This is a genomic window from Pseudomonas sp. PDM05 (genome assembly GCF_014851685.1).
Taxonomy (GTDB): domain Bacteria; phylum Pseudomonadota; class Gammaproteobacteria; order Pseudomonadales; family Pseudomonadaceae; genus Aquipseudomonas.
Genome location: NZ_JACVAC010000004.1, coordinates 57,672 through 115,342, shown reverse-complemented (window position 1 = coordinate 115,342; position 57,671 = coordinate 57,672). Strand labels below are relative to the sequence as shown.

Genomic DNA, 57,671 nt, shown 5'->3' with positions numbered 1-57,671 from the left:
GCTTTTTGCGTCTTGCAACGGCGGCAACTTCGCCAACTTCAACGCCACCAGCAACGCCCCCACCAACAACGCCACGATAAACCCGCCAATCCCATTCCACTCGGCGTAATGCCAGAAGAACCCGCCCGCCGTCCCCGCCACACTCGATCCCGCGTAATAGCAGAACAGGTACAGCGATGAGGCCTGCCCCTTGGCCTTCACCGCGCGGCGGCCGATCCAGCTGCTGGCCACCGAGTGCGCGCCGAAGAAGCCGAAGGTGAAGATCAGCATGCCCGGTACGATCAGCCACAACGGGGTGAACAGGGTCAGGAGCATGCCGCTGAGCATCAGCACGATGGTGGCCCACAGCACGCGGCGGCGGCCGAGGCGGTCGGCCAGGGAGCCGATTTTCGCCGAACTGTAGATGCCCGACAGGTACACCAGCGACAGCAGGCCGACCACGGCCTGGCTCAAGTCGTAGGGATCGGCCAACAGGCGATAGCCGATGTAGTTGAACATCGTCACGAATGCGCCCATCAGCAGAAACGCTTCAAGAAACAGCCACGGCAGGCCCGCGTCCTTGAAGTGCATGACGAACCCATCCAGCAGGCTGCGCGGCCTGAGGCTGCTGGCGCGGAAGTTGCGCGATTCGGGAAGGATCTTCCAGAACACCGTGGCGGCGATCAGCGCCAGGGCGCCGATGATCAGCATCGCGGTGTGCCAGCTGACGAAATCGATCAGCACGCCAATGATCAGGCGCCCGCTCATGCCGCCAATCGCGTTGCCACCGATGTATAAGCCCATGGCCAGGCCGATGTGCTGCGGGTGGATCTCTTCGCTCAGGTAGGTCATCGCCACGGCGGCCAGGCCGCTCAGGGACAAACCCACCAACGCGCGCATCAAGAGGATCCCTTCCCACGTCGGCATCAGGCCGCTGGCAATCGTCGCCGTTGCTGCGCAGAACAGCGCGGCGACCATCACCGGCTTGCGCCCCAGGGTGTCGGAGATCGGTCCGGTGATCAGCAAACCCAGGGCCAGCATCGCGGTGGACACCGACAGGACCAGGCTGCTCTGCGCTGCATTGATCGAGAACTCATGGGACAGCGCCGGCATCATCGGCTGCACGCAATACAGCAGGGCAAACGTGGCAAAACCACCGGAGAACAGCGCCAGTACCGTGCGCATGAACATCGGCGTGCCTTTTTCGATGTACGCGTCATTGAGCTGGGCCACCACCTCATCCAGGGCAGTGGGTGGCACTTCTTGAGCGAGTGGAGCGACAGCAGAATTCACGGGGACCTCGGGGAGGGGAAGCGTGCCAGGACCGGCCATGCAAAAAAGAATATAGCTGGCTAATGATTCTTTCCAATATATTGTTCGACCTGTTTGAGAGCTTTTACGACCTAATGAGGCTGGCATGGAATTACGACATCTGCGGTACTTCATCGCCGTCGCCGAAGAACTGCATTTCGGCCGCGCCGCGCAGGTGCTGGGCATCTCGCAACCGCCGCTGAGCCAGCAGATCCAGGCACTGGAGCAGGAGGTCGGCGCGCGGTTGTTCGAGCGTACCAATCGTCGGGTCGAGCTGAGCGAGGCTGGCCGCTTGTTCCTGCACGAGGCGCGATTGGTGTTGGCCCAGGTCGACAAGGCCGCCGATGTGGCCAGGCGTGCGCAGTTGGGTGAACTGGGTGAATTGAAGATCGGCTTCACCTCGTCGGCGCCCTTCAACGCGAGCATTCCCCAGGCGATTTTTGCCTTCCGCCAGGCGTTCCCGGCGGTGCATCTGAACCTGCAGGAAATGAGCAGTACCCAAGTGGCCGAGTCACTGGTGGACGAGTCGATCCAGGTCGGCTTGATGCGCCCGCTGCCGTTGCCGGACTCCCTGAGTGTGATCGAGTTGATGCGCGAACCGCTGGTGGCCGTACTGAGCGCCGGTCACCCCTTGGCGCAAGGCAGCGAGCGCGGCTTGCACCTGGCGCAGTTGGCCGAGGAACCCTTCGTGTTTTTCCCACGCAGTTACGGCAGCGGTCTCTATGCGCAGTTGCTGAACCTGTGCCGTGACGCCGGCTTCAGCCCGCACTTTGCCCAGGAGGCAGGGGAGGCGATGACCATCATCGGCCTGGTGGCGGCCGGGTTGGGAGTGTCGGTGCTGCCAGCGTCGTACCAGCGTATCCGGATTGATGGCGTGGTCTATCGCACCTTGCTGGATGAGGAGGCGGTGACATCGGTGTGGCTGGTGCAGCGCAAAGGGGGGCAAACGCCGATGGCGCAAGCGTTTGTGGAGTTGTTGACGCGCAAGGCGTCGGTGTAGGCGCGGTCACATATCAGGTAACGCAAGCGACTTAGTGATTCGCGAGAAAGTTGCGCAGAATCGCTTTTTCTCAAGTGAGTGATATGGATGACACTTCTCTACCAGCCCAAGGAGGGCAGCGTGTTGATTTGTGATTTTCGCGGCTATGAAGTCCCGGAAATCATCAAGATTCGGCCCGTTATTGTGATACGCAGGCACCGAACCAATAAGCTGCTGGTAACGGTAGTGCCGCTGAGTACTACCGCTCCACAGACGGTATTGGAGCACCACTTACAACTCGACAGTCATCTTCACGGCGCCAATCCGATCTGTTGGGCAAAATGCGACATTGTGGCGACCGTGAGTTTGGGCCGGCTGGACCGAATAAAAAGCAAAGATCGTCATGGCAAACGAACTTACAAAATCGCTGAGCTCACCAGTGAGCAGTTTCACGCGATAAAAGCGGCGGTGCGCAGTGCACTTGGGTTGCGATGAGCTTGGCGCTGGGCGAGCGGCTTTTTGCCACTGATTGCAGGCGAGCTGCTTTCAGGCATACTGCCCACGTTCCCGAAAGGGGCTTGTGAGACTCTGAGGATCCTGGGCAACCAGCCATCGCAGAGCCAGGCAGGACGAGGCGATGACAAGCCAACCTGTTTGTGAAGAGGGCGCCGAAAGGCGCCCTTTGTCGTTTCTGGATGTGGCGCGGGAGCGGTCTCAGTGTTATTTGGTCGTGCCCGTCTGTTCAAACAACTGCGCCGCCGAGCCCGACTCGCTCACGCCGTTGCTGCGCAGCCCGGCCATGATGTCGCTGTCCAGGTTGTTCACCCAACGGTTGTAGTTGCGATGGATCTTGCCGTCCTTGTAGCCCAGGGCGCGGCTGTCGCGGTAGGTGATGGCGTAGCTGTTGCGGGTGTAGCGGATGTCGACGGCCGCGTAGTACTGGTTGCGGACGGTGATCTCGGCCTGCACCAGTTGTGGGCTCAGGCGTTGTACCGTCCAATCGCGTTTTTGCAGGGCGCTGAGGATGACCTGCTTGATTTTTTCTTCGCCGACCTGGGCGTCGGCCGGCAGTTCGTGCTGGGTGTTGAGCACCGGCTTGCTGGTGCAACCGGCGGTGGTCAACAGGGCGAGGGTGATCAGGGTGGCGCGTAGCAAGGAAGACATTCCGTATTCTCCAATCGATTAAAAAGTCAGGACCAGCGGCGGAAGATCAGCGACGTGTTGACGCCGCCAAAGGCAAAGTTGTTGTTCATCACGTAGTCGTGCTGCATCTCGCGGAACTCACCTTGCAGGTAATCGAGCTCACCGCATTGCGGGTCCACCACGTCCAGGTTGAAGGTGTGCACGTACTGGTTGCGGTTCATCATCTCGATGCTGAACCACGACTCCAGCGCGCCGCACGCGCCCAAGGTGTGGCCGAGAAAACTTTTCTGCGAACTGATGGGCATGCGGCTGCCGAACAAGGCGTGGGTGGCCAGGGTCTCGGCGACGTCACCTTGGTCGGTGGCGGTGCCGTGGCCGTTGACGTAGCCGATGGCCGCCGGCTCCAAACCTGCATCCTCAAGCGCCAGCTCCATGGCGCGGCGCATGGTTTTCTGTTCCGGGCGCGTGGTGTGCTGGCCGTCGGCGTTGCTGCCGAAACCGACCAGTTCCGCGTGGATATGGGCACCGCGCGCCAGCGCATGTTCCAGTTCTTCGAGCACCAGCATGCCGCTGCCTTCGCCGATCACCAGGCCATCGCGGCCGCTGTCGTAGGGGCGTGGGCTGGTCTGCGGCGCATCGTTTTTCAGGCTGGTGGCGTAAAGCGCATCAAACACCATGGCTTCGGTGGGGCACAGTTCCTCGGCGCCACCGGCGAGCATCAACGGCAGGCGGCCGAACTTGATCGCCTCGTAGGCATACCCGATGCCCTGGCTGCCGCTGGTGCAGGCGCTGGACGTGGGGATCAGCCGCCCGGTCAGGCCGAAGAAGATGCTGATATTCGCCGCCGTGGTGTGCGGCATCATGCGTACGTAGGAGTTGGCATTCAGGCCCTCGGCCACCGAGTTCAGCAGCATATTGCCGAATGCCTTGATCTCGTCGGTGCTGCCGGTGGACGAACCGCAGGCCACGCCCATGCGCCCATCCTTGATCGACTCATCACCCAGCAAACCGGCGTCCTGCAACGCCTGCTCCGCCGCCCACACCGCAAAGCGCGAGACGCGCCCCATGCTGCGCAGTTGCTTGCGCGTCCAGTGGGCGGGCACGACAAAATCGTCGATCGGCCCGGCCAGGCGCGTGTTCAATTCGGTGAAACGGTCCCACTCATCCATGCGCCGGATGCCGCTGCGGTTGGCGCGGAAGTTGGCCGAGATGGTCGCCCAATCGCTGCCCAGGGAAGTCATGCCGGCCATGCCGGTCACTACGACGCGTTTCATCAGCACAGGCCTCCGTTCACGGCCAGGACCTGGCGGGTGATATAACCGGCCTCGGCCGACATCAGGAAATTCACCGCACCGGCGACCTCTTCCGGGGTGCCCATGCGCTGTGCCGGGATCATCTTCATCAACTCTTCCACCGGCACGTTTTCATCCAGCATCGCTGTGTCGATCAGGCCCGGTGCGACGCAGTTGACGGTGATCTTGCGCTTGCCCAACTCGATGGCCAACGCTTTGGCGGCCCCGATCAGGCCGGCTTTGGAGGCGCTGTAGTTGACCTGGCCACGGTTGCCGATCAGCCCGGAAACCGAAGTGATGCAGACGATGCGTCCAGCGGCGCGGCGGCGGATCATCGGCATCATTACCGGGTGCAGCACGTTGTAGAAACCGTCGAGGTTGGTACGCAGCACCACGTCCCAATCGTCTTCCGACAAGGCCGGGAACGCGCCGTCGCGAGTCAGGCCGGCGTTGAGCACCACGCCGTAATAGGCGCCGTGTGTCTCAACGTCCGCTTCAAGGATTGCCTTGCAGGCCGCGCGGTCCGCCACATCGAATTGCAGCACCCGCGCCCTGCGGCCCTGGGCTTGGACCTCGACCTGCACCGCGTCGGCTTCGGCACGGCCACTGCGGCAGTGCAGCACGATGTCGTGGCCGGCCTGGGCCAGGCGCAAGGCAATGGCGCGGCCGATACCACGGCTGGAGCCGGTGACCAGTACGGATTCAGTCATGGCGTTACGTCCTTCGATTCATCTAAATAGTTGGCCGCCTGGGGCGGTCGAAATACATTCAAGCGCGCACTGGCCTGGATCCCGTCACCAGTGAGGTGGCATTCGAACACACCCATGCCGTTGTCGTCTTCCAGGGAGCGTATGCCGTGGATCTTCAGCTCGGCGCCCGCCGGGAAGTGCTCCACGTTGCACTCGAACTTGCGTGTGCCGAGCAGGAAGCCCAGTTCCACCGCTTCGCCGTTCTGGCGCGCGCGGCAGCCGGCATAGGCGGCGACGCTTTGCGCCATCAGCTCGATGCCGACCCAGGCCGGCAGGCTGCCGTCCGGGCGGTTGAACAGGCCGCCGGGGGTGACGGTGAGGCGGGTGTGAATCTGCTCTTCATCGAACGACAGCACCTGATCGATCAGGATCATGTCGCCGGCATGGGGCAGCAGTTCGGCGAGTGGCCAAGGGGTCATGGGGCCTCTCCGATAATCAGGCTGACGTTGTTGCCGCCGAAGGCAAACGAATTGCTCATCAGGCGGGGTTTTTCCAGGGTTTCGCCCAGGTGCGCCCACTTCAGGGCGGGCAGCGCCGGATCGGGCTGGCCGTCCCAGAGGTGCGGCGGCAGTTGGCCGTGGGTCAGGCTCAGCCAGCAGAATGCCGCTTCCAGCGCTCCGGCGGCCCCCAGGGTGTGGCCGCTCATGGGTTTGGTCGACGAGCAGGGCACGCCGCCGGGGAACAGGTTGGCCACGGCCAGGCTCTCCATGGCGTCGTTGTGCTGGGTGGCGGTGCCGTGCAGGTTCAGGTAGCCGATCTGCTCAGGCGTCAGTTGCGCGCTGGCCAGGGCCTTGCGCATCGATTGCAACGCGCCCTTGCCGCTGGGCTCGGGGGCGGAGATATGGTGTGCATCGCAACTCGCGCCGCTGCCCAGCAGGGCAATCGGCGCCGGTTCTTTACTCATCACGAACAGCACCGCGGCTTCGCCGATATTGATGCCGTTGCGGTTCACCGAAAACGGGTTGCAGCGCTCGTTCGACACCGCTTCCAGCGAACTGAAGCCGTTGAGCGTCAGCTTGCACAAGCTGTCGACGCCGCCGCAGATCACGGCGTCGCACACGCCCAGGTCCAGCAGGCGCTGGGCACTCATCAACGCGCGGGCGCTGGAGGTGCAGGCAGTCGAGATCACATAGGCCGGGCCGCTCAGTTGCAGCCAGTCGGCAAGGAAATTCGCCGGGGCGCTGAGTTCCTGTTGCTGGTAATCGTAGTCGCCGGGGAACTGGTGTTCGCGCAGGTAATGGGCTATGCCGCGACTGGCCTCGTCGATGCCCGAGGTGCTGGTGCCGAGCACAACGCCGACCCGCGACGGGCCGTAGGTGTGGATTGCCTGGCGAATCTCGCCCTCGATCTGCAATGCGGCCTCCAGCAACAGCTGGTTATTGCGGCTGCTCTGCTGGCCCAATTCCAGCGGGATGGCTGCCAGTTCGCCGTGCACGCTGCCCACCGGCAACACGCGTTCGGGCACCCAGCCGCTTTCGGCGCGCATGCCCGAACAGTCACCGGCAAACAGGCTGCGGCTGACTTCGGCCTGGCCACGGCCGAGGGCGCAGATCACGCCGAGGGCATTCAGGTAGGCGGTCATTGGGCGGCTCCGAGCGGGGTGATGCGGTAGCTCAACGGCTGCCCGCTGATGTTCACGCTGAACACCTCGGACGACTGGTAGATGATCTGCCAATGCCCCGGCAGTGTGCGCGTCAGGTCCATGGCCTGGGCGCTGGGGTACAGCGTGCGCACCTCATCCGCCGAAGCCAGGGCAAACAGCAATGCGGCAAACAGCTCGCGGGCCTGGGGATTGGGCGGCAGCAGGCCGTCGGCCTGCCATTGGCCATCGACCAGTTTTTGTCGGGCCTGGGGAATGCCCAGCGGGTCCATCATCGACCAGCGGATGCCAGCGCCTTCGCGCTGGATCACCAACAGCCAGTCCTGGCTCTGGCCGTCGGCCAGGCGCTGCACATGCAATTGCAACGGCAACGCCAGGGCCGGGGTTTTCTCCGGCAGCGGCAGCTGGCTGGCGCAGGCGCTCAGCAGCAACAGGCAACCGATCAGCAACAGACGCATCATGGGGCGGTGCTCGCCAATGGTTTGCGGGCCACACAGTTGACCAGGGTTTCTTCGCGCTGCCCCACCGGCGGCGCCTTGCGCAGGCCCCAGCGTTCGAGCAGGCCGAAATCGCTGGAACGGCTCCACCACAGATACGGGTACGAGACGTTCTGCGGACCGAATTCAAAACCCTGCTCGCGGAGCATCTCCAAGTATTGCTCGGCGCTTTTCTGCACATGCATCGGGTGGCGGAACAGCCAGCGGATCACCCAGGTGTCGATATAGGCTTCGGTGGACTCGGCAAACAGCAGATAACCGCCCGGCTTGAGCACGCGGTAGAACTCTTTCAGCGCGCGGTGCTGCTCGACCAGGTGGTGGAAGGTCTGGTGGCAGAACAGGATGTCGACGCTTGCGTCCGGCACATCGAGGGTGGCGCAGTCGCTGCCGATCAACTCGACGGACAGGCCCTGGCGCGCCGCTTCGGCTTGGCTCAGTGCGAGGCTGTGAGGGTCGGCATCCAGGCCGATCAGGCGCTGCGGCGCAAACACCTGCTGCAAGTACTGGAACGACTTGCCCTGGCCGCAGCCGGCGTCGAGCAACACCGGCGCGGGCGGCAAGGGCTCGCTGAACAGGCTGCGCAGGTCGTTGATCGCCACGCGCAACACGTGGTGCTGCCAGGTGTGGCTGCGCAGGAACCAGAAGCCGAACTTGGTTTCTTCGACGTAGTTTTTACTCAGGTACTGACTGCTCATACCGGCTCACTCGCACAGATTTCCGACAACATCCGCAGGCGCCGCTTGGGCTCGCTGACAAACGGGTTACGCTCATCCCACGCGTAGCCGGCGAGGATCGAGCAGATCATCCGGCGGATCTCCGGCGAGCTGTCCGGATGATAGATCACGTCCTGGAAAGTCCCGGCGTACCAGCCTTCGACATAGCAGCGGAAGGTGTCGACACCGCGCTTCAATGGCTCGGCGAATTCGGTTTGCCAGTCCACCGCCTCGCCCTTCAATTGGCGATGCAACAGGCCGGCAGCCATGCTCGCCGAACGCATGGCGATGGTCACCCCGGAGGAGAACACCGGGTCGAGGAACTCCGCCGCATTGCCCAGCAGCGCGAAGCCCGGGCCGTGCAGGGTCTTGACGTTGGCCGAGTAGCCGCCGATGGTGCGCGCCGGCGTATCCCACACGGCGTTGTGCAGCACGGTGGACAGGCTTGGGGTTTCGTCGATGAACCCGCGCAGGCATGCGTCGAGGTCGCTGTCGCGGCCGTCGAAATGCTCCTTGGCCGCGACCACGCCCACCGAGCAGCGGCCGTTGCTGAACGGGATGCTCCAGAACCAGATGTCACGCTGGGTCGGGTGGGTGGTGATGAGGATTTTGGTGCGGTCGAAACCGGGGTGTTCGATGCGGTCTTCGATATGGGTGAACACCGCCTGGCGCACCGGGAAATCCGACGGTGCTTCCAGGTCCAGCAGGCGCGGCAGCACGCGGCCGTAGCCGCTGGCGTCGAGCACGAACTTGGCCTTGAGGTGGTACTCGCTGCCGTTCTCGCGGCGCACGTGCAGGTAGTGGGTCTCGCCTTTGAAATCGACGCCGACGATGGTTTCGCCGTAGCGGATGTCCACGCCTTGCAGCGCTGCCTGATCGGCCAGCAACTTGTCGAACTCGCCGCGCTGCACCTGGAAGGTGGTCGGCTTGCCGTGGCTGAACGTATCGCTGAAATCAAATGCGCTATAGCGCTCGCCCCAGGCGAACGCGGCGCCGGTTTTTACCTGGAACCCGGCGGCCTGCACGGCGTCGAGCATGCCGGCTTCTTCGATGAAATCGATGCAGTGCGACAGCAGGCTTTCGCCGATCGAGAACCGTGGGAAATGCTGGCGCTCGATGATCAATACATCATGCCCTTTGCGCTTTAGCAGCGCGGCGGCGATGGCCCCGGACGGACCGGCACCGATCACCACCACCTGGCGACGTTCCATTTCAACTATGGGCACGAGGGCTCCTTGCCACTTTGGCGATAATCACATTCATAAGGCGTGCTTCTGTTGCCCGGCCCAGGGCGCCAGCATAAAGCTGAATGCCAGGCCGAGGCTGACCGATAGGCCGAAATTACTCACCGCCGGCGTGCTGGACACGGCCAGCAGGCCGAACGACAACCAGGTCGTCAACGCCGCCAGCAGCGTGCCCAACAGGCTGACCGCCGGGCCGCCGATCTGCTCGCGCATCAAGATCGCGTAATCGACGCTGATCGCCGTGACCAGCAGCAGGCCGAACAGGCTGAACAGGGTCAGCGGCTGGCCCAGCCAACCAAGGCTGGCCAGGCTGCACAGCGCGGCGAGCAACGGCAGCGCGACGATCCGCAAGGCGCCGCCAAAGCCGAACGGCAGGATCAGCAACAACACGATCAGCACGCACGACATCAATTTCAATTCGGCCGCGCTGATCTGCGTGTCGGCAAATACCCGGTTCAATTCGCCGAGGCGATCGACCAGTTGCACCCCTGGCAAATCCACGGCCTGCACGCGCAGCAACGCCGGGTTGTTCAGGCCCTGCAGGCTGACCATCGCTGCCACGCCGCCGTCCACCGGGCCCAACCACAGCGTGCGCCAAGGCTCGGCCAGGGGCCCGGCCAGTGCGGCGTCGATGTCTTGGGTGGGCAGCGCTTGCAGTTGTGCGACTTCGGCCTGCAGGGCAGCGACGGGGACGCCGAGGTCCAGCAGCGGTTGCCAGTGTTGGGGCAGGTTGTTCAGCGCATCGCGCACCCGTTGTTGCTCGGCGGGTAGGCTGACCAGTTGATTGAGCGCCAGGTAGCCCTGGAGCTTGTCCATGTTCACCAGTTGATCCAGGCGTTGGCCCAAGGCACTTTCACGCACCAGCAACTGCTGCTGGTTCTCGGCGCGCACCAGGAAGAACTGGCTGGTGGGCTGGAACCCGGTGATCCGCGCCACGGCCTGGGCCTCTTGGAGCAATTGCGGCGGCGCGCCGATCCACTGGCGAATATCGTTTTTGCTCTCGAGCTGCCACAGCCCACCGGCGCAAAACAGCAACAGCAGCGCCAGCAATGCCGGGCTGGGTACGCGCTTGAGCAGCGAGGCACGCACCAGCCACAGGCATTCGGCGATGCGCAGCGGCCACTGCGCCGGGCGCAGTTCCACACCCTTGAGCAGCGCCGGCAACAGGCACACGGCGGACAGGTAGGCACCGACCAGGCCGGCAGCGGAGAACACCGCGATCTGGGTCAGCGCCGGGAACGGTGTCCAGGCCAGGGCCAGGTAGCCGATGCAACTGGTGGCCAGGCTCAGGCTCAGCCCCGGTAGCGTCAGGCGCAAGGCCGGCCAGCTGCGCCAGGGTTTCAGGCTCCAGCTTTTCGACAGGTAGTGCAGCGGGTAATCCACCGCCACGCCGATCAGGCTGGAGCCCAGCACCAGGGTCATCACATGCATGTGGCCGAACAGCGCCACACAGGCCACCGCGCCAAACAGCATGCCCACCAGCACCGGCACAAACGCCAGCAGCACGCGCCAGCGGCGAAACGCGAGCAACAGCAACAGCAGGATGCCCACGGTGGCGCCACCGCCGACCCAGGTGATCTCCCGCGTGGCTTGCTGCTGACCGTTGGCCGCATAGAGCAGGCCGCTGGCGGCGAGTAGCTGGGCGCCTTGCTCGCCGGCCTGTGCACGGCTGGTTTGGAGCAGGTCCGCCACTTGCAGCGGCAATTTCATGTCGAAGGCATTGCCGGTGGTGCGCGCGCGCAGCAGCACCCAGCTCTTGCCATCGGCGTCGGCGATCAACGCGCCGCTGCCAATGTCCAACTGCACCGCGCCGTGCTGCGGTTGGCTGTTCTGGATGCGCCCGGTCAGGCCCAGCCAATCGTCCTGGCTCGGTACCAGGCTGAAGCCGGTGAAGGGGTCGAACAGCGCTTGCACACGTTGCTGGATAAACGCGTCGGGCTGTTCGATCAGTTGTTCGCGGTCCTTGGCCGAGAGCATCGCCAGGCGCCCGCGCAGCAGTTGCTCGCGCAGCGCCGGCAGGTCCGCTTGCAGGTTCCACTGGACCTTTTCAAACAGCCCGCTGGCCTGCCAGCGCTCGCCCAACTGTTGCGCCACGGCCACCGCTTGCTGGCGGTCGGCATGCCCGACCAGCACCAGCATTTCGCGGTTCAGCGGCTCTTGCATGCGCTGTTCGGCTTTTTGTTCGAGCGCGTCCGGCGTGTTGCCCGGCACCAGTTCCATCAGGTTGGCCGACAACGGCGCGCCATGGCGCCACTGCCAACCGGCCAGGGCCAGCACGGCCACCAGCAGGATCAGGAACAGGCGCGGCAGCAGGCGCTCACTGGGCAAAGTCATGTTGCTCCGCGTCGCTCAGGGGCAAGGCTGCGGTGCTGTCTTGCATGCGCAGTAGGGTGCTGTCGCCCTGGGTTTCCAGCAGCTCGATGTTTTGCACCAGCTCGCCACCGTCGATATTGATCTGGGTGAAGACTTGTTTTAACAGCAGCGAGCGTGGGATCAGGGTCAGTTTCCAGTCGTTGGCTTCGCCTTGCAGTTGCAGTTCGAAGTCGCGTTGCAAGCCGCTGCTGTCGCCCTGAAGTACGGCGAGGAACAGGCGATTCTGCTCGGCACCGGCGCTCTTGTTCGGCAGCGGCTGCCAACCGTTGGCGTCGCGGCGGGCAATGCCCTGGGCGCTGATGCGGTAGTCCTGTTGCAGCGGGGTTTTGAGCAGCCATAGCAGGCCGTGGTCCTTGGCGAGCACGAAGGTGCCTTTGCTGACCAGCGGCTGGGGCAGGGCGCGCAGGTGTTTTTCCTGGGTGAAGCTGCCGTGGATCACCGAGGGTTTGGCGAGTTGGTCGCTGAGTTGCTGCAAGTCGAAGGCGTGTGCACTAAAGCTCAGGAATAACCCGATCAAAAAGGTGGGAGCGGGCTTGCCCGCGATGAGCCTGAGGGCGCTGCGCAGTGTCAGGCGGTTCGCGTTATCGTTGACGTCCATCGCGGGCAAGCCCGCTCCCACAGGGGATCTCATTTCAAGGCTCTCTCGACGGCGTCTGTGAATATTTTTGGGGAAGCGAGTTGCATCTCACGGCTGGCGATTTCCACCGCCACTTGCACCGTGCTCGCGCGGGTCAGGCGCTCGCCGCTGGCCAGGTCGGTGATCAGGTAATTGACCTTCAAACGGTTCTCCCACTCCACCAGGCTGGCACGCACGTTGATGGTCTGGCCAAACACGGCGCCGCGCACGTAGCGCAATTGCATGTCGATCACCGGCCACGCGTAGCCCGACGCGAGCATCTGCGTGTAGTTGTGGCCGAGCTTGTCGAGCAGCGCGCAGCGCGCCACTTCCAGGTACTTCACGTAATGCCCGTGCCAGACGACGTTCATGGTGTCGACGTCGAAAAACGGCACGAGGATCTCGGTGTCGCAATGCAGCACGCCCGGGCTACGCATGCAGCCTCCAGTGTTGTGCGCCAATGCGCTGCAGGCACAGGCGCAGTTCGCCTTCGAGGGCGCGGTCTTCGATCACTGGCGGGAAGTCTTGGGCCAGTTGTTCGTGCATCGCGGCCAGGGCTGGCGGCAACGGCCGGGCGTCTTCGGCCTGGGCGCGTAGCCATACGCCCTGGTTGGCGGCGAGCAAGGTGGCGGCGGCGACCTGTTCGGTCAGCTCCAGCACGCGGATCGCATCGCGGGCGGCGATGGTGCCCATGCTCACTTTGTCTTGGTTATGGCATTCGGTGGAGCGCGAGAACACGCTGGCCGGCATGGTGTTTTTCAACGCTTCGGCGGTCCAGGCGCTGGTGCCGATCTGCACGGCCTTGAAGCCGTGGTTGATCATCGCGCGGTCCTTGGGGGCGCCGGACAGGTTGCTCGGCAGGCCGTGGTTGTAACGCACGTCCACCAGCAGTGCGAGCTGGCGGTCGAGCAGGTCGGCGACGTTGGCTACCAGGGTCTTGAGGCTGTCCATGGCGAAGGCGATATGGCCGCCGTAGAAGTGGCCGCCGTGCAGCACGCGTTCCTCTTCGGCGTCGATGATCGGGTTGTCGTTGGCACTGTTCAGTTCGATTTCGATGAACGAACGCAGCCAGTTCAGGCTGTCGGCCAGCACGCCCAACACGTGGGGGGCGCAGCGCAGCGAGTAGCGGTCCTGCAAGCGATGCAGCGGTGCAGTCGGCGCGTCGATCGCCAGGTCCTTGCGCAGCCAGGCGGCGACTTGCATCTGCCCCGGGTGCGGCTTGGCGGCGAACAGGCGTTCGTCGAAGTGTTCCGGGTTGCCTTGCAGCGCCACCACGTTCAGCGCGGTGATGCGCGTGGCCAGTTGCAGCAGGTAGTCGGCGCGGGCGAAGGCCAGGCAGGCGAGGCCGGTCATCACGGCGGTGCCGTTCATCAGCGCCAGGGCTTCCTTGGGGCGCAACACCAGCGGGTCCCAGCCCAGCTCACGGTGCACGTCGGCGGCCTGGCGGCGTTCGCCACGGAACATCACTTCACGTTCACCGGACAAGGTCGCGGCCACGTAGGACAGCGGCGTCAGATCACCGCTGGCGCCCACCGAACCTTCTTCCGGGATCAGCGGCAGCACGTCGTGTTCGAGGAACGCATGCAGGCGCTCCAGCAGTTCCACGCGTACCCCGGACACGCCGTGGCACAGCGACTGCAAACGCGCAGCCAGCACGGCGCGGGTGGCTTGGGCGTCGAGCAGCTTGCCCAGGCCGCAACCGTGGAAGGTGTACAGGTGGCGGGGCAACGCTTCGACGTGCTGCAAGGGCACGGCCACCACGCACGAGTCGCCGTAGCCGGTGGTCACGCCGTAGATCACGCCTTCCTTGTCCAGCAGCGAGTCGAGGAACTGCGCGCCCTTGGCGATGCGCTGGCGATAGGCGGCATCGCCCTGCAATTGGGTGGGCGCCTGACGGTTGGCCAGGGCCAGCACGTCTTCGATGCGCAAGGCGTGTTCGCCAAAGGTTACCGGCTCAAGATGCGTCGTCATCGGTCTTCCAGAAAGGGTAAAAGTTGAACCATTGTTGGGGCGCTTCCAGGCAGAACTGACCCAGGCGTGCGGCGTAACGCGCGGTCCACAGGGCTATGACCTGCTCGCGGGTATTACGTTTCCATTCGATCAACGGCGTGAACGGCTCGATGGTCAGGCGATAGCGGCTTTGGTGCTTGAGGCACATCAGCAGGTTCACCGGGCATTTGAGCAAGCCGGCCAGCAGCCACGGGCCTTGGGGGAAGGCGGCATCGTGGCCGAGGAAGTCCACGCGTACCGTGCGCCCGCCATGCAGTGGCACGCGGTCGCCGGCGATGGCCAGCCACTCGCCGTCATCCAGGCGCTGGCTGAGCAGGAGCATGGTGGCCGGGTCCAGCTCGCTGACCTGGATCAGGCGCAAGTGGGTCGCCCCGGCTTCCCCGAGCAGGCGGTTGAATTGTTCGGCGTGCTTGGTGTGCACCAGCACGTTCATGGTCACTTGCTCGCCGATTTCGGCGAGGGCGCGGCACACTTCGAGGTTGCCCAGGTGTGCGCCCACCAGCATTTGCCCGCGCTCGCCGCGCAGTTGCCCGCGTAACTTGGCCGGATCGTTGATCTCGATCTGCTCCAGGCGCAGCTTGCCGTTCCACACGTCGAGCTTGTCGAGCAGGGAGTCGGCGAAGGCCATGAACTGGCCGAAGACTTTGCGCTGGGTCGGGCGCAGCTCGTCACGCCCGCTCCAGTCGGCCAGGCGCTGCTGGTATTGCCAGGCGCTCTGGCGCGCAGTGCGGCCGAACAAGTAGAAGTACAGGACGATGGCGTACAGCAACGGGCTCAGCACGCGGCGGCCAAGAACCTTGGCGGCGAACGCGGTGAGTTTCATCAGCAGGAAGCTGCCGCGCTCCTCGCGGTCGGCCCAATGCTTGGCGCTGTCGCTCATGCCTGCCACCGTCGCCACAGGATCATCGGCGCACGCACCAGCATGCCGAAGAACAAGCGGGTGTGCATCGCCGAGATACGCACGTTGTCGCGCAGCAGGCGGAAATGCGACAGGCCATCAGCCGGGTAATGCACTTGGGTCGGCAGCCAGCGCATTGGCTGGTTGCGCCAGGCCAGGCGCACCAGGATGTCGGAGTCGAAATCCATGCGCGTGCCGATGTAGGCCGAGTCCATCAGTGCCAGCGTGGGGGCCAGCGGGTACACGCGAAAGCCGCACATCGAGTCGCGGATCTGCAGCGACAGGGTGTTGATCCACACCCACACGTGGGTCAGGTAGCGCGCGTACAGCCGTCCCTTGGGCACGCTCTCGTCGTATTCGGGGTAGCCGCAGATGACGGCGTCGGGGTGGGTGCGCGAGGCGTCGAGGAAGGTCTCGACTTCACGCAGGTCGTGCTGGCCGTCGGCGTCCACTTGCAGGGCGTGGCTGAAGCCCAGGCGTGCGGCTTCACGGAAACCGGCCATGACCGCGCTGCCCTTGCCCTGGTTGTTCGGCAAGGTCAGCAAGGTGACGCTGTCCAGGCTTGCCAGTTGTGCCAGCACCGCCGCACAGGCCGGGCTGCTGCCGTCGTCCACCAGCAGGCAGGGCAGGCCGCTGTTCAGCAGGCTCTGGACCACGGCGGGCACGGCAGCTTCGTGGTTGTAGACCGGGATCAGGGCGCAGGGGTTATGCATGGTTTGCCCACAGAAGCTTATTCACTTGGTTTCTCCAGCAAAATCCGCCCACTGGAGCAGGCCGCCTCGCCATTGCGGTAGGCGAAGTACAGCTTGCTGCGCTCCTGATCAAAGCGCAGGTGCAGTTGGATGTGGTCGCCCGGCCGTACGAGTTGCTGGAACTTGAGCACTTCCATCCCGGCAAAGGTCGTGGGCAGGTCGAGCAGTTGCTGGCCGAGGTTGAACGCCCATTCGATCTGCACTACGCCCGGCAATACCGGCGTGACCGGGAAGTGGCCGCTGAAGTAGGCCAGGTCCGGCGGGATGCTCAGTTGCAAGGTCCATTCGCCGTCGGCTTCGATTTGTTCCAGCACTTGCGGGGCTTTTGGCCGTGGGGCCAGCAGCAACGCCTCGACGTGGGCCTGGGGCAGTTTGCCTTGGCTGTTAAGGGGTAACTGGTGCAGCACACGCCAGCGACGCGGCAGCGCCAAGGCTTCGCAGTGTTGGCTCAGGTGCTGGCGCAGGGTTTGGGTGAGCGCACGACGGCCTTGATTGCGCAGGGCATGCAGGCCTTCGGCGCTCAGCACCACCAGCGCGCCGAGGGAGGCGCGGTTTTCCTGGACCACGCCCAGGCGGGTTTCGGCGACACACGGGTGGGCCATCAGCGCCTGTTCGAGCATGGGCAGGGAGATGCGTTTTTCTTCCAGCTTGACGATGCGGTCCAGGCGCCCGAGCAGTTCGAAGCGGCCATCGGCATGGATGCGCGCGGCGTCGGCGGTCTGTTCGACATGCCCGGCGGGCAAATAGGGCGAGGCGATGCGCAGGGCACCGTCGGCGTCCTGGCTCAGCGCCACGTCGGCGAACGGCTGCCAGGGCTGTGCGCCCTGGCGCCAGGCGATGCCGCCGGTTTCCGAGCTGCCGAGGATTTCCGTCGGCCATTGCTGCAAGCGGTCGTACAACTCGCCAGCGGCCTCGATGGGCAAGGCACCGCCGGAGGAAAACACCCGCGCCACCTGGCTCAGCGCCGGCCAGTCGAGGTTGTCGCCCATGCGCTTGAGCAGCGCCGGGCTGGCAACCCAGGCGAATTGTGGGTGTTCGCGGCTGGCGCGCTGCAAGTCCTCGGGAAAGGCCAGTTGCTTGCGCACAAAGGTACGCCCGGCACACAGGGGCCACAGCACGCGGAACAGCAACCCGTAGATATGCTGGGTGGCGACGCTGCCGATGATGCAGGCGTCTTTCAGGTCTGCGCCCCACAGGGTTTCCAGGGCGTCGACTTCGTTGGCCAGTTGGCGCAGGGTCTTGTCGATGCGCTTGGGTTCGCCGCTGGAACCAGAGGTGCACAGGCTCAGTTGGCAGGTATCCAGATCCAGCGCCGCAGCGCTCAACGGCGCCTGATACAGGGCGTCGAGGTCCGCGACTTCGGTCAACCAGGCGTCGACGGCTGCGTCCCAGCGTTGGCGGGTTTGCGGTTGCAGGTCGGCGGGCAGCAGTACGCCGACACCGGCTCGCCAGGCACCCAGCAGGGCGATCGCCAGCAGGCCGGCGTCTTCCAGGTGCACGGCGACGTGCTGGATACCACGCGCTTGCAGGCCCGCGGCCAAGCTCAGGGACTGCTCCCACAGCTGGGCGTGATTCATTGCAGGTTCGGTCGTGACCGGACGCTGTTCCAGCGGCTCAAGCAGCAACTGCTCAAGTTTCAACCCATTCATACGCGGCCTCGAACCCTTTGTCGTACCAGCCATTCCACGGCAAACAACAGCCCCATCAACCCGTAGGCGATCAGGCCGTTGTACAACGTCCACCAGCTCAGTGGCGCCCATAGGGTGAGGGCGGCGGCGAGCAGGCCATTACCTAGAAAAAACGCGCTCCAGACCACGGTGACCTGGCGCGTATACACAATCGCGTGGGGTGGCAGTTGCGGATCGGTCATGCGCGCCAGGCGCTCGACCATCGGCGGGCCGTATTTCAGGCTCAGGCCGAACAGCGCCAGCATGAATGCGCTGACCAGGCTCGGATACCAGCGCAGCAAATGCGGGTTGTCGAACCAGGCCAACAGCAGGCAGAACACGATCACCGCCAAGGCCATCCAGCGGCTGCCGGGACGCCGCGCGCCGGTCATTGCGCGCAACAGCCACAGGCTGCCCAACAGCAGGCCGAATTGCCACGGTGCAAAGTGCTCGGTGCCGTAATACACCGCAAAGGGGTACAGCAGCCCCGCCAACAACAGGCCAAGGCCGATCAGTCGGCTCATGCGGCGGGCTGGACCAGACGGTACACCGCCTCAACCACGTCGTTCACGGTGCGCACCGCCTTGAACTCTTCGGCAGCGATTTTCTTGCCGGTCTGGCGCTTGATATGGTCGATCAAGTCCACCGCGTCGATGCTGTCGATTTCCAGGTCCTGGTACAGGTTGGCGTCAAGGGTGACGCGTTCCGGCTCCAGTTCAAACAGTTCCACCAGGGCATCGCGCAAGGTGTTGAAAATATCGTCACGAGTTTGCATGGTACGGTCTCAAGCTGCCTGTCGGGCCGTGACGAACGCCGCAAGGCTGGCCACGTCGGTGAAGTGATTGCGGGTGTCCTTGGCGTCGGCATCGATCTTGATGCCGTACTTTTTCTGGATCGCCAGGCCCAACTCCAGGGCGTCTACCGAGTCCAGGCCCAGGCCTTCGCCGAACAGGGTTTGGTCGCTACCGATGTCGTCGACGCTGATGTCTTCAAGGCCCAGGGCCTCGATGATCAGCGCCTTTATTTCTTGCTCAAGGCGTGTGTCTCGGTTGCTCATCTTCGGCGAGCTCCTTAATAAAATAGTCGTGCAGGTAATCGTTGAGCTTGCGTGAAGCCTGGGGCGCGGGCCCCAGTGTGGCGAACGCCTGTGGTTCTATATCGGCACCCACGCGCAAACTGAAGTGAAAGCGGCGTTTTGGGATGCGATACCAGGGTTCGGCCTTGGTCAGGGTCGTGGGGCTGACCTTGATCACCACCGGGGTGACGATTGTCGCACCGCGCAGGGCAATGGCGGCGGCGCCGCGATGAAAGGCGGGCGCGGCACCGGGTGTGGTGCGGGTGCCTTCGGGGAAAATGATCAGGGTCTGGCCGTCGCGCAGGGCGTCGGCGGCGGCGTCGAGCATGTCGGCGCTGCCGTCATTGCTGATGTAGCCCGCGTCGCGCACCGGGCCACGCATGAACGGGTTCTGGAACAGGCTCTGCTTGACCACGCAGTTGGTCTGGCGCATCAGGCCGATCAGAAACACCACATCGATCAGCGACGGGTGGTTGGCAACGATCATCTGGCCTGGGCGGCCGAGTTTTTCCGCACCTTCGACGCTGTAGGTGAGGATGCCCAGGCGGTACATCAGGCGAATGAAAAACCAGAACAGGCAACTGATGGTGTGGCGGGCGCGCCGTTGATGCTGCTTGGCATCGCCCGGCAGGCAACTGAGCAGCGGGAATACCAGCAAACGCAGGCACAGGCCGCCGATGCCAAAGGTCAGGAAGCTGATGGCGGTCGCGAACAGGCGCCAGTAGTAGGCCTGCCGTGGCTTGTCGGTCATTACTTGCGTTGCCAGTTCCATACGCGGTTCTTCCAGGCATGTTGGCAGGCGCCCTGCTCGGTGAGCAGGGTGCGCAGCAGGTTCAGGGCATGGGGCCACTGGGTTTGAGTGGGTTGGACAGTGCCGGTGTGCAGTTCCAGCTGCCACTCGTCGCCCGGTGTCAGCAACAGGCCGAGGGCGTAGGGGAATGGCACGTCTTTGATCCAGCTGGCGTAGGCGGCGGGCGGCTGTTCTTCGGTGATCACCAGCAACACCGCCGGGGCGCCTTCGTTGAGCAGCGCGGCGGCTTCGAGCACGCCGTGCTCCAGGCCATCGCCGGCGGCGGCGAGGGCGGTCATTTCGCTGGTTTCATTGCGCAGGATCGACCACAGGCCAATCACCGCGTTATGCACCGACAGGCTGAACTGGGTCGGCGACAGGGGCTGGTCGTTGGCCAGGTCGCTGAGGATGTCGAGGGTGCGCGGGGTTTCGCCATGCCGGGAGATGAACACCAGCGGCAGATCCTGCAGGCCTTCGGCCAATGGCCAGCCGACGCTGAACGCCATGCGCGCCAGGCGGCTGAGGCGACGGCGCTGCATGGCCGGCAGGAACGACACGTCGGGGGAGGCTTCGCTGGCTGGCAGCAACACCGGGGCCTGGCACCAGGTGTGCCAGTCCTGCGCGCTGTCGAGACCTGGGGCCCAGGCCCGCCATTGGGCGATATTGAAATTGATCACTGAGAGGTTATCCCGCCCCTGCGGGCTTCCATGTGCGGCTGTTGGCCCCGAATACCGGGACAGGGAGCAATGGCCGAATGGCGCGCATTATCCCGGTGCCGTGGGGTTCTAGCAAACTTTGGTAATGAATTGTTCAAGGCTGATTACAAATGTGTTGGAAAGATTTACAGATTGTCCGTTACCGCAGGTCCGGTTGGATTGTCGGTTCGTTCTGTTTCATTTGTCGGCGATGGATGACAGTCCGCGCGCCAATCGCCCGTGATGCAGCAATGCATGGATGAACGAGGTAGCTAACAGGCGCTTTTGCCCTCTACACTCGGACATTCATTGATACACGGAGGTTTTTCCATGCGGCGTGTGGTGTTCAATCAAAAAGGCGGTGTGGGCAAGTCCAGCATCGCCTGCAACCTGGCGGCAGTCAGCGCCAGCGAAGGCTATCGAACCCTGTTGGTGGACCTCGATGCACAAGCCAATTCAACCCAGTACCTCACCGGGCTGACCGGCAACGACATCCCCATGGGGATCGCGGATTTCTTCAAGCAAACCCTGTCTTCCGGGCCGTTTTCCAAGAAAAACCAGGTGGACATCTACGAAACCCCCTTCGATAACCTCCACGTGATCACCGCCACCGCCGAGCTGGCGGACTTGCAGCCCAAGCTTGAGGCCAAGCACAAGATCAACAAGCTGCGAAAGTTGTTGGACGAGCTGAGCGAAGACTACGACCGGATTTACCTGGACACCCCGCCAGCCCTGAATTTTTATGCGGTTTCAGCGCTGATTGCCGCTGATCGCGTGCTGATCCCCTTCGATTGCGACAGTTTCTCGCGTCAGGCCCTGTACGGCCTGCTGGCGGAAATCGAAGAGTTGAAGGAAGACCACAACGAAGGCCTTGAAGTGGAAGGTATCGTGGTCAACCAGTTCCAGGCCCGGGCGAGCCTGCCGCAGCAGATGCTCGACGAGTTGATTGCCGAGGGGTTGCCGGTGCTGCCGGTGTACCTGGCCAGCTCCGTGCGCATGCGTGAGTCGCACCAGGAGAGCAAGCCGCTGATCCACCTGGACCCACGGCACAAGCTGACCCAGCAGTTTGTGGAGTTGCATAACTTGCTGGAAAACGCCTGATCTGACAGATCACTGAAAATCCCTGTGGGAGCGGGCTTGCTCGCGAATGCGGTGTATCAGTCACAGGTATTTTGACTGGCCCACCGCATTCGCGAGCAAGCCCGCTCCCACATTTGTTTTGCATTCCGGCAGAGGGATTTGGATTTGTCCCACAGAGGCTGTAGGACAGGTCTGGCAATAGGGCATGAGCCTTGTATCGTTGCCTACGCGTACGCCAGAATCCGCCGGCTTGTGCGTCTGGAGGGGTGTCTCTTAAGGTTCGCCGGTCGCTGAATGTTCAGTGATCGGGTTTAGTAGCCCGTGTTGAGGCGTACAGCAATTCTCCATTTTATGGTGGCTGTACGGAGGGCGCTTTCGAGCGCGCCGGTTGCGTCTCCCGGTCTACTAACCTGCGTACAGCTGCCACCCTCTGTTTAGTAGCGGTCGGTTGCAGCTCCATTTAGGAGACGATCCATGGCTAATGTTTATTGCGTCACCCCCAACCTCCCCACCGAAACCCTCGTGCTCAACAGCTACGAAACCTTCTCTTCCGTGCGCACCCTGCTGCTCAACCTGTCCAACGACCTCACCGGCGAACACCGCGACGTGGCCTTGGCGATCCACCAATTGAGCGAACTGGGCGTGCTGCTGGTCGGCCAGATGATGGACCGCGAAGCCCCACTGGCCTGAACCTGCAATGCGATCAATGTGGGAGCTGGCTTGCCTGCGATAGCTGTAGTGAATTCAACACTGTCATCGCAGGCAAGCCAGCTCCCACATTTCGACCGAGTTACACGCCCTGGCTGCGCAGCCAGGCCATCAACTGCGGCAACGGGAACGCCCCGCTCTGGCGCGCCACTTCGCGGCCGTTCTTGAACAGGATCAAGCTAGGAATCGAACGAATCCCCAACTGCGCCGACAGCTGCTGATTGGCCTCACTGTCCAGTTTGGCCAACCGGCACTTACCCTCCAGTTGCCCCGCCGCCTGCTCAAACACCGGCGCAAAGGATTTGCAGGGCCCACACCAGTCGGCCCACACGTCCACCAGCAGCGGCAAGTCTCCTTTGATCTGGCTGGCGTAGTCGCCTTGCTTCAGCTCGAAAGGCTTGCTCAGTAAGACTGGCTGCTTGCAGCGCCCGCACTTGGGCGCGTCGCCCAGGCGTTCGCCGGGGATGCGGTTGAGGCCGTTGCAGTGAGGGCAGGGGATGACGAGAGGGTTGGACATGAGGGCTCCTACAGTAATTGAAAGGTTACGACGAACAACTAATCTCCAAATGTTTACCCCAATCCGGCGGCCGCTGCGCGTATTGCTCCATCCCCGGCTGTTCTTCAAACGGCTTGCTCAGCACCTCATGCAGCCGCTGCACTTCACTGTAGTCCCCGGACTCGGCAGCGGTGATGGCGTTCTGCGCCAGGTAGTTGCGCAGGAGGTACAGCGGGTTCACCGCGTGCATCCGTGCGCGGCGCTGTTCCTGGCTGTAATCCCCGTCCCGTTCAACGCGGGCCTTGTACATGTCGGCCCAGGCGTCAAACCCGGCCATGTCGACAAAATCATCACGCAGCTTCGCCACGGCCAGCGCCGCCGACTCATCGCCAAGGCGGCGGAAGAACAGGGTGTAATCCACGCCGCTGTTCTGCATCAGCTTCAGCAGGCGCTCCACCAGTTTCTGGTCGTCATCTTCAGCGGTGGTGAGGCCCAGCCGGCGGCGCATCAAGTCCAGGTAGTTCGCCTGATACAGCGGCAGGTACAGGCCAAGCGCTTCTTTCAACGCATCCACACTGATAAACGGCGTCAACGCCTGCGCCAATGCGCTCAGGTTCCACTGGCCGATCGGCACCTGGTTGCTGAAGGAGTAACGCCCTTCATGATCCGAATGGTTGCAGATGAAGTGCGCGTCAAAATCATCCAGGAAGGCAAACGGCCCAAAGTCGAAGGTGATGCCCAGGATCGACATGTTGTCGGTGTTCATCACCCCGTGGCAGAAGCCATAGGCCTGCCATTTGGCAATCAGCTCGGCGTTGCGCTCGACGATTTCACGGAACATCGCCAGGTACGGCTCAGGCTGTTCGCGGCATTCAGGGTAGTGAAGATTCAGTACGTGCTCGGCCAAAAGCGCCTGCTGCTCGGGCTTTTTGGTGTAGTAAAAGTATTCGAAATGCCCAAAGCGGATATGGCTGGGCGCCATGCGCAAGACCATCGCGCCACGTTCCTGTTTCTCGCGCCACACCGGGGTGTCGGAGCCGATCACGCACAGTGCACGACTGCTCGGGATGCCCAGCGCATGCAGCGCTTCAGAGGCGAGGAATTCACGAATCGAAGAGCGCAGTACCGCACGCCCATCGCCCATGCGCGAGTAGGGCGTCTGCCCGGCGCCCTTGAGGTGCAAATCCCAATGCTCGCCGGCCGCGTTGTACACCTCGCCCAGTAACAACCCGCGACCATCACCGAGCTGTGGGGTATAGCCGCCGAACTGATGCCCGGAATAGACCATCGCCCGCGGCTCCGCTTCTGCCCACAGCTTGTGCCCGCCGAACAGTTCGGCGAACACCGGTGTTTCGGCCACGGCCGGGTCGAGGTCGAGCAGGGCCATGGCGGCAGGGCTTGCGACCACCAGTCGGGGGGCATCGAGGGGTTCGGGCAAAACGTGGGTTGAGAACGCGTCGCCCAAGCGTGCGAAGCGATTGTCGAAGGTCAGTTCGTCGAGGGCTTTCACCGGCCATCTCCAGCAGAATGTCCGAGCATTCTGCTGGGGATAACGCGGTTAGTCGAGTTTGCTCGGCGGCGGTTCGGTGACGCCGCCGTCGTTGGCGGGCTTGGCCGGGCTGTCGACTTCCACCAGTTTGTATTCCTGGCCGTGGAGGTTCTTGAGGTAGACCTCCATCTGGCGGAACGAGATGTTGATGTGGTGGTTCTTGAACTCGCGGTTGATAAAGCGGTTCACCTCGTCGATCACCGGGTTGCGGTCACCGAGGTCGCGCACGTGCATGCGCAGTTCGTGGTCGAGGGTGCTTTCGCCGAAGTTGAGGAAGTAGACATGAGGTTCCGGTTCCTTCAGCACCCGTGGGTTTTCCCGGGCGGCCTTGAGCAGCAATTCCTTCACCAGATCCAGATCCGAGCCGTAGTCCACGCCCAGTTTCAGGGTCACACGGGTGATGGTGTCGGTCAGCGACCAGTTGATCAACTGCCCGGTGATGAAGGTCTTGTTCGGGACGATGATGTCCTTGCGGTCAAAGTCGGTGATCGTGGTGGCGCGGATGCGGATCTTGCTCACCGTGCCCGACAGGTTGCCGATGGTGATGGTGTCGCCGATCCGCACCGGGCGTTCGAACAGGATCATGATGCCGGAGATAAAGTTGGCGAAGATCTCCTGCATGCCGAAGCCCAACCCCACCGACAGCGCCGCCACCAGCCATTGCAACTTGTCCCAGCTCACGCCGAGGGTGGACAGCGTAGACACAAAGCCGACGCCGGCAATCACGTAGGAGAGCAATGTGGTCGTCGCGTACGCGCTGCCCTGGGCCAGGTCCAGCTTGGACAGCACCAACACTTCCAGCAAGCCCGGCAGGTTGCGTGCCAGGGCAAAGGTAATGCCGACAATGATCGAAGCCCCCAGCAAGTCGCCGATACTGATGGGCACCATGCTGATATTGGCACCTGTGCCGCTGGTGTATTCGTAGAGGGTCACGTTGTCCAGGTAGGAGAACACCGTGATCAGGTCCTTCCACACCCAGTACAGCGCCGCGATGAAGCCGCCGAGCAGGGCCAGGCGGATCAGGCGCATCGACTGTTCGTTGACCTGCTCGATGTCCAGGGTCGGTTCTTCGATCACCGCTTCGCCGTCGCCGGCTTCCTTGGCCGCCTGGCGTTTGGCCAGGGCGCGGGCATAGGCCAGGCGCCGTGCGGCAACACCCAGGCCACGGACGAAAGTGGCTTCGATCACCAGCCAGAACATCAGCAGGTACAGGGTGTTGATCAAGCGGTCGCTGAGCTTGAGCGCGGTGTAGTAGTAGCCGAAGCACACGGCGATAAACAGTGCGATGGGCAGCGCGGTAAACAGCACGCCCACGGTTTTGCGGAACAGCGAGGCCTTTTCGTGCGTGGGGCTATGCAGCAACAGGCGGCCCAGCAGCCAGGCCATCAAGGCGTAGCACAGCAGCACCACGCCGATGCCCAGCACATCGTCGGCCAGCGCCGCCGGTTGGTGCTCGGCGATGGCCACCACGGCCACCAGGGCCAGTACCACCAGGCCGAGTTTGCGCACCCAGCCTTGCAGGAACTCGACCTGGGGTTTCTCCCAGCGAAAGTGCAGCTCCGCCACGCCGCCGGGCGCCAGGATGCGATAGGCGGTGTAGAACACCATCCACGCCTGGGCGATCTGCAACAGCGCAGCGCCCAGGTTGGCGTTTTGCCCGCGGGCGTCGATCTGCAAGGCATAGCCGCATAGCGCCAGGCCCAGGGATACCGGCATCGCCAGCAGGATATTGATCAGGATCGCCTGGGGCGTATGCCACTGGCTGTCGCGCTTGAAGTGGCCGATGTCCTGATGGACTTTGTTCAGACGCTGATACAGGTTTTTACGCCGCCACAGCAGTGCGCCGATCAACAGCAGCAACGGCAGGAACAGCAGCGGCCGCTGGGTCAGGCCGTCATACAACTCGCTGACGCTGGAAGCCCAGGGCAGGGTGGTGATTTGCTTGCTCAGGTTCGCCGGTACGGTTTCCAGCCACTCGGTGTCCAGCGGCTTGTTGCTGGGGATCCAGAACATCTGCTCATCCAGCGTCGCGCGCAAGGTGGTGGCGGTGCTCAGCAGTTGTTTCTGGTTGAGTTGCAGGGTGATCGATTCATTCAGCAGCGCACTCAGCTCACGGCTAAGGCGCTCCAGCAGGTCGCTGCGGGTGATCGCCAGTTCCAGCAGGGTGCGGCGCAGTTGCGGGGTGACGTCTTCCGGCGACTGGTTCGCCAGCAGGTTATCCACATACGCGCTCGGGGAACTGATCAGCTCACGCTGTTGGTTGACCTCGAACTGGTACAGGCGAATGTTGGCGATGTCGTCCGCCAGGTCGCGGTCCACGGTGAGGCGCGGCAGGGCCTGCTTCTGTTTGTAGAGGATCTTGGACAGCAGCAGGCTGCCCTTGAGCACGTTGATCTGCTCGTCCAGGGCGGCATCGCTCTGGGTCACGGTGTCCAGTTGCTGCTTGGTCTGCAGGTTTTTCTGGGTCAGGTCGTTGAGGCGGTCGGTGCTTTTGAGCAGGTAGTCGGACAGCTTCAGGTTGGCCGCGCTTTCGGTGGCCAGCAGGCTGCTGCCCCCGGCTTTCTGCGCTTCGATGGATTGCTGGGTGACGGTCTGTTGCGACTGTGCCAGACGTTTCTGGTTGATCAGGGTTTGCAGGTCCTGGATCTCTTGTTCCAGGCGCGCGGTCTTTTCCATCACCAGGTCATGCTGGCTGTTGCCCAGGTCTTGCAGTTGGCTGTTGCCGGCCAGTTCCTGGCGGCGCAGCGGGATCAGCGCGTTGAGCGCGGCAAGTTCGGCGTTGAGCTGGTTGCGCTGGTCGGCGCTGAGGGTCTTGCCGTTGTCTTTGCCAGCCTTGAGGGTCGAGTTGATCTGCAGGATGCGCGTCTGGCTGTTGCTGATTTCGGTCTGGGCGCGCTCGGGGCGGGTCTGGGCGGCGATGCTCAGGCTGTTGGCTTCGGCCAGCTCTTTTTGCAGGTCGCCTTGCTGGGTGGTGCGCTGCACCAGCAATTGTTCGAGCTGCGGCACCGGCAGGCTGGCGTAGCGCTGGGCCACCGGGATGACCTTGGTGGCCTTGAGCCGGGTCAGTTCACGCTGGTTTTCGGCGGTCTGGCGCGGCGCGTCGCCCAGCTGGCGCTTGAGGTCCACCAGACGCTGCTCGTAATCCTGCTTGTTGCCCAGGTACGTCAGGGTCTGTTGCAGGATGGTCTGCAAGGCCTTCATGTCGGCGTCGGGCAGCTTGCGGTCGGGCAGCTTGTCCAGGGTTTGCTGGATGGCGTCGGCGCTGGGCGGGTCGGCCGCGTGAACGGTGCCGACACAAAGGGTCAGGCCCAGCAGGGCAGTGGCGAGAAACGAGCGCAGGATTGGCATAGAGACCGGTCGAGCAAGGTGAAGAATCGGGGGTGTTGTCGCCCCGCAGTTTAGAGGAAGAGTCCGGGGCCCGGGCGACTTCCTTCGGGGAATCTGACGCCCACTTTGCCGATCTTGTTCCCGTCCATGACCGCGACGGTCCAGATGGTGTTGTTCCATTCCACCTGGTCGCCGACGATGGGCGCGCCGCCGACTTTCTGGGTGATGAAGCTGCTCAGCGGCATGTCTGGGTCGATGCCTTCCAGTTTCAGGCCGTACAGGGCGGAAACTGCGCCCAGCTGGGCGTCGCCTTCGAGGACGAAGTCGCCGAAGAAGCGCAGGTCGAGGCCGCGTTGCGGCGCCTGGCTGAACAGTTTGCCCAGGGCCGGCAGGTTGTGTTCGTGGCCGATCACGCAGAGCAAGTCGCCGACTTCCAGCACCGTACTACCCGACGGGTGGAGCAGTTGCTGGCCACGGAACAGTGCGGCGATCCGCGTGCCCTCGGGCATTTTCAGCTCGCGCAGGGCGGCGCCGATGCACCATTTCTCGGCACCCAGGCGGTAGACGAACAGCTCCCACTCGCTGGTGACGTGCACTTCCAGGGCCGCGCGGGAAATCGGCGCCGGGTCCGGTGGTACGGTGACCTTGAGCAGCTTGGCCACCCACGGCAGGCTCGTGCCCTGCACCAGCAGCGAGACCAGCACGATAAAGAACGCCAGGTTGAAGTACAGCTGCGCGTGGGGCAGGCCGGCCATCAGCGGGAACACCGCGAGAATGATCGGCACCGCGCCGCGCAGGCCTACCCAGGCGATAAAGGCTTTTTCGCGGCCGTGGAACGCCTTGAACGGCAGCAGGCCGACGATCACCGACAGCGGCCGCGCAAACAGGATCATCCATAGCGCCAGGCCCAGGGCCGGCAGGGCAATCGGCAGCAGGTCATGGGGCGTGACCAGCAGGCCCAGCACCAGGAACATGCCGATCTGTGCGAGCCAGGCCATGCCGTCGAGCATATGCAAAATGCCATGACGGCTGCGCACCGGCCGGTTGCCGATCACCAGGCCGCACAGGTACACGGCGAGGAAGCCGCTGCCGTGCAGGGCGTTGGTCACGGCGAAGACGAACAGGCCGCCGGCGATCACCAGGATCGGGTACAGGCCGGTGGCCAGGTTGATGCGGTTGACCATTTGCAGCATCAGCCAGCCGCCCCCGAGGCCGACGACGCCGCCGATGCCGAATTCGCGTACCAGGTGGGTCAGCAGGCTCCAGTGCAGGCCGGTCTGGCCGCTGGCGAGCATGTCGATCAGGGTGACGGTGAGAAACACCGCCATCGGGTCGTTGCTGCCGGACTCGATCTCCAGGCTGGCGGTCACCCGTTCGTTGAGGCCCTTGCCGCCCAGCAGCGAGAACACGGCGGCGGCGTCGGTCGAGCCGACAATCGCGCCAATCAACAAGCCCTGGATGATATTGAGGTCGAACAGCCAGGCCGCGGCCATGCCGGTGAGGCCGGTGGTAATCAACACCCCCACCGTGGCCAGCGACAACGCTGGCCAGAGTGCCACGCGGAAACTCGCCACCCGGGTGCGCAAGCCGCCGTCGAGCAGGATCACGGCCAGTGCGAGGTTGCCCACCAGGTAGGCGGTCGGGTAATTGTCAAAGATGATGCCGCCGCCATCGACACCGGCAACCATGCCCACGGCCAGGATGATCACCAGGATCGGAATCCCCAGGCGGGACGAAAGAGAACTCACCAGAATGCTCGCACTCACCAGCAACGCGCCGATCAAGAACAGGCTGTTGATGGTCGTCGCATTCAAAGGCAGTACTCCATGGGCAAACAAGACGGGGCGCAAACTGACCATGCAGTCTGCGTGCCAGCGATTCTAACCTGTTGAATTGCTGCGCTGTCAAAAAGCTTTTGCAGGTTGGCGAAGATCCAATGTGGGAGCGGGCTTGCTCGCGAAAGCGGTGTGCCAGTCGATACACCTGGCGACTGATACACCGCTTTCGCGAGCAAGCCCGCTCCCACATTTTTGGCCGAGGTGTGTCAGTTAGAGGCGGAAACGGCCGACCATCCCATTCAAATCCACCGCCAATCGCGACAACTCACTGCTCGCCGCACTGGTCTGGTTGGCGCCCGTCGCCGATTGCACCGACAGATCGCGGATATTCACCAGGTTGCGGTCCACTTCCCGCGCCACCTGCGCCTGTTCTTCCGCGGCGCTGGCGATCACCAGGTTGCGCTCGTTGATCTCGACAATCGCAGTGTTGATGGTATCCAGCGACATCCCTGCACCTTTGGCGATGTTCAGCGTCGATTCCGCACGCTCGGTGCTGTTGCGCATCGAATCCACCGCGTGTTCGGTGCCGGCCTGGATGCTGCCGATCATCCGCTCGATCTCGCTGGTGGATTGCTGGGTACGATGTGCCAGGGCGCGCACTTCATCGGCGACCACCGCGAAACCACGTCCGGCTTCACCGGCGCGGGCGGCTTCGATGGCGGCGTTGAGGGCCAGCAGGTTGGTCTGGTCGGCGAGGCCGCGAATCACGTCCAGTACCTTGCCGATGTCCCGCGACTCATTGGCCAGGTCGCCAATCAATGTGGCGGTGGCTTGCACATCACCGCTCATGCGTTCGATGGCGCTGACGGTTTCCTGCACCAGATCACGCCCGTCACCGGCCGAGGTGGTGGCGTTGCGCGAGGCTTCGGAGGTGCTTACGGCATTGCGCGCGACTTCTTCGACGGCGCTGGTCATTTCATTGACGGCGGTGGCGGCTTGTTCGATCTCGTTGTTTTGCTGGGTCAGGCCACGGGCGCTTTCGTCGGTGACGGCGTTCAGCTCTTCGGCGGCCGAGGCGAGTTGGGTGGCGGACCCGGCGATGCGTTGCAGGGTGTCGCGCAGTTTGTCCTGCATCTTGGCCATGGCGGCCAGCAGGCGGCCGGCTTCGTCGTTGCCGTCGACCTTGATCGGGCGCGTCAGGTTGCCTTCGGCGACTTCTTCGGCGGCTTCCAGGGCCTGGGCGATAGGCACGGTGATGCTGCGGGTCAGCAGCCAGGCGAACAGTACAGTCAGCGCGGTGGCCAGTACCAGCAGGCCTACCACCAGGTCGAAAGCCAGGTCGTATTGATCCTTGGCTTGCTGATTGGTGACCAGGGCCATCTTGTTGTTGATGTCCAGCAGGCGTGCCAGCACGGCGTTGACCTGCTCGGAGTTGCTCAGCAGCTCGGTGTTGATCAGGGTGCGCAGGGCTTCCACCTGATTGGCCTGGGACAGGCTCTTCATGCGCGTTTCGATCTGACGGTACTGGCCGAGCAAGGTGACGTACTCGTCATAGGCGGCGCGCTCTTCGCGGCTGTCGATGAGTTTTTCGTAAATGCCCTGGGCGGCGCGGATCTGCTGGTCGCGCAGTTCAAAGGTTTCCAGGGTCTTCTGCTGCACGTCCGGCTCGCGGTTGGTCAGCAAACGGTAGGACAGGACGCGCAGGCGCAGGGTCAGCTGGGTGAACTCATCCAGTGCGCGAATGCTCGGCACGCTGGACAGGGTGATGTCTTCGGCGGCGCCACGGATCTTGCTCATCTGGTTCAAGGCGAACACGCCGAGAAACAACATGAGTGCGCCGATAAACGCGAAGCCAAGAAAGGCGCGCGGCGCGATATTCATATTACGAAGGGACATGCTGGAATCCTGGGGGAGAAGCGCGATCCGTGCGGGCGTGATACGGGGTGTGCCTCTCTATCGGTCGTACGACTAAAGTCTAAAGGGGGCTGTGCGTTTTTGTCGCATCCGACGAGGTTCAGGAACCAGATGGGCGAATTGCAGTCACTAAGGCTCGAAAGCGCGGCCCGGCCCTGAATAATCAGGCTGCGCGCCGGGGATAACCCTGGCATCCGAGGTGAATTTTCTTTATCGTCACCGCCCTTTGAAAAAGCCCGAGAAATCAAAATGTTAGAAGCATCCCTCAGCCAATTGGAACAACTGGTCAGCGACCTGGTACAGCAGAACCAGGATCTGTTGGGCAGCAACGAATCCCTCAAGGCCGAACTGGCTCGCGCCAAGGATGAGAACGACAGCCTGCAACTGAGCCTGATGGAACAGGAAGAAAAACAAGGCGCCACCGCCGCCCGTATCCAAGCGTTGGTTGAGCGTGTGAGCGCAGGTCCGGTCGGCGCATGAATGAAGGGATAAAGGTCGTTTCGATTCTCGGCGAGGATTACTCGATCAAGGCGCCAGCCGGGGAAGACAAAACCCTGATGCACGCCGTGACCATGCTCAAGGCCTCCCTGGCCACCACCAAGAAAAAGTACCCGACCCTGATCGGGGACAAGTTACTGGTGCTGGCGGCGTTGAACCTGTGCGCCGAACAGATCGAAATGCAGCAGGCGCACCAGGAGGAACTCGACCGTTACCAAGAGCAAGTCAGCGCCACGGTCGAGGTGATCTCACGAGCTGTCGGGCAAGGTGACTAAATGCCCGGGCTCAAGAATGAATAAATGACGCCATGTTGGTGGCGTCATTTATTCATTCGATGATGGGCTAAGAATAGGTTAGCCCGTCATCAATGGGGCAGCCCCTCCACCGTGACAACTGTTAGCGTGATCTCTGCATTCGAGCTGCTGGGAAGTAAGTGCCAGTGTTTTTCGAGTACTAGGTAGGTGTTCACACCCGTTTTGTATGTGTCACCTCTCTGGATATGCGTTGCAAACTCACTCTTGGGAACTACGTCCCCCAGAAGTTGCTTGCCGCCCATGTAAGCGTGGACTTTGCCGACGACACTCATGAAGGTTATCTCCGTTCTAGATTGGCCCAATGGCGTGTGCCGAACGAAAACCAAGACAACCATCCGGTTCAAAGATACTAAGGGGCAATAGCTCAAGGCGCACCTGTCAACTCTTACAGGTCTGTTCTTTTTTCATCAGGCTGACGGGCTGTGGGTGGTTTGATCAGAACCACTCATCCTGCATCCCCAGGCATGTATCATCGCGCTCCTCCAGAATCGCCAATTCATGATGGCAGCCCGGTACTTCCCAGGTCAGGAAGTAGCGGGCGGCCTGGAGCTTGCCTTTATAGAAGGCCGTGTCGGCGGCATTGCCCTTGGCCAGTCCTTCTTCGGCGCGAATCGCCTGTTCCAGCCAGCGCCAGCCAATCACCGTATGCCCAAACACCTTCAAGTACAGCGCCGAATTCGCCAGGCTGCTGTTGACCTTGCCCTGGGCGAGATCCGTGAGCAGGCCAATGGTGACGCTTTGCAAGCGGTTGACCAGTTGCTCCAGGGGTTCTCTCAGGGCATTGAGTGATGGATATTCCTGCGCCCGGGTGCCGGTTTCGGCGATCAGTCGGATCAACTGTTTCAAACCCGCGCCGCCGTTCTGCGCCAGCTTGCGCCCCAACAAGTCGAGGGACTGGATGCCGTGGGTGCCTTCATGGATCGGGTTCAGGCGGTTGTCGCGGTAGTACTGCTCCACCGGGTATTCGCGGGTGTAGCCGTGGCCGCCGAGGATCTGGATCGCCAGTTCGTTGGCCTTGAGGCAGAACTCCGAGGGCCAGGATTTGACGATGGGGGTGAGCAGGTCCAACAGTTCGTGGGCCTGTTTACGCTCGGTTTCAGTCTCCAGGGTGGTGGTGTCGTCGAACAGGCGTGCGGCGTACAAGCCAAGGTCGAAGGCGCCTTCGACGTAGGCTTTTTGCGTCAGCAGCATGCGTTTTATATCCGCGTGCTGAATGATCGAGACCGGCGCCGTTGTCGGGTCCTTGCTGTCCGGCAGGCGACCTTGCGGGCGTTCACGGGCGTATTCCAGGGAATACAGGTAGCCGGCGTAACCGAGCATCACCGCGCCCATGCCCACGCCGATACGCGCTTCGTTCATCATCTGGAACATGCAGCTCAAGCCCTGGTGCGGTTTGCCCACCAGATAGCCGACACAGTTGCCGTTATCGCCGAAGTTAAGCGCCGTGGACGTGGTGCCACGCCAGCCCATCTTGTGAAACAGCCCGGCCAGTAGCACGTCGTTGCGTTCGCCAAGGCTGCCATCGTCGTTGACCAGGAACTTGGGCACGATGAACAGCGAAATGCCCTTCACCCCGGCGGGCGCGTCCGGCAGCTTGGCCAGCACCATATGTACGATGTTTTCCGACAGCGGGTGATCGCCGCCGGAGATAAAGATCTTGTTGCCCTTCAGACGATAAGTGCCGTCGGCCGCAGGTTCTGCGCGGGTACGAATATCCGACAGTGACGAGCCCGCGTGGGGTTCGGTCAGGGCCATGGTGCCGAAGAAGCGGCCATCGATCATCGGCTGCAGGAAGCGCTGTTTCTGCTCTTGGGTGCCGAAGCTTTCGATCAGGTTGGCGGCGCCCATGGTCAGGAACGGGTAGGACGTGGATGCGGCGTTGGCCGATTGGAAATGCGCAAAGCATGCCTGGGAGAGCAGGGTGGGCAACTGCATGCCACCGGCTTCGAAGCTGCGCGCGGCGTTGAGGAAGCCGGCTTCCAGGAATGCATCGACGGCCGGTTTGACCTCGGGAATCAGGATGGCTGCGCCATTTTCGTAGCGCGGCTCGTTTTCGTCGTTCTTGCGGTTATGGGGGGCGAAGTACTTTTCGGCGATGTTTCGAGCGGTGCTGATCGCCGCATCGAACGTTTCCCGATTGTGCTCGGCAAACCGCTCGCGCCTGGTCAGGCTCTCGGCATCAAGGACTTCGTACAGCTCGAAAGCCAGATTGCGGGAACTGAGCAGCGTCTCGGACATGGCGGATCACCTATGTGGGAATAGGGCCGAGTCTAAGTGCGCAAATAGAGGCTGGATAGCAAGATTGATTTGGGTGATGGAGGGGCAGAACACGGACGGGTGAGAGATACGCAGTCCAAATGTGGGAGCGGGCTTGCCCGCGAAGACGGAGTGCCAGTCACTGAATTAGTTGACTGACCCACCGCTTTCGCGAGCAAGCCCGCTCCCGCAGGTTTAGCCGATGGTCATCAGGCTCGCGTTACCGCCCGCTGCCGCGGTGTTAACGCTCAGTGCCCGCTCGATCACCAGGCGTTCCAGCGCAATCGCCGTCTCGCCTTGGGACAAACCATGCACCCCGACAATTGCGCCACTGCGCTGCGCCACTTGCTGGCACACCGCACGCAGTTGGTCGGAGTCGCCGTGGTGCACAACGGCGTCGAATACCACTTCGTCCTTGGTCCAGTCAGCCACGCGCTTGATCTTCGCCTGAATTTCTTTCGGCAGGCGTGGGAGCAACGCCTTGGTCAAGTCAGTTTCCGGCCATACCGCCGAACCGCCTACCGCCAGCACTGCCGCCAGTTGCGTCAGCAGGTCGCCTTCTACTTCCGCCAGGCACAATACGTGCTCGCGGGGCAGGATGGCGTAGCTGTTGCGCTCGCCGGTCGGGCCGGCCAGTTGGCGGGTGATACCGCTTTGCGATTGCGCGGCGAACTGGCTGCACAGAGCGCTCAGCTCGCTGAGCTTGTTGCCGTCGGCCCAGGTTTTCAGGGCGGTCAGCGGCTGGCTCATGGCATCCCGCAGACGTACATCTGGAGCGGCCAGGGCATCGCCACGTACGAAGGACTGCTCGATGGCATCCGTAGGACGAGTCGACAGCAGGCGATACAGGTACAGCGGACCACCGGCTTTCGGGCCAGTACCCGACAAGCCTTCGCCACCGAACGGTTGTACGCCAACCACGGCACCCACGATGTTGCGGTTTACGTAGACGTTACCGGCGTGGACGTTGTCGATCACCTTGGCGATGGTCTCGTCGATACGGGTGTGCACGCCCAGGGTCAGGCCGTAGCCCGACGCGTTGATCTGGCCGATGAGCTGATCGATCTCTTTGCGCTTGTAGCGCACCACGTGCAGTACCGGGCCGAAGATTTCGCGTTGCAGTTCGTCGAAGCTTTCCAGTTCGATCAGGGTTGGCATCACGAAGGTGCCGCGCTTGATCTCTTCACCGTCGGCGATTGCCACCTGGTACACATTGCGGCCCTTGTCGCGCATGGCCTGGATGTGTTTCTCGATACCCGCCTTGGCTTCGGCGTCGATCACCGGGCCGATGTCTACCGACAGGCGCTCCGGGTTGCCCAGACGGCATTCGGCCATGGCGCCCTTGAGCATTTCGATGACGCGGTCTGCCGAATCTTCCTGCAAGCACAGTACGCGCAGGGCCGAGCAGCGTTGACCGGCACTGTCGAAGGCCGAGGACACGACGTCGATGACCACTTGTTCGGTGAGTGCCGAGGAGTCGACGATCATTGCGTTCTGGCCGCCGGTTTCGGCGATCAGCGGGATCGGACGGCCCTGGGCATCCAGGCGACCGGCGACATTGCGCTGCAGCAGGCGCGCAACCTCGGTGGAACCAGTGAACATCACGCCTTTGACACGATCATCACCCACCAGGCGGGCACCCACGGTTTCGCCCTGGCCCGGCAGCAGTTGCAGCACGCCTTGCGGGATACCGGCTTCCAGCAGGATGCGCACGGCTTGCGCGGCGACCAGCGGGGTTTGCTCGGCAGGCTTGGCCAGTACCGGGTTGCCGGCGGCCAGTGCAGCGGCGACCTGGCCGCTGAAGATCGCCAGCGGGAAGTTCCACGGGCTGATGCACACCACCGGACCCAGTGGACGGTGGGCGTCATTGGTGAAGTCGTTACGTGCCTGCACCGCGTAGTAACGCAGGAAGTCCACGGCTTCGCGCACTTCGGCGATGGCGTTGGCGAAGGTCTTGCCGGCTTCGCGGGCCAGCAGGCCCATCAGCGGTTGGATCTCGCTTTCCATCAGGTCGGCGGCGCGTTCCAGGATCGCGGCACGCTCGGCGGGCGGGGTGGCCTGCCAGATCGGACCGGCGCCGATGGCGCACTGGATGGCGTTGTCGACGTCTTCGACCGTAGCTTCTTGTACGTGGCCGACCACGTCGCGCAGGTCGGACGGGTTCAGCACTGGTGCCGCCGGCTGCTCACTGGCGGCGCAGCCGAGCATCGGCGCGGCCTTCCAGTTGTTGTGGGCAGTGGCCAGCAGGGCGCAGGACAGCGATGCCAGGCGATGCTCGTTGGCCAGGTCGATACCGGCCGAGTTGGCGCGGTCGCTGCCGTACAGGTCGCGGGGCAATGGAATGCGCGGGTGTGGCAGGCCGAAGCCGCCTTCCAGCGTGGCCATTTGCTCGATGCTGGCCACCGGATCGGCCACCAGCTCCTGAATCGAGATGGACTGGTCGGCGATGCGGTTGACGAACGAGGTGTTGGCGCCGTTTTCCAGCAGGCGACGTACCAGGTAAGCCAACAGTGTTTCGTGGGTGCCGACCGGAGCGTACACGCGGCACGGACGGTTCAGCTTGCCATCGGAAACCTTGCCTACAACCTGCTCGTACAGAGGTTCACCCATGCCGTGCAGGCATTGGAACTCGTACTGGCCCGGGTAATAGTTCTGGCCGGCAATATGGTAGATGGCCGACAGGGTGTGGGCGTTGTGCGTGGCGAACTGCGGGTAGATGACTTCCGGCACCGACAGCAGTTTGCGTGCGCAGGCGATGTAGGACACGTCGGTGTAAACCTTGCGGGTGTACACCGGGTAGCCTTCCAGGCCTTCGACCTGGGCGCGCTTGATCTCGCTGTCCCAGTACGCGCCTTTTACCAGGCGGATCATCAGGCGATGACGGCTGCGGCGCGCCAGGTCGATCACGTAGTCGATCACATACGGGCAGCGCTTCTGGTAAGCCTGGATCACGAAGCCGATGCCGTTCCAGCCGGTCAGTTGCGGCTCGAAGCACAGGCGTTCCAGCAGGTCCAGCGACAGCTCCAGGCGGTCGGCTTCTTCGGCGTCGATGTTCAAGCCGATGTCGTATTGCTTGGCCAGCAAGGTCAGGGACAGCAGGCGTGGGTACAGCTCGTCCATCACACGCTCGTACTGCGCACGGCTGTAACGCGGGTGCAGTGCCGACAGCTTGATGGAGATGCCCGGGCCTTCATAGATCCCGCGGCCGTGGGAGGCTTTGCCGATGGAGTGAATGGCTTGTTCGTACGAGGCCAGGTACTTCTGCGCATCGTGTTCGGTGAGTGCGGCTTCACCGAGCATGTCGTAGGAATAGCGGAAGCCCTTGGCTTCGAACTTGCTCGCGTTGGCCAGGGCTTCGGCGATGGTTTCACCCGTGACGAACTGCTCGCCCATCAGGCGCATGGCCATGTCGACGCCCTTGCGGATCATCGGCTCGCCGCTCTTGCCGATGATGCGGCTCAGGGACGAGGTCAAGCCCGCTTCGTTGTGGGTGGCGACCAGTTTGCCGGTCAGCAGCAGGCCCCAGGTGGCGGCGTTGACGAACAGCGACGGGCTGTTGCCCAGGTGCGGCTGCCAGTTGCCGGTGCTGATTTTGTCGCGGATCAGCGCGTCGCGGGTGCCCTTGTCCGGGATGCGCAGCAGCGCTTCGGCCAGGCACATCAGTGCCACGCCTTCCTGGGACGACAGGGAAAACTCTTGCAGCAGGCCCTGAACAATACCGGCACGGCCGCCGGCACTCTTCTGGTTACGCAGTTTTTCAGCGATCGACGCAGCCAGCTTGTTGGTGGCTTCGGCCATTGGTGCTGGCAGACGAGCCTGTTCGATCAGCATCGGCACCACTTCCGGCTCAGGGCGGCGGTAGGCGGCTGTGATCGAGGCGCGCAGCACGGATTGCGGCAGGATGCTCTCGGCAAATTCGAGGAAGCACTGGTGCGCGTGGTCGGTCTGGACCTCGCCAGCGTCGTCGCCGTCCTTGCTGCTCAAGCCATTGAGTTCGGTCAGGGTTGCACCACCCTCCAGTTTCTCCAGGTAATTGAAAATCGCCTGCTTGATCAGCCAGTGCGGCGTGCGATCAATGGAGGTCGCGGCCGCCTTCAGGCGTTCGCGGGTCGGGTCGTCGAGTTTGACCCCAAGGGTGGTCGTAGCCATTTTCTTATCCTCATGGGTGCCACTACCGAGTGGCATCAGCTGGCGGCAAGATTAGCTTCGCCCATGAAGAGGTGCAACCGGGTGCAACCCTTTTTATGCATGAAATTTTTGAAGGAGGGCATGAAAAAAATCGGCCCTCAACAGAATCCGCTTCACGGTGGTGCATTTGCTTCTTAGATCGGCTGTACTTGCTCCGAAAAGGAGCAAAAACGGGGTGTTTTCTGGAATTAACATCAAGGTGCAACTTATTCTCGAGAAACTGGTTGCACCTTATTTAGTTTGTTGAATAGGATTCGCGCCCTAGGTGCAACCACCGCAAGGTTTGGTTCATCGGCTGACGGCTTTCCTGGGGAAACGTCAGTCATAAATGCGCGGCACGCAGTTACGTCTACCTACTTTCAGTGGGTGGCCGTCTGACAGACCGTCGCTACATAAAAACAAAGCCAGGGCGTCACTCATATGAGCGTTAGCAATCCAACCCTGATCACGTTCGTGATCTACATCGCAGCAATGGTGCTGATCGGCTTCATGGCCTATCGCTCCACCAATAACCTTTCCGATTACATCCTCGGCGGTCGCAGCCTCGGTAGCGTGGTCACGGCCTTGTCGGCTGGTGCGTCCGATATGAGTGGCTGGTTGTTGATGGGCCTGCCCGGCGCGATTTACATGTCCGGCCTGTCGGAAAGCTGGATCGCCATCGGCCTGATCGTCGGTGCCTACCTCAACTGGCTGTTCGTGGCCGGTCGCCTGCGGGTACAGACCGAACACAACGGCGACGCCCTGACCCTGCCGGACTACTTCTCCAGCCGTTTCGAAGATAAGAGCGGCCTGCTGCGGATCATCTCCGCCGTGGTGATCCTGGTGTTCTTCACCATCTACTGCGCTTCGGGCATCGTGGCTGGCGCCCGTCTGTTCGAAAGCACCTTCGGCATGTCCTACGAGACCGCGCTGTGGGCCGGTGCTGCTGCGACCATTGCCTACACCTTCGTCGGTGGTTTTCTGGCAGTGAGCTGGACAGATACCGTACAAGCCACCCTGATGATCTTCGCGCTGATCCTTACGCCGATCATCGTGCTGCTGGCCACCGGCGGCGTCGACACCACCTTCCTGGCCATCGAAGCCAAGAACCCTGACAACTTCAACATGCTGAAGAACACCACCTTCATCGGCATCATCTCGCTGATGGGCTGGGGCCTGGGTTACTTCGGCCAGCCGCACATCCTCGCGCGTTTCATGGCGGCGGATTCGGTGAAGTCGATTGCCAAGGCGCGCCGCATCTCCATGACCTGGATGATCCTGTGCCTGGGCGGCACCGTGGCCGTAGGCTTCTTCGGCATCGCTTACTTCTCGGCGCACCCGGAAGTGGCCGGCCCTGTGACCGAGAACCACGAGCGTGTGTTCATCGAACTGGCCAAGCTGCTGTTCAACCCGTGGATTGCTGGCGTGCTGCTGTCGGCCATCCTGGCTGCCGTGATGAGCACCCTGAGCTGCCAGTTGCTGGTGTGCTCCAGCGCCCTGACCGAAGACTTCTACAAGACTTTCCTGCGCAAAAACGCTTCCCAGCGTGAGCTGGTATGGGTTGGCCGCCTGATGGTGCTGCTGGTTGCCCTGATCGCCATCGCCATGGCCGCCAACCCGAACAACCGTGTGCTGGGCCTGGTGAGCTACGCCTGGGCCGGTTTCGGCGCGGCGTTCGGCCCTGTGGTGCTGATCTCGGTAATCTGGAAAGGCATGACCCGCAACGGTGCCTTGGCTGGCATCCTGGTCGGCGCGATCACCGTGATCGTGTGGAAACACTTCGAGCTGCTGGGCCTGTACGAAATCATCCCGGGCTTCATCTTCGCCAGCCTGGCGATCTACTTCGTGAGCAAGCTGGGCGCACCGACTGCAGGTATGGTCGAGCGCTTTGATGCGGCGGAGAAGGACTACAACCTCAACAAGTAATTGCGCTGGGCGTTAAGCGCCTGTCGAGTTGAAAAGAGCGGCCCGCGTCCTTTGGATGACGGGCCGTTTTTTTGTCGGTCTGGAGGTGAAAACGTGCTGGATTACAGACATGGTTGATCGCTGAAATGAAAAAACATCGCACCCACTGCGCCGACCAGACCGATAAGAGCTGTTCCGTGAAGGGCGAATTTCAGGCAGCGGGGAAACTCTGCGACTTGTTTTACGTTGATGACACCTCGTCTTGTGTTCCACTTCGGCAGTGCAATTGCTACATAGACCGCGCACAGTCTGGTCAATCTTCCTCGTAGGCTGTTGCCCCACAGGTGCTTGTAATTATCCAGCAGGCTGCATTGGTCCAAGCGTTGCTCCATCGACTCCAATTTGCGATAGGCCAGGAAGATGTCGAGCGCGACCGCCAGAAGCATTGAGGCTGCCGAGCCCAATGCTATTTGGTCTTTGGCAGGGAGGTTGAGTATGTACTCAATACTCATACAGTACCTCTCCAGTGACCGCGCCAATTTCGCTGCCCCAACTGCCGAACGCCGCGCCCATGGCGCCGCCAGCGATCAAAAGACAGCTCAGGGCGCCCGGCCCGGTTGTCGGAGCCATTACCGCTATACACAAGCCCATTCCCATCTGGCCTCCAATGATTCCTCCCGCTACACCAAAGGTTAATTTACCCGCTTCCACATACTTCGCTTTTCGGCATTGTTCCCCTCTGCCGGTAGAACACGCCTCCTTGATCTCCAGCGCCGTAGACGTCGTACTCAACGCTATCCCCAACGGCGTGCCGTGTTTAAGCAGCTTCGCCGTCTTCGAAATTTTGGCAATCGTTTCTGCGTATCGATTGATCTCCCCGGTGTGCAAATAGCTCCTGGTCGATATCCCCAGCATTTTCTTGATCGATCCTTCATTGCGCAGGCCCGTGCCGTAACGCGCAAAGCTGCGCATTTGCGCTTCGAGTTTGGCAAACAGCACTTTGCGCCGAGCCAAAAAATCATCTCGCGCAGCCCCACCGCCTCGGCGCAGCGACTGTTTATGCAGGGCCTCGATTTCATCGAGAGTTTTCACGATTTCCTGCAAATGCCGGCTCCAGGCATCCCCTGCGGTACCTATCCCCAGCGAAGCGTATCCGAGTAGTTTTTGCAGCAAATCATAATTCTGCAGCGCAAAGGCAGCCCCGCCATGGGCCGTCACGCTATGGCGGACATCCCAGGCGGCGCGCACCAGGCATGACTCCTCTGCGGTGCAGGCTGAGGTGGTGTGGTCACCGATGATCACCAGTTGTCCCGGCAGCACCACCACATTGCGGATATGCGTATTCAGCGCGTCAAACTTGGCTTCGGCGTGTCGGCTCATGCACAAGCTCGCCTTGAGTTCCACAGACGTCAGTGGCCGCTCATTGATAAAGGCATAGGGCTGAGGCATTACAAGTCCCTCAGCGATTGGGGGTCGAGATGTCCTGCCATGAACGCATTCCTTTGGAGTGAACATGGCAGCGAAATTTAATCAGTTGCCCGGAAAACGTCGTGGTTATGCAGGGGGAATTGGGGGGTGGTTTTTTCAGTTTGGGAAACGGGCTACGCGGTGACGAAAAGCTTCCGTCAGATGCCTGCTTTTTTGCGCTGAAAACCCAGGCAAACGTGAACGGGCGAAAAGCAAACCCGTGACGTAAGGAATTACTGATTTTTTGGCGCTGTGATCAGTACGGCAAGTGGCTGAGGCACTATCCCCGGCCCACCCCTTCGCAGAGAAACACCGGATGTTCGCTCCTGCCAATCAAAGTGCCTTCACCCTGACCCTGGATGGGCTTGCCAGTGACTTAAAGGTCTTGAGCTTCACGGGCACCGAAGCCCTCAGCCAACCCTATTGTTTTGATCTTGAATTGGTCAGCGAACAGCCTGATCTGGATCTCGAAGGCCTGCTGCATCGTCAGATGTACCTGGGTTTCGACGCGCAGGGTCATGGCATTCACGGCGTGGTCTATCGCGTGGCTCAAGGTGACTCGGGGCGCCGGCTGACGCGCTATCAACTCAGTCTGGTTCCACAGTTGGCCTACCTGGCCCACAGCAGTCACCAGCGCATCTTCCAACACAAGACGGTGCCGCAGATGGTTGCGCAGGTGCTGACCGCGCAGGGCATTCAGGGCGATCGTTTTGAGTTCCGCCTCAGTGGTACGTATCCCGAGCGTGAGTATTGCGTGCAGTTTGGCGAGACCGACCTGGCGTTCGTCCAGCGGCTATGTGCCGAGGCTGGCATGCACTATCACTTCCAACATTGCGTCGAGCGGCACCTGCTGGTGTTTGGCGATGACCAGACGGTGTTTGCCCAGCCTGACCGGCCCAGCCCTTACTCCCCCGGTTCCGGGATGGTTGCGCACGCCCCGGCGATCAAGCGTTTTGCGGTGCAATTGGAGACGCGTACTACAGCGCTGAATCTGCGTGATTACGACTGGCGCAAGCCGCGTCTGACGCTGGAAAGCACGGTGGCCGGCGAGCAGCTTCCCCATCTTGAGGCGCAGGACTACCCCGCGCACTTCAGCGACCGCGCCCATGGCAAGTACCTGGCGCAGCGTGGCCTGGAGCGCTATCGCAGCGACTATCGAATCGCCCGGGGCAGTGGCGATGAACCGGCGTTGGTCAGCGGCGGGTTTCTCAAGCTGGCCGGGCACCCGCGCGAGGAGTGGAATGATTTGTGGCTGGTGACCCATATTGTCCACGAAGGCAAGCAACCCCAGGTTCTGGAAGAGGCGGTCACCGAGGTGCCGGGCGGGGAGTTTCGCCAGGGGTATCGCAATGAATTTGTGGCGGCACCGTGGGATGTGATCTTTCGTCCACCGTTGCCTGGGCGCCCGAGTATTTCGGGGTATCAGAACGCAGTGGTCACGGGCCCCGCCGACAGCGAAATCCATTGTGACGAATACGGAAGGGTCAAGGTGCAACTGGCCTGGGATCGCAATGGCGAACACAACGACCATTCCAGTTGCTGGCTGCGGGTGGCCAGCGGTTGGGCCCATGACCGCTATGGCGCGGTGCTGATCCCGCGAGTGGGCATGGAAGTGTTGGTGGGCTTCGTCAATGGCGACGTGGACATGCCGTTGGTGATGGGTTGCCTGCCCAACGCGGCGACGCCGCTGCCCCTCGACCTGCCGGCGGACAAGACCCGCAGCATCTTGCGCAGCCACAGCAGCCCCGGGGGTGGCGGTTACAACGAGCTGCGCATCGAGGACCGCAAGGGCGCCGAGGAAATCTACCTGCGTGCCCAGCGCGATTGGACCCAGCATGTGCTGCATGACCAGCAGGTGCAGGTCGACAACCGGCGGCGGATCACGGTGGGCGGCGAGTCGCACCACGAACTGCAAGGCGAGGAGCAGCGCATCACCCACGGCAATCGCCTGACCGAACTCAAGAGGGATGATCATCTGCTGGTCGGTGGTTCGCAGCAGACGCGGGCCGCAGGCACCATTCAGATTGGCGCCGGGCAAAGCGTGGTGATCGACGCGGGCGCGAGCGTGACGATCCAGGCCGGGGGGCAATCGATCACCTTGTCGGCCGGCGGGATTTTCAGCAGCGTGCCGATCCAGCCCGGTGGTGCACCCACTGTGGTGTCGGCGCCGTTGCGGCCTGGGCTGAAGGAGGCGTTGCAGACGGTGGTTCCTGCACCGTTGAGCCGCGTACAAGTCGCCAGCCTCAAGCGCAGTGCGCCGTTCTGCGAAGAATGTGAGCGTTGCAAGAATGGTCAGTGCGCCGTTGCCTGAAAAGGAGCCTACATCGATGCATCAATCCTTGCGTGCGGGTGAACAGCTCTTCGCCATACTGGGCGCCGCCAGCGACGCCAAGCCAGTGGACGCCTGGCGAGCGCTGGCCGCCGGAACGCCTCTGCAACCCGTTTGGGCCGGCACGCCCTATGGGACATGGAGCGAGGTGATGCCCTACGTCGCCATCGTCGAACCGGGCAGTCCGTTCCTCGACTGGGTCGCCGCCACCGAGTCCACCGACTGGGGTTGGCTGGCGGTTTCGTCCAGCCCGCTGGAAAGTGTGGTCGCGCACCTGCAAAGCCTGACCAAGGTCTTCCTGCCGGATGGCCAGGAGGTGTTCTTGCGGTTCTGGGACGGGGTGCAGTGGTGGCCGATCATTCAGCAGTGCGGCGCGGAGCTATTGCCCGTGTTCCAACGCTACCTGATCAACGGTCAGTCGCTGAGCGTGGCGATCGGCCCGGTGGCGGTTGCCAACCCCGGCCCGTGGTGGCACGTGCCGGCGTCGCTGCTCGAACAGCTGGCCGGGCGATCGCGCCGAACCCTTATCGACAACCTGTTGCAAGGGCTCGAAGAGCAACGCCCGGACCTCCATACCGCCTTCACGCCGACGACCTTACGGCACAAGGTCGCCTACTTCGCGCGCGGGCGGCAGATCAGCCATGCGGGGTTGGCCGGTTACCTCGCCTCAGAGCTGGGTTGAGCCCAACGCCTGCTGCAAATCCTCGATCAGGTCTTCAATCGCCTCGATGCCCACCGACAGGCGAATCATCTCCGGCTTGACCCCGGCCTTGGCCTGTTCTTGCTCGTTCATCTGCCGGTGGGTGGTGGAGGCCGGGTGGCAGGCCAGGGATTTGGCATCGCCGATATTCACCAGGCGCTTGAAGATTTGCAGCGCGTCGTAGAAGCGCACCCCGGCCGCGTAGCCGCCCTTCAAGCCAAACGACAGGATCGCCGACGGTTTGCCTTGCAGGTATTTCTGCGCCAGCGCGTGGTGCGGGTGATCCGGCAGGCCCGCGTAGCTGACCCACTCCACCTCGGCATGGCCTTGCAGGAACTGCGCAACTTTCAATGCGTTCTCGGTGTGGCGCTCCATGCGCAGGGCCAGGGTTTCCAGGCCTTGCAGCAGCAGGAACGCGTTCATCGGGGCCAGCGCCGCGCCGGTATTGCGCAGCGGCACGGTGCGGGCGCGGGCGATAAAGGCGGCGGGGCCGAATTTTTCGGTGTAGACCACGCCGTGATAGGCCGGCTCGGGGTTGTTGAGGCCGGGGAATTTCTCCGGGTAATCGCTCCAGGGGAAGGTGCCGCTGTCGACGATCACGCCGCCTAGGGAGTTGCCATGGCCGCCGATGTACTTGGTCACCGAGTGCACCACGATGTCGGCGCCGAAGCTGATGGGCTTGCACAGGATCGGCGTGGCCACGGTGTTATCCACCATCAGCGGCACGCCTCGGGCGTGGGCGACGTCCGCCAGGGCTTGCAGGTCGACGATATTGCCCGCCGGGTTGCCGATGCTTTCGCAGTACACCAGCTTGGTGTTGTCGTCGATCAGCTCGGCGATGGCTTGCGCGGAGTCGTCACGGGCGAAGCGTACGTCCACGCCAAAGCTTGGCAACAGGTGCGCAAACAGGGTGTAGGTGCCGCCGTAGAGCTGCGGCGTGGTGACGATGTTGTCGCCGGCGCGGGTCAGGGTCTGGATCGCATAGTGGATCGCCGCGCTGCCAGCCGACACGGCCAGGGCCGCAATACCGCCTTCCAAGGCTGCGATACGTTGCTCCAGCACGTCGTTGGTCGGGTTCATGATGCGCGTGTAGATATTGCCGGGCACGTCCAGGTTGAACAGGTCGGCGCCGTGCTGGGCGTTATCGAATTCGAAGGCGACGTTCTGGTAGATCGGCACCGCGACGGCCTTGGTGGTGGGGTCCGACTTGAAGCCGTGGTGCAGTGCGATAGTGGCGTCTTTCATGATTGTTATTGACCTCCTTGGACAGTGTGGGAGCTGGTTTGCCTGCGATAGCATCACCGCGGTGTGCAGGTAATACCGCGTCGCCTGCATCGCGGGCAAGCCCGCTTCCACATAACGGGCTAGATCATTTTCAGCGAGGTTCCTGCGCTTTAAGCATAAGCACCGCACTGCACCTGAGCCCGCGTAAAAGGTAAACTTCGCCCCCTGCGCAGGAGCAACCATGAATTATCGTCACGCCTTTCACGCCGGCAACCACGCCGATGTCTTCAAACACCTGACCTTGACCCGCCTCATCGCCCTGATGTCGCGCAAGGAGCAGCCGTTCGCCTACCTCGACACCCACGCTGGTATCGGTCTGTACGACCTGCAGGGCGACCAGGCCAACCGCACGGGTGAATACCTGGAAGGCATCGCGCGCCTGTGGGGCCAAAGCGACCTGCCGCCACTGACCGCCGATTACATGCGCGTGCTGCACGAGATGAATCCGGATGGCCAGTTGCGCTACTACCCGGGCTCGCCGGAGCTGGCGCGCCGCCTCACGCGGCCGCAGGATCGTGTGTTGCTCAACGAGAAGCACCCGGAAGACGGCCTGCTGCTCAAGGACAATATGAAGGGTGATCGCCGCGTCAAAGTGCACCTGGGCGAAGGCTGGCACGTGCCGCGTGCCCTGTTGCCGGTGCCGGAAAAACGCGCACTGATGCTGATCGACCCACCGTTCGAGAAACTCGACGAGATGCAGCGCTGCGCCGCTTCCCTCAAGGAAGCCGTGAGCCGCATGCGCCAGACCGTCGCTGCGATTTGGTATCCGGTGAAAGACCAGCGCATGTTGCGCCGCTTCTACCAGGACCTGGCCGGCACTGGTGCGCCGAAGTTGCTGCGCGTGGAGTTGTTGGTGCATCCGCTGGATACGCCGAACACCCTGACCGGCTCGGGCCTGGCGATCGCCAACCCGCCGTGGGGTTTGGAGGAGGAATTGCGTGAGCTGCTGCCGTGGTTGTCCAAGCAGCTTGGGCAGACCCAGGGCGGGTGGCAGATGGATTGGTTGATCGCTGAGTAATCAGCTCTAAGGCCAGACACAGAACCAAATGTGGGAGCGGGCTTTTGTGGGAGCGGGCTTGCTCGCGAATACGGAGTGTCAGTCACAGAATCAGTTGACTGATCCAACGCTTTCGCGAGCAAGCCCGCTCCCACATTTTGATTAGCGGCGCTCTCTTAGATCGGGCAGGTCACGCCTGTGCCGCCAATCCCGCAGTAGCCCTGCGGATTCTTCGCCAGGTACTGCTGGTGATACGCCTCGGCGAAGTACACCGTGGGTGCCTGGTCGATCTCGGTGGTGATCTCACCCAGCCCGGCCTTGTTCAGCTCTTGCTGATAAGCCTGCGCGCTGGCTTGCGCCGCCGCCAATTGCTCCGGCGTGGTCGCATAGATCACCGAGCGGTATTGGCTGCCAATGTCATTGCCCTGGCGCATGCCCTGGGTCGGGTTGTGCAGTTCCCAGAACATCTTCAGCAAGTCTTCGTATTTCACCTTGGCCTGGTCGTACACCACCAGCACCACTTCGCTGTGGCCGGTCAGGCCCGAGCAGACTTCTTCGTAGGTCGGGTTCGGCGTGAAGCCGCCGGCGTAGCCGACCACCGTGCTGACTACGCCGTCGCGCTGCCAGAATTTACGCTCGGCGCCCCAGAAGCATCCCAGGCCGAAGATCGCGAAACCGACGTCATCCAGGAAAGGGCCGAGCAACGGGTTGCCGTTGACGAAGTGGGTTTCGGGCAGCGCCATCGGGGTTTCGCGGCCAGGCAAAGCTTGTTCTGCAGTAGGAAGCACGTTTTTATTCACCAGAATTTCCGAGCGCAAGACCATGATCAGTCCTCTCGTCAGGTTGGGTTAGCGGTAAAGAGTCAGACAGCCAGTGTGCCCGAGTGTTACCACGCTGTCAGGCGACAGGTCCGCGTGGGTAGCGCTTGAGCATAGCAAACAGCTCTGCGCCGGGGATTGGCCGGTCGAACAGGTAGCCCTGGCCGACGTCACAGCGATGCCGGCGCAGGAACGCCAGCTGTTCGGCGGTCTCGATGCCTTCGGCCACGACCTTGAGCTTGAGGTTGTGGGCCATGGCGATCACCGCCGAGGTGATTTCCATGTCGTCCTGGTTGTCCGGGATTTCGTGGATGAAGCTGCGATCGATCTTGATGATGTCGATCGGGAATTTTTTCAAGTAGCTCAGCGACGAGTAACCGGTGCCGAAATCGTCCATGGCCAGGGTCAGGCCGAAGCTTTTCAACTGGTCCAGTTGCAGGCGCGTGTCCTCGGTGGCTTCCAGCAGCAGGCCTTCGGTCAGCTCCAGCTCCAGCAGGTTGGCCGGCAACTGTTCTTCTTTGAGGATGGTGGCAATCGAGGCCACCAGGTCCGGGTCGGAGAACTGTTTGGGCGACAGGTTAATGGCGACCTGCAAGTTGCCCATGCCAGCGGCGCTCAGTTGCTTGCTCATGCGGCAGGCCTGGCGCGCGATCCATTTGCCGATAGGGATGATCAAGCCGGTCTCTTCGGCCACGCTGATGAACTGGTCGGGGCGGATCATGCCCTTTTCCGGGTGGTTCCAGCGCAGCAGCGCTTCCATGCCCAGCAAACGCCCGCTGCGCAGGCACAGCTTGGGCTGGTAGAACACGTCCAGCTCGTTCTGGGTCAGGGCGCGGCGCAGGTTGTTTTCCACGAACAGCTTGTAGCTGGCTTCGGCGTTCAGCGCTTCGGTGAATACCTGCACCTGATGTTTGCCATTGGCCTTGGCCTTGTGCAGGGCCAGGCCGGCGTTGCGCATCAGGGTCTGCGGGTCGCGACCATGCAGCGGTGCGCAGGCCAGGCCCACGGAGCCGGTGACGCTGATCAGTTGGTTGTCGACGAACATCGGTTTGTCGAGGGTCGCCAACAGCTGGCCGGCGACTTGTTGGCCGGTTTCCAGGTCGGTGTCGTCGAGCAGTACCGCGAATTCATTACTGGCAAACCGCGCCAGGCTGCCGCTGGCGCTGAGGCTGTTGCGCAAGCGCCGGGCCAGGCTGATCAACAGTTTGTCGCCGGTCTGGTGGCCGAGGCTGTCGTTGATCCGCTTGAAGTTGTCGATGTCCACCAGCAGCAGGCTGATCGGGCTGTCGCTGTCGCGGGCAAATCGTTCGTCGAGATTGCGGATAAACGCCGGGCGGTTGCCCAGGTTTGTCAGATTGTCGGTGTAGGCCAGGCGCTCGATGCGCTGCTGGGCCAGCTTGCTCTGGGTGATGTCTTCGTAGATGCCGATGTAGTGCGTCAGCTCGCGGTTGTCGCCGTACACCTTGGAAATCGACAACTGACCCCAGTAGGGTTCGAGGTTTTTACGCCGGCTCTTGAATTCGCCCTGCCAGCTGTTGCTCTTGGCCAGGCTGGAGGGGGCGTCGAACAGCAACTCGCTGAGGTTCTCCAGCGCCGGCAGTTGTGCCAGGCGGTGACCATGGACTTCTTCGGCGCTGTACTGGGTAATCGCGGTAAAGCTCGGGTTGACGTATTCGACCACGCCGTCGCAATTGACCAGCAGAAAGGCGTTGGCGCTTTGCTCGACCGCACGCTGGAACAGGTGCAGGGCGCTGGTGGCGGTGCGCCGGTTGTGGTTGTTGATGACCTGGGCGAACTGGTCCGCCAGCTCACCGGCAAAGGCGATTTCGTCGGCCTGCCAGATACGCGTGTTGCGACCTTGCTCCAGGCAGAGCACGCCGACCACCTGGCCATCCACACGAATGCTGGCGTCGAGCAGGGCCTGGATGTCCTTGGTGCGCAGTTCTTCGGCCAGCTCGCGGGTGCGCGGGTCGCGCAGGGCGTTGGTGGCGTCGATGGCGCGGCTGCTGTGCAGGGCTTCCAGATAATCCGGAAAACCGCTGGCATCGATGGGCTCGGGCAGATAGTGCTGCTGCTCGGCACGCAGGTAGGCGGCAATCGGCACCAGGCGCTGGTCTTCGAGGTGCCAGATGCGCGCACTGTCGACTTGATAGATCTCGCAGGCGCTGCGGGTGATCAGCTCGGCGGCTTCCTGCAACGAATTGTTGGCGGTGTAGCGCTGGCGGGCCAGCAGCAGGATCAGCTCCTGCTGGGCGCGTACGCGCTCCAGATGTTGCAACTGTTCCTGTTGCGCGCGCTGGTTGAGCTCCAGGGCGATTTGCAGGCGGCTGTTCTGGCTTTCCAGGTCGGCCGTCGGGACGGTCGTCGGGATTTCGTTGAACAGGCCATCGACCACCATCAGGTAGCCGCGCAGCAGGTGGCGATTGTGTTGTTTGTAGGCTTCACCCATCTCCAGCAGGCTCAGTGGGCCGTCGCTGGTGTGCAGGGTGTAGCGCACCAGGTAGTGGGGGCTGTGGCTGAGTTGTTGCTGGATCGCGTCATGCAAATGATAGCGCGCTTGCGGCTCCATCAGGCTGGCGTAGGGGGTGCCGAGCAGGGCGCACAGCTCAACGGCCGGCAGGCCGAACTGGCGTTCGCAATTGGGATCGAGGTACAGCAGGGCCCAGCTTGCCTCATTCAGCCGCTCGAAACGCAGCATACCGAGGCGCGAAGGCACCGGTAACTGCGTCACTACCTCGGCCGCCATACGGGCGACATCGGGTTGGCTTTTCATGGGGGAAACTCGCTTGGGAAAATGCGCACGGCGCCGGGCTCACGCCCTCTTTTCTGTCGCCTGCAAGCAAGGTTGCATCATGCAGCACGCACTGACAAGAGAGGATGAAGGCTAAGTGCTATATGGGTGTTATCGGCCGCGCGGGGGATTTCTGAAATGGTACTGACGGAAGGTGTACAAACCTGTTTTGTCTGTCCAACTTTCACCTGAAAAGCGGGCAAAAAAAGCCCCGCCAAGTGGCGGGGTTGAGGTACGAGCGTGGCGCTCGGAAATCGATGCAACCAGGCCTCCCCGGTGAAAGGGAGGCCTGTGGAGATTTACAGCAGGATGGTGCGGATGTCGCCGAGCAGTTGCCCCAGGCGCTGCGTGAAGCGTGCAGCAGCGGCGCCGTTGATCACACGGTGATCGTAGGACAACGACAGCGGCAGCATCAGCTTCGGCTGGAACGCTTTGCCGTCCCACACAGGCTGGATAGTGGCCTTGGACACACCCAGGATCGCCACTTCCGGCGCGTTGACGATTGGCGTGAAGCCAGTGCCGCCAATGTGACCGAGGCTGGAGATGGTGAAGCACGCGCCCTGCATGTCGTCCGGAGTGAGCTTCTTGTCGCGGGCCTTGGCGGCCAGCGCAGCCGCTTCGGCAGCCAGTTGCAGCAGGCTCTTCTGGTCGACGTTCTTGATGACCGGTACCAGCAGGCCATCCGGGGTGTCGACGGCAAAGCCGATGTGCACGTACTTCTTGCGGATGATCGCCTTGCCGCTTGGTGCCAGCGAGGCGTTGAAGTCCGGCAACTCCTTGAGCAGGTGCGCGCAGGCCTTGAGCAGCAGTGGCAGCACGGTCAGTTTCACGCCGGCTTTTTCAGCCACGGCTTTCTGCGCAACGCGGAAAGCTTCCAGGTCGGTGATGTCGGCCTGGTCGAACTGGGTCACGTGCGGGATGTTCAGGTAGCTGGCGTGCAGGCCGGCCGCGCCGATTTGCATCAGGCGGGTCATCGGCACTTCTTCGATTTCGCCGAAGCGGCTGAAGTCCACGGTGCGGATCGGCGGAATGCCCGAACCGCCAGTAGCGCCGCCGGCAGCCGGAGCTTCCTTGGCTTTCTGCATCATGGCCTTGACGTAAGCCTGTACGTCTTCCTTCAGCACACGGCCGTGAGGGCCGGTAGCCGCGACGGCGTTCAGCTCGACGCCGAACTCACGGGCCAGCTGACGCACGGCAGGGCCGGCGTGAACCTTGGCACCGCTTGGTGCAGGTGCGGCAGCCACAGGGGCCGGAGCGGCCTCGGCTTTTGCAGCAGGTGCAGGCGCGGCAGCAGCCGGAGCCGCTTCAGCCTTGGCCGCTGGAGCAGCCGGGGCAGGGGCAGCAGCAGGCGCAGCACCTTGTACTTTGAGCTTGAGGATGAAGTCGCCAGTGCCGACTTCGTCTTCCAGCTTGACCGCGATGCTTTCCACCACACCGGCAGCCGGCGAGGGGATTTCCATGGAGGCCTTGTCGGACTCCAGGGTGATCAGCGACTGGTCGGCTTCGACGGTATCGCCGACCTTGACCAGCAGCTCGATGATCTTGGCCTTGCCCGACGAACCGATGTCCGGCACGTGGATGTCCTGGACCGAAGCGGCGGCCGGAGCAGCAGCCGGGGCCGCAGGGGCCTCGGCTGGCTTCTCGGCAGGCGCCGGTGCAGCAGCGGCAGCCGGAGCAGCCGCTGGAGCAGGGGTCGCATCAGCGGCACCTTCGATTTCCAGTTCCAGCAGTTCGTCGCCTTCTTTCAGGCGGTCGCCCAGCTTCACTTTCAGGCTCTTGACCACGCCGGCCTTGGGAGCAGGGATTTCCATGCTCGCCTTGTCCGATTCCAGGGTCAGGATGCTCTGGTCGGCTTCGACGGTGTCGCCGACCTTCACAAACAGCTCGATTACTTCACCTTCACCGCTGCCGATGTCAGGTACGCGAATGAGTTCGCTCACAAAAAGTCTCCTCAGCAGTCCAGTGGGTTGCGTTTGTCCGGGTTGATACCGAACTTGACGATAGCGTCTGCTACCACCTTGGGTTCGATCTCACCGCGGTCAGCCAAGGCTTCCAGGGCTGCCAACACCACGAAGTGACGGTCGACTTCGAAGAAGTGACGCAGCTTCTTGCGGCTGTCACTGCGGCCGAAACCGTCGGTGCCCAGGACTTTGAATTCCTTGGACGGGACCCACTGGCGAATTTGTTCAGCGAACAGCTTCATGTAGTCGGTAGAGGCAATGACTGGACCCTTGCGGCCGGCCAGGCACTCTTCGACGTAGCTCTTCGCAGGTTTCTGACCAGGTTTGAGGCGGTTGCTGCGCTCTACGGCCAGGCCATCGCGACGCAGTTCGTTGAAGCTGGTAACGCTCCACACGTCAGCGCCGACATTGAACTCTTCACGCAGGATCTTCGCCGCTTCACGCACTTCGCGCAGGATGGTGCCGGAGCCCATCAGCTGTACGTGGTGCGCTGCTTCCTTGGTGTCTTCTTCGAGCAGGTACATGCCCTTGATGATGCCTTCCTCGACACCGGCCGGCATGGCTGGCTGCTGGTAGGACTCGTTCATCACGGTGATGTAGTAGAAAACGTCCTGCTGCTCTTCGGTCATCTTCTTCATGCCGTCCTGGATGATCACCGCCAGCTCGTAGCCGTAGGTTGGATCAAAGGTGCGGCAGTTCGGGATGGTGGCAGCCAGGATGTGGCTGTGACCGTCTTCGTGTTGCAGGCCTTCGCCGTTCAGCGTGGTCCGGCCGGCAGTACCGCCGATCAGGAAGCCACGGGTACGGCTGTCGCCGGCTGCCCAAGCCAGGTCGCCAATACGCTGGAAACCGAACATCGAGTAGAAGATGTAGAACGGCAGCATTGGCTGGTTGTGGCTGGAGTACGAAGTACCGGCAGCGATGAAGGAGCTCATGGCGCCCGCTTCGTTGATGCCTTCTTCGAGGATCTGGCCCTTCTTGTCTTCCTTGTAGAACATCACCTGGTCTTTATCGACTGGCTCGTAGAGCTGGCCGACGGAGGAGTAGATGCCCAACTGACGGAACATGCCTTCCATACCGAAGGTACGGGCTTCGTCCGGGATGATCGGGACGATGCGCGGGCCGATGTCCTTGTCCTTGACCAGCTGCGCCAGGATACGCACGAAGGCCATGGTGGTGGAGATTTCACGGTCGCCCGAGCCATCCAGGATGGCCTTGAGCGTGCTCAGGTCCGGGGTCGGTACGGCAAAGCTGTTGGCGCGGCGCTGTGGCACGAAACCGCCCAGTGCACTGCGACGCTCGCTCAGGTAGCGGGCTTCGGCGCTGCCTTCTTCCGGCTTGAAGAACGGCAGGTTTTCCAGCTCTTCGTCCTTGACCGGGATGTCGAAGCGGTCACGGAACAACTTCAGGCTGTCGACGTCGACTTTCTTGGTGTTGTGCGCGGTGTTCTTCGCTTCGCCGGCGCCGGTGCCATAACCCTTGATGGTCTTGGCCAGGATGACGGTCGGTTGTTCCTTGTGGTTCACCGCTTCGTGGTACGCCGCGTAGACCTTGTACGGGTCGTGGCCGCCACGGTTGAGTTTCCAGATCTCGTCGTCGGACAGGTCTGCAACCATCGCCTTCAGTTCAGGCGTGTTGAAGAAGTGTTCACGTACGAACGCGCCGTCTTTGGCTTTGTAGTTCTGGTACTCGCCGTCGATGACTTCGTCCATGCGACGTTGCAGGATGCCGTCGACGTCCTTGGCCAGCAGTGGGTCCCAGAAACGGCCCCAGATGACTTTGGTCACGTTCCACTGAGCACCGCGGAACACGCCTTCGAGTTCCTGGATGATCTTGCCGTTGCCGCGAACCGGGCCGTCGAGGCGCTGCAGGTTGCAGTTGATGACGAAGATCAGGTTGTCGAGCTTCTCGCGGCCGGCCAGGGAGATGGCGCCCAGGGATTCCGGCTCGTCACACTCGCCATCGCCCAGGAAGCACCAGACTTTCTGCTTGCCTTCAGGGATGAAGCCACGGGCTTCCAGGTACTTCATGAAACGTGCCTGGTAGATCGCCTGGATCGGACCCAGACCCATGGAAACGGTCGGGAACTGCCAGAAATCAGGCATCAGCCAAGGGTGCGGGTAGGACGACAGGCCCTGACCGTCCACTTCCTGGCGGAAGTTGTTCATTTGTTCTTCGCTGATGCGACCTTCCATGAACGCGCGGGCATAGACGCCTGGCGAGGTGTGGCCCTGGAAGTAGATCAGGTCGCCGCCGTGTTCGTCGGTCGGGGCCTGGAAGAAGTAGTTGAAGCCGATGTCATACAGGGTTGCGCTGGAAGCGAAGCTGGAGATGTGACCGCCCAGGTCCGAATCTTTCAGATTCGTGCGCATTACCATCGCCATGGCGTTCCAACGTACCAGCGAGCGAATGCGGCGTTCCATGAACAGGTCGCCAGGCATGCGTGCTTCGTGGGTAACGGGGATGGTATTGCGGTATGGCGTGGTGATGGCGTAAGGCAATTGCGAACCGCTGCGGGTTGCGAGTTCGCCCATACGGGTCATCAGGTAGTGAGCACGGTCTTCGCCTTCTTTGTCGAGAACCGATTCCAGGGCGTCCAGCCATTCCTGGGTTTCGACGGGATCGAGGTCTTGCATGGCTTGCTCCAGGGCGGAAAGGCTACCAGAATCGGTTGCCTGAAGTTTGCGACTGGCCTTGTGGGCAGACGACATAAATTCTTGGATGGCCGAAGGTTGCTTCGGCGTCCTGTAGTTTTACTACAAATCGTCGGCCATTTCAGCCTTTCGAATGTATATACGAGTAGTAAAACTACACAAGACAGAGCGGATTGCTCGGTCTGGCTGGTGAGCATAATCGTTAATGTTGATCTTTTGCAGACAAGAAAAGGTAGAAGTTTAATGTTGCCTGCCAAAAAATATGAATTTTCAGCTATTTATAACCTTTGTTCGACAGTTCGTCGCCGCGTGGGGTTCTTGTCGGCACCGCAATCAGTCAATTACGCGCCGATCAAGGATAGACCATGAGCCTTCCAACGCTGGCCAACTTGCCGGCCATCCTCCTGCCTTACGCCAGCCGGGCCGAGCAGTCATTTCGTGACGCAGTGGCCGCGCTGGGCGACGATCATGGCCTTTCTGCGTGGTCGCCGCAACGCTGGGCCGACTTTGCCCGTGTGTGCGCCGCCAGTGATTTCGTGATTGAACAGAGCGTTCGTGACCCTTTGATGTTGCTGGAGCTGGTGGCCTGGGGCGAGCTGGACCGCGGTTTCGCCCCCGGCGAGCTGTGTGGGCAGATTGCTGGCGCTGTGCAACAGGCTGAAACAGAAGATGAGCTGGGCCGCGTCCTGCGCCGCCAGCGTACCCGTCATCAAGTGCGCATCATCTGGCGCGACCTGACCCGCCAGGCAGACCTGGTACAAACCTGTCGCGACCTCTCCGACATGGCCGACGCCAGCATCGACCAGGCGTACCAATGGCTGTACCAGCGCCACAGCACACAATTCGGTACCCCCACCGGCCGGCGCAGCGGTGAGCCGCAGCACATGGTCATCCTCGGCATGGGCAAGCTCGGTGCGGTGGAGCTGAACCTGTCATCGGACATCGACCTGATCTTCGCGTACCCCGAAGGCGGCGAAACGGTGGGTGTGAAGCGGGCGCTGGATAATCAGGAGTTCTTTATTCGCCTTGGTCAAAAACTGATCAAGGCCCTCGATCCGATGACCGTCGACGGTTTTGTGTTCCGCGTCGACATGCGCCTGCGTCCTTATGGCTCGTCGGGCTCGCTGGTGCTCAGCTTCAACGCGCTGGAGCAGTATTACCAGGACCAGGGGCGCGACTGGGAGCGCTACGCCATGATCAAGGCGCGGGTAGTTGCGGGCGATCAGGTGGCCGGTGCGCAGTTGCTCGACATGCTGCGACCGTTCGTCTATCGCCGTTACCTGGACTTCTCCGCCATCGAAGCGCTGCGCACCATGAAACAGCTGATCCAGCAGGAAGTGCGGCGCAAGGGCATGGCCGACAATATCAAGTTGGGCGCGGGCGGCATCCGCGAGGTGGAGTTCATCGCCCAGGCCTTCCAGCTGATCCACGGCGGCCGCGACCTCAGCTTGCAACAACGGCCGCTGCTCAAGGTCCTTGGCACCCTTGAAGGCCAGGGCTACCTGCCGCCGGCGGTGATCGCCGAGTTGCGCGATGGCTACGAATTCCTGCGTTACACCGAACACGCGATCCAGGCGATTGCCGACCGCCAGACGCAAATGCTCCCGGACACCGAGGAAGATCAGGCGCGTATTGCCTTCATTCTGGGCTTTGATGATTGGGCGGCCTTCCATGAGCGCTTGATGTATTGGCGCGGTCGAGTGGACTGGCACTTCCGTCAGGTGATCGCCGACCCGGATGAAGAAGAGGGCGAAGAAAGCGAGTTGGTCGTGGGCGGCGAGTGGTTGCCGCTGTGGGAAGAGTCCCAGGATGAAGAGGCCGCTTGCCGTCAGTTGGCCGAAGGCGGTTTCAGTGACGCGCCCAAGGCCCTCAAGGCCTTGGCCGGCCTGCGCAGCAGCCCGCAATTGCGTGCGATGCAGCGCCTCGGTCGCGAGCGCCTGGATGCGTTTATCCCGCGCCTGCTGGCCCAGGCCGTCGAGCATGCCAACCCGGACCTGGTGCTGGAGCGCGTATTGCCGCTGGTGGAAGCCGTGGCCCGTCGTTCCGCCTACCTGGTGCTGCTCACGGAAAACCCCGACGCCCTGCGCCGCCTGCTGACCCTGTGCGCCGCCAGCCCGTGGATCGCCGAGCAGATCACGCGCTTCCCGTTGCTGCTCGACGAATTGCTCAACGAAGGCCGTCTGTTCAAGCCTCCGTTGGCCCCTGAGTTGGCGGCCGAACTGCGCGAGCGCCTCACGCGCATCCCCGAGGACGACCTCGAGCAACAAATGGAAGCCCTGCGCCACTTCAAACTGG

Annotated in this window: 45 protein-coding genes and 2 pseudogenes (2 of these 47 cut by a window edge); 11 read left to right on the top strand and 36 right to left on the bottom strand. The window is 62.3% G+C overall.

The window, feature by feature from the left end:
* Positions 1–1,239: the 5' portion of an MFS transporter gene (locus tag IB241_RS10470; protein ID WP_412547871.1), read on the bottom strand. It extends 6 nt beyond the left edge of the window; 1,239 of the gene's 1,245 nt are visible here — the first part of the coding sequence; it begins with the start codon at positions 1,237–1,239; its stop codon lies off the left edge, out of view.
* A 157-nt stretch (positions 1,240–1,396) separates the two neighbouring features.
* On the opposite strand from IB241_RS10470, the gene IB241_RS10465 reads away from it, so the two are divergent.
* Complete coding sequence (locus IB241_RS10465) at positions 1,397–2,290, top strand: LysR family transcriptional regulator (RefSeq protein WP_192298333.1); 894 nt, start codon at positions 1,397–1,399, stop codon at positions 2,288–2,290.
* A gap of 87 nt (positions 2,291–2,377) precedes the next feature.
* Positions 2,378–2,764: a type II toxin-antitoxin system PemK/MazF family toxin gene (locus IB241_RS10460; protein ID WP_192298332.1), complete on the top strand. Its 387-nt coding sequence runs from the start codon at positions 2,378–2,380 to the stop codon at positions 2,762–2,764.
* A 225-nt stretch (positions 2,765–2,989) separates the two neighbouring features.
* Here IB241_RS10460 and IB241_RS10455 read toward each other — a convergent pair whose 3' ends face one another.
* The 20 genes from IB241_RS10455 to IB241_RS10360 are packed head-to-tail and all read right to left on the bottom strand — an operon-like array spanning position 2,990 to position 20,365.
* On the bottom strand, positions 2,990–3,433 hold the full coding sequence (locus IB241_RS10455; protein ID WP_192298331.1) for a hypothetical protein: 444 nt from the start codon (positions 3,431–3,433) through the stop codon (positions 2,990–2,992).
* Positions 3,434–3,459: 26 nt separating this feature from the next.
* Positions 3,460–4,686 carry a beta-ketoacyl-ACP synthase gene (locus IB241_RS10450; RefSeq protein ID WP_192298330.1) on the bottom strand — a complete coding sequence of 409 codons (1,227 nt, stop codon included), beginning with the start codon at positions 4,684–4,686 and terminating at the stop codon, positions 3,460–3,462.
* Positions 4,686–5,414 (bottom strand): 3-oxoacyl-ACP reductase FabG, encoded by a 729-nt coding sequence (gene fabG, locus IB241_RS10445; protein WP_192298329.1) that lies wholly within the window; start codon positions 5,412–5,414, stop codon positions 4,686–4,688. The genes IB241_RS10450 and fabG overlap by 1 nt, the downstream gene beginning before the upstream one ends.
* Positions 5,411–5,872, bottom strand: coding sequence for a hotdog family protein (locus IB241_RS10440; protein ID WP_192298328.1), 462 nt, complete (start codon positions 5,870–5,872; stop codon positions 5,411–5,413). Before IB241_RS10440 ends, fabG begins: the two co-directional genes overlap by 4 nt.
* Positions 5,869–7,035 (bottom strand): beta-ketoacyl-[acyl-carrier-protein] synthase family protein, encoded by a 1,167-nt coding sequence (locus IB241_RS10435; RefSeq protein ID WP_192298327.1) that lies wholly within the window; start codon positions 7,033–7,035, stop codon positions 5,869–5,871. The genes IB241_RS10440 and IB241_RS10435 overlap by 4 nt, the downstream gene beginning before the upstream one ends.
* Positions 7,032–7,514: a hypothetical protein gene (locus IB241_RS10430; protein ID WP_192298326.1), complete on the bottom strand. Its 483-nt coding sequence runs from the start codon at positions 7,512–7,514 to the stop codon at positions 7,032–7,034. The genes IB241_RS10435 and IB241_RS10430 overlap by 4 nt, the downstream gene beginning before the upstream one ends.
* Positions 7,511–8,245 carry a class I SAM-dependent methyltransferase gene (locus tag IB241_RS10425; protein ID WP_192298325.1) on the bottom strand — a complete coding sequence of 245 codons (735 nt, stop codon included), beginning with the start codon at positions 8,243–8,245 and terminating at the stop codon, positions 7,511–7,513. The genes IB241_RS10430 and IB241_RS10425 overlap by 4 nt, the downstream gene beginning before the upstream one ends.
* Positions 8,242–9,489 carry an NAD(P)/FAD-dependent oxidoreductase gene (locus IB241_RS10420; protein ID WP_318652592.1) on the bottom strand — a complete coding sequence of 416 codons (1,248 nt, stop codon included), beginning with the start codon at positions 9,487–9,489 and terminating at the stop codon, positions 8,242–8,244. The genes IB241_RS10425 and IB241_RS10420 overlap by 4 nt, the downstream gene beginning before the upstream one ends.
* Before the next feature lie 33 nt (positions 9,490–9,522).
* The gene (locus tag IB241_RS10415; RefSeq protein ID WP_225595420.1) at positions 9,523–11,841 is read right to left on the bottom strand and encodes an MMPL family transporter; all 2,319 of its coding nucleotides are present in this window, start codon (positions 11,839–11,841) and stop codon (positions 9,523–9,525) included.
* The gene (locus IB241_RS10410; protein ID WP_192298593.1) at positions 11,825–12,478 is read right to left on the bottom strand and encodes an outer membrane lipoprotein carrier protein LolA; all 654 of its coding nucleotides are present in this window, start codon (positions 12,476–12,478) and stop codon (positions 11,825–11,827) included. The genes IB241_RS10415 and IB241_RS10410 overlap by 17 nt, the downstream gene beginning before the upstream one ends.
* A 29-nt stretch (positions 12,479–12,507) precedes the next feature.
* Positions 12,508–12,933, bottom strand: a complete 426-nt coding sequence (locus IB241_RS10405; protein WP_192298324.1) for an acyl-CoA thioesterase — start codon at positions 12,931–12,933, stop codon at positions 12,508–12,510.
* Positions 12,926–14,467 (bottom strand): HAL/PAL/TAL family ammonia-lyase, encoded by a 1,542-nt coding sequence (locus IB241_RS10400; protein WP_192298323.1) that lies wholly within the window; start codon positions 14,465–14,467, stop codon positions 12,926–12,928. The genes IB241_RS10405 and IB241_RS10400 overlap by 8 nt, the downstream gene beginning before the upstream one ends.
* Positions 14,451–15,386, bottom strand: coding sequence for a glycosyl transferase (locus IB241_RS10395; protein ID WP_192298322.1), 936 nt, complete (start codon positions 15,384–15,386; stop codon positions 14,451–14,453). The genes IB241_RS10400 and IB241_RS10395 overlap by 17 nt, the downstream gene beginning before the upstream one ends.
* Positions 15,383–16,117 (bottom strand): glycosyltransferase family 2 protein, encoded by a 735-nt coding sequence (locus IB241_RS10390; RefSeq protein ID WP_192298321.1) that lies wholly within the window; start codon positions 16,115–16,117, stop codon positions 15,383–15,385. Before IB241_RS10390 ends, IB241_RS10395 begins: the two co-directional genes overlap by 4 nt.
* A 17-nt stretch (positions 16,118–16,134) precedes the next feature.
* On the bottom strand, positions 16,135–17,805 hold the full coding sequence (locus IB241_RS10385) for an acyl-CoA synthetase family protein (RefSeq protein ID WP_192298320.1): 1,671 nt from the start codon (positions 17,803–17,805) through the stop codon (positions 16,135–16,137).
* Positions 17,802–18,347, bottom strand: a complete 546-nt coding sequence (locus IB241_RS10380) for a hypothetical protein (protein ID WP_192298319.1) — start codon at positions 18,345–18,347, stop codon at positions 17,802–17,804. The genes IB241_RS10385 and IB241_RS10380 overlap by 4 nt, the downstream gene beginning before the upstream one ends.
* A complete protein-coding gene (locus tag IB241_RS10375) occupies positions 18,344–18,598 on the bottom strand; it encodes an acyl carrier protein (RefSeq protein WP_003209389.1) in 255 nt (84 codons plus the stop codon). Before IB241_RS10375 ends, IB241_RS10380 begins: the two co-directional genes overlap by 4 nt.
* Positions 18,599–18,607: 9 nt before the next feature.
* Positions 18,608–18,880, bottom strand: a complete 273-nt coding sequence (locus tag IB241_RS10370; RefSeq protein WP_192298318.1) for a phosphopantetheine-binding protein — start codon at positions 18,878–18,880, stop codon at positions 18,608–18,610.
* Positions 18,855–19,670, bottom strand: coding sequence for a lysophospholipid acyltransferase family protein (locus IB241_RS10365; protein WP_192298317.1), 816 nt, complete (start codon positions 19,668–19,670; stop codon positions 18,855–18,857). The genes IB241_RS10370 and IB241_RS10365 overlap by 26 nt, the downstream gene beginning before the upstream one ends.
* Positions 19,649–20,365 (bottom strand): beta-ketoacyl synthase chain length factor, encoded by a 717-nt coding sequence (locus IB241_RS10360; RefSeq protein ID WP_192298316.1) that lies wholly within the window; start codon positions 20,363–20,365, stop codon positions 19,649–19,651. Before IB241_RS10360 ends, IB241_RS10365 begins: the two co-directional genes overlap by 22 nt.
* Before the next feature lie 348 nt (positions 20,366–20,713).
* Between IB241_RS10360 and IB241_RS10355 the strand changes: the two genes are divergently transcribed.
* Together IB241_RS10355 and IB241_RS10350 are read left to right on the top strand one after the other, a co-directional pair.
* Positions 20,714–21,484: a ParA family protein gene (locus tag IB241_RS10355; protein ID WP_071482694.1), complete on the top strand. Its 771-nt coding sequence runs from the start codon at positions 20,714–20,716 to the stop codon at positions 21,482–21,484.
* A gap of 453 nt (positions 21,485–21,937) precedes the next feature.
* Positions 21,938–22,153: a DUF6124 family protein gene (locus IB241_RS10350; protein ID WP_192298315.1), complete on the top strand. Its 216-nt coding sequence runs from the start codon at positions 21,938–21,940 to the stop codon at positions 22,151–22,153.
* 100 nt (positions 22,154–22,253) lie between these two features.
* Here IB241_RS10350 and trxC read toward each other — a convergent pair whose 3' ends face one another.
* The 6 genes and pseudogenes from trxC to IB241_RS27915 all read right to left on the bottom strand — a co-directional run.
* A complete protein-coding gene (gene trxC / locus IB241_RS10345) occupies positions 22,254–22,688 on the bottom strand; it encodes a thioredoxin TrxC (protein WP_192298314.1) in 435 nt (144 codons plus the stop codon).
* A gap of 25 nt (positions 22,689–22,713) precedes the next feature.
* Positions 22,714–24,177: a protein adenylyltransferase SelO gene (selO, locus tag IB241_RS10340; RefSeq protein WP_192298313.1), complete on the bottom strand. Its 1,464-nt coding sequence runs from the start codon at positions 24,175–24,177 to the stop codon at positions 22,714–22,716.
* Positions 24,178–24,225: 48 nt separating this feature from the next.
* Positions 24,226–27,564, bottom strand: coding sequence for a mechanosensitive channel MscK (gene mscK, locus IB241_RS10335; protein ID WP_192298312.1), 3,339 nt, complete (start codon positions 27,562–27,564; stop codon positions 24,226–24,228).
* Positions 27,565–27,614: 50 nt separating this feature from the next.
* Positions 27,615–29,357 carry a potassium/proton antiporter gene (locus IB241_RS10330; RefSeq protein WP_192298311.1) on the bottom strand — a complete coding sequence of 581 codons (1,743 nt, stop codon included), beginning with the start codon at positions 29,355–29,357 and terminating at the stop codon, positions 27,615–27,617.
* Positions 29,358–29,591: 234 nt separating this feature from the next.
* A pseudogene (locus IB241_RS27920) lies at positions 29,592–30,191 on the bottom strand (methyl-accepting chemotaxis protein); the annotation flags it as partial.
* A gap of 303 nt (positions 30,192–30,494) precedes the next feature.
* Positions 30,495–31,151: pseudogene (locus IB241_RS27915) on the bottom strand (MCP four helix bundle domain-containing protein); the annotation flags it as partial.
* Positions 31,152–31,484: 333 nt separating this feature from the next.
* Between IB241_RS27915 and IB241_RS10320 the strand changes: the two are divergent.
* Positions 31,485–31,715, top strand: a complete 231-nt coding sequence (locus tag IB241_RS10320) for a hypothetical protein (protein ID WP_124525484.1) — start codon at positions 31,485–31,487, stop codon at positions 31,713–31,715.
* Entirely contained in the window at positions 31,712–32,008 is a 297-nt protein-coding gene (locus IB241_RS10315) for a cell division protein ZapA (protein ID WP_192298309.1), read from the top strand. Before IB241_RS10320 ends, IB241_RS10315 begins: the two co-directional genes overlap by 4 nt.
* A gap of 474 nt (positions 32,009–32,482) precedes the next feature.
* On the opposite strand, the gene IB241_RS10310 is transcribed toward IB241_RS10315, so the two are convergent.
* Together IB241_RS10310 and putA are read right to left on the bottom strand one after the other, a co-directional pair.
* Positions 32,483–34,285, bottom strand: coding sequence for an acyl-CoA dehydrogenase (locus IB241_RS10310; protein ID WP_192298308.1), 1,803 nt, complete (start codon positions 34,283–34,285; stop codon positions 32,483–32,485).
* A gap of 213 nt (positions 34,286–34,498) precedes the next feature.
* Positions 34,499–38,452 carry a trifunctional transcriptional regulator/proline dehydrogenase/L-glutamate gamma-semialdehyde dehydrogenase gene (gene putA, locus IB241_RS10305; protein WP_192298307.1) on the bottom strand — a complete coding sequence of 1,318 codons (3,954 nt, stop codon included), beginning with the start codon at positions 38,450–38,452 and terminating at the stop codon, positions 34,499–34,501.
* A 459-nt stretch (positions 38,453–38,911) separates the two neighbouring features.
* Here putA and putP point away from each other — a divergent pair, with 459 nt between their 5' ends.
* Positions 38,912–40,396 (top strand): sodium/proline symporter PutP, encoded by a 1,485-nt coding sequence (gene putP, locus IB241_RS10300; RefSeq protein ID WP_192298306.1) that lies wholly within the window; start codon positions 38,912–38,914, stop codon positions 40,394–40,396.
* A 101-nt stretch (positions 40,397–40,497) separates the two neighbouring features.
* Here putP and IB241_RS10295 read toward each other — a convergent pair whose 3' ends face one another.
* Both IB241_RS10295 and IB241_RS10290 read right to left on the bottom strand, forming a co-directional pair.
* Positions 40,498–40,887, bottom strand: coding sequence for a hypothetical protein (locus tag IB241_RS10295; RefSeq protein WP_192298305.1), 390 nt, complete (start codon positions 40,885–40,887; stop codon positions 40,498–40,500).
* Positions 40,877–41,824, bottom strand: a complete 948-nt coding sequence (locus tag IB241_RS10290) for a hypothetical protein (RefSeq protein ID WP_192298304.1) — start codon at positions 41,822–41,824, stop codon at positions 40,877–40,879. Before IB241_RS10290 ends, IB241_RS10295 begins: the two co-directional genes overlap by 11 nt.
* Before the next feature lie 334 nt (positions 41,825–42,158).
* On the opposite strand from IB241_RS10290, the gene IB241_RS10285 reads away from it, so the two are divergent.
* Together IB241_RS10285 and IB241_RS10280 are read left to right on the top strand one after the other, a co-directional pair.
* Positions 42,159–44,153 (top strand): type VI secretion system tip protein VgrG, encoded by a 1,995-nt coding sequence (locus tag IB241_RS10285; RefSeq protein WP_192298303.1) that lies wholly within the window; start codon positions 42,159–42,161, stop codon positions 44,151–44,153.
* 16 nt (positions 44,154–44,169) lie between these two features.
* Positions 44,170–44,853, top strand: coding sequence for a DUF4123 domain-containing protein (locus IB241_RS10280; RefSeq protein WP_192298302.1), 684 nt, complete (start codon positions 44,170–44,172; stop codon positions 44,851–44,853).
* On the opposite strand, the gene IB241_RS10275 is transcribed toward IB241_RS10280, so the two are convergent.
* Entirely contained in the window at positions 44,839–46,116 is a 1,278-nt protein-coding gene (locus tag IB241_RS10275; RefSeq protein WP_192298301.1) for an O-acetylhomoserine aminocarboxypropyltransferase/cysteine synthase family protein, read from the bottom strand. The two genes, IB241_RS10280 and IB241_RS10275, sit on opposite strands and share 15 nt — an antisense overlap.
* Positions 46,117–46,336: 220 nt before the next feature.
* Between IB241_RS10275 and IB241_RS10270 the strand changes: the two genes are divergently transcribed.
* The gene (locus IB241_RS10270) at positions 46,337–47,173 is read left to right on the top strand and encodes a 23S rRNA (adenine(2030)-N(6))-methyltransferase RlmJ (RefSeq protein WP_192298300.1); all 837 of its coding nucleotides are present in this window, start codon (positions 46,337–46,339) and stop codon (positions 47,171–47,173) included.
* A 155-nt stretch (positions 47,174–47,328) separates the two neighbouring features.
* Here IB241_RS10270 and msrA read toward each other — a convergent pair whose 3' ends face one another.
* The 4 genes from msrA to aceE form a co-directional block, all read right to left on the bottom strand.
* Entirely contained in the window at positions 47,329–47,976 is a 648-nt protein-coding gene (gene msrA / locus IB241_RS10265) for a peptide-methionine (S)-S-oxide reductase MsrA (RefSeq protein WP_192298299.1), read from the bottom strand.
* A 73-nt stretch (positions 47,977–48,049) separates the two neighbouring features.
* Positions 48,050–50,743: a putative bifunctional diguanylate cyclase/phosphodiesterase gene (locus IB241_RS10260; protein WP_192298298.1), complete on the bottom strand. Its 2,694-nt coding sequence runs from the start codon at positions 50,741–50,743 to the stop codon at positions 48,050–48,052.
* Positions 50,744–51,060: 317 nt separating this feature from the next.
* Positions 51,061–52,701: a dihydrolipoyllysine-residue acetyltransferase gene (aceF, locus tag IB241_RS10255; RefSeq protein WP_192298297.1), complete on the bottom strand. Its 1,641-nt coding sequence runs from the start codon at positions 52,699–52,701 to the stop codon at positions 51,061–51,063.
* Between the two features lie 11 nt (positions 52,702–52,712).
* On the bottom strand, positions 52,713–55,358 hold the full coding sequence (gene aceE / locus IB241_RS10250) for a pyruvate dehydrogenase (acetyl-transferring), homodimeric type (protein WP_192298296.1): 2,646 nt from the start codon (positions 55,356–55,358) through the stop codon (positions 52,713–52,715).
* 383 nt (positions 55,359–55,741) lie between these two features.
* Here aceE and glnE point away from each other — a divergent pair, with 383 nt between their 5' ends.
* Positions 55,742–57,671: the 5' portion of a bifunctional [glutamate--ammonia ligase]-adenylyl-L-tyrosine phosphorylase/[glutamate--ammonia-ligase] adenylyltransferase gene (glnE, locus tag IB241_RS10245; protein WP_192298295.1), read on the top strand. 1,010 nt of this gene lie beyond the right edge of the window; the window shows 1,930 of its 2,940 coding nt (coding positions 1–1,930); it begins with the start codon at positions 55,742–55,744; its stop codon lies off the right edge, out of view.

Coding starts and splice junctions, on each gene's coding strand:
- IB241_RS10465 (WP_192298333.1), top strand. CDS start 1,397: ATGGAATTACGACATCTGCGGTACTTCATCGCCGTCGCCGAAGAACTG.
- IB241_RS10460 (WP_192298332.1), top strand. CDS start 2,378: ATGACACTTCTCTACCAGCCCAAGGAGGGCAGCGTGTTGATTTGTGAT.
- IB241_RS10455 (WP_192298331.1), bottom strand. CDS start 3,433: ATGTCTTCCTTGCTACGCGCCACCCTGATCACCCTCGCCCTGTTGACC.
- IB241_RS10450 (WP_192298330.1), bottom strand. CDS start 4,686: ATGAAACGCGTCGTAGTGACCGGCATGGCCGGCATGACTTCCCTGGGC.
- fabG (WP_192298329.1), bottom strand. CDS start 5,414: ATGACTGAATCCGTACTGGTCACCGGCTCCAGCCGTGGTATCGGCCGC.
- IB241_RS10440 (WP_192298328.1), bottom strand. CDS start 5,872: ATGACCCCTTGGCCACTCGCCGAACTGCTGCCCCATGCCGGCGACATG.
- IB241_RS10435 (WP_192298327.1), bottom strand. CDS start 7,035: ATGACCGCCTACCTGAATGCCCTCGGCGTGATCTGCGCCCTCGGCCGT.
- IB241_RS10430 (WP_192298326.1), bottom strand. CDS start 7,514: ATGATGCGTCTGTTGCTGATCGGTTGCCTGTTGCTGCTGAGCGCCTGC.
- IB241_RS10425 (WP_192298325.1), bottom strand. CDS start 8,245: ATGAGCAGTCAGTACCTGAGTAAAAACTACGTCGAAGAAACCAAGTTC.
- IB241_RS10415 (WP_225595420.1), bottom strand. CDS start 11,841: ATGACTTTGCCCAGTGAGCGCCTGCTGCCGCGCCTGTTCCTGATCCTG.
- IB241_RS10410 (WP_192298593.1), bottom strand. CDS start 12,478: ATGGACGTCAACGATAACGCGAACCGCCTGACACTGCGCAGCGCCCTC.
- IB241_RS10405 (WP_192298324.1), bottom strand. CDS start 12,933: ATGCGTAGCCCGGGCGTGCTGCATTGCGACACCGAGATCCTCGTGCCG.
- IB241_RS10400 (WP_192298323.1), bottom strand. CDS start 14,467: ATGACGACGCATCTTGAGCCGGTAACCTTTGGCGAACACGCCTTGCGC.
- IB241_RS10395 (WP_192298322.1), bottom strand. CDS start 15,386: ATGAGCGACAGCGCCAAGCATTGGGCCGACCGCGAGGAGCGCGGCAGC.
- IB241_RS10390 (WP_192298321.1), bottom strand. CDS start 16,117: ATGCATAACCCCTGCGCCCTGATCCCGGTCTACAACCACGAAGCTGCC.
- IB241_RS10385 (WP_192298320.1), bottom strand. CDS start 17,805: ATGAATGGGTTGAAACTTGAGCAGTTGCTGCTTGAGCCGCTGGAACAG.
- IB241_RS10380 (WP_192298319.1), bottom strand. CDS start 18,347: ATGAGCCGACTGATCGGCCTTGGCCTGTTGTTGGCGGGGCTGCTGTAC.
- IB241_RS10375 (WP_003209389.1), bottom strand. CDS start 18,598: ATGCAAACTCGTGACGATATTTTCAACACCTTGCGCGATGCCCTGGTG.
- IB241_RS10370 (WP_192298318.1), bottom strand. CDS start 18,880: ATGAGCAACCGAGACACACGCCTTGAGCAAGAAATAAAGGCGCTGATC.
- IB241_RS10365 (WP_192298317.1), bottom strand. CDS start 19,670: ATGGAACTGGCAACGCAAGTAATGACCGACAAGCCACGGCAGGCCTAC.
- IB241_RS10355 (WP_071482694.1), top strand. CDS start 20,714: ATGCGGCGTGTGGTGTTCAATCAAAAAGGCGGTGTGGGCAAGTCCAGC.
- IB241_RS10350 (WP_192298315.1), top strand. CDS start 21,938: ATGGCTAATGTTTATTGCGTCACCCCCAACCTCCCCACCGAAACCCTC.
- trxC (WP_192298314.1), bottom strand. CDS start 22,688: ATGTCCAACCCTCTCGTCATCCCCTGCCCTCACTGCAACGGCCTCAAC.
- mscK (WP_192298312.1), bottom strand. CDS start 27,564: ATGCCAATCCTGCGCTCGTTTCTCGCCACTGCCCTGCTGGGCCTGACC.
- IB241_RS10320 (WP_124525484.1), top strand. CDS start 31,485: ATGTTAGAAGCATCCCTCAGCCAATTGGAACAACTGGTCAGCGACCTG.
- IB241_RS10315 (WP_192298309.1), top strand. CDS start 31,712: ATGAATGAAGGGATAAAGGTCGTTTCGATTCTCGGCGAGGATTACTCG.
- IB241_RS10310 (WP_192298308.1), bottom strand. CDS start 34,285: ATGTCCGAGACGCTGCTCAGTTCCCGCAATCTGGCTTTCGAGCTGTAC.
- putA (WP_192298307.1), bottom strand. CDS start 38,452: ATGGCTACGACCACCCTTGGGGTCAAACTCGACGACCCGACCCGCGAA.
- putP (WP_192298306.1), top strand. CDS start 38,912: ATGAGCGTTAGCAATCCAACCCTGATCACGTTCGTGATCTACATCGCA.
- IB241_RS10295 (WP_192298305.1), bottom strand. CDS start 40,887: ATGAGTATTGAGTACATACTCAACCTCCCTGCCAAAGACCAAATAGCA.
- IB241_RS10290 (WP_192298304.1), bottom strand. CDS start 41,824: ATGCCTCAGCCCTATGCCTTTATCAATGAGCGGCCACTGACGTCTGTG.
- IB241_RS10285 (WP_192298303.1), top strand. CDS start 42,159: ATGTTCGCTCCTGCCAATCAAAGTGCCTTCACCCTGACCCTGGATGGG.
- IB241_RS10280 (WP_192298302.1), top strand. CDS start 44,170: ATGCATCAATCCTTGCGTGCGGGTGAACAGCTCTTCGCCATACTGGGC.
- IB241_RS10275 (WP_192298301.1), bottom strand. CDS start 46,116: ATGAAAGACGCCACTATCGCACTGCACCACGGCTTCAAGTCGGACCCC.
- IB241_RS10270 (WP_192298300.1), top strand. CDS start 46,337: ATGAATTATCGTCACGCCTTTCACGCCGGCAACCACGCCGATGTCTTC.
- msrA (WP_192298299.1), bottom strand. CDS start 47,976: ATGGTCTTGCGCTCGGAAATTCTGGTGAATAAAAACGTGCTTCCTACT.
- IB241_RS10260 (WP_192298298.1), bottom strand. CDS start 50,743: ATGAAAAGCCAACCCGATGTCGCCCGTATGGCGGCCGAGGTAGTGACG.
- aceE (WP_192298296.1), bottom strand. CDS start 55,358: ATGCAAGACCTCGATCCCGTCGAAACCCAGGAATGGCTGGACGCCCTG.